Genomic DNA, 57,671 nt, shown 5'->3' with positions numbered 1-57,671 from the left:
TGTGATCATGGTACTTGTAACACTTGCTCTTGGTTTTGCTCTTACTTGGATCTTCGGTTACAAAGAGGAAGAAGTTGAAGCTCAAAAAGAAGTTGTTGCTGAAGATATTGCATCTGCAGAATCAGCTCCAGTTGCATTGCAAGCCGAAACAATCGCTGCACCACTTAAAGGTGAAGTTGTAGCTTTGGAAAATGTTAATGACCCAGTCTTCTCATCAGGAGCTATGGGTAAAGGTGCCGCTATTAAACCTTCAGGAAACCAAGTAGTCGCACCATTTGATGGTGAAGTGCAAATCGCCTTCCCAACAGGTCACGCTTACGGTCTTAAATCTGATAAAGGTGCTGAAGTGCTTATCCACATCGGTATCGACACTGTCTCACTTGACGGTAAAGGATTTGATGCTAAAGTTCAAGCAAATCAACGTATTAAAAAAGGTGATGTCTTGGCTACCTTCGATAGCTCAGTAATCACTGAAGCAGGTCTTGACGATACAACTATGGTTATCGTTACAAACACTGCAGACTTCGAAGATGTTTCATCAGTAGCGACTGGTTCAGTTGCTGAAGGTGCAGACTTCATCGCAGTTAAATAATAAGCTAGAAAAGTCGAAGCCAATTCGGCTTTTTTAGTTAAATGGCTCATAAAGAAAAGTATGAAGCAGAGTAGTCTGTACCTCCTTAAACAAGGTCTCATTTAGATTGTCTTTTGCCTAGCTTTTATTTATAATAGTATAAATAGTTATTATTGATCATAAAAGGAGATAGCTTTACCTATGGCTAAACTTTACGGAAGCTTGGAAGCTGGTGGTACAAAATTTGTTTGTGCTGTTGGCGATGAGAAATTCCAAGTCGTTGAAAAAACTCAATTCCCAACAACTACACCTTACGAAACAATTGACCGTACTATTGAATTTTTCAAACGTTATGAAGATCAATTGGCTGGAATTGCAATTGGTTCATTTGGACCAATTGATGTTGATCCAAACTCTGAAACATATGGTTTTGTGACTTCAACACCAAAACCACATTGGTCAAATGTCGACCTTCTTGGTTTGATTGCTAAAGAGTTTAATATTCCTTTCTACTTTACGACTGATGTTAACTCATCTGCTTATGGTGAGACACTTGTTCGTAAAGGTGTTAAGAGTCTTGTTTACTACACTATCGGAACTGGTATTGGAGCCGGTGCTATTCAAAATGGTGAGTTCATTGGTGGTATGGGTCACACTGAAGCTGGTCACGTATATGTACCTCTTCACCCAAATGATGTTTCCAATGAATTTAACGGAACTTGTCCATTCCACCGCGGATGTTTGGAAGGTTTGGCTGCTGGTCCATCACTTGAAGCCCGTACAGGTATTCGTGGCGAATTGATTGAGCAAAATTCTGAGGTTTGGGATGTTCAAGCTTACTACATTGCTCAAGCTGCTGTCCAGGCAACTGTGCTCTACCGTCCAGAAGTTATCGTCTTTGGGGGTGGTGTTATGGGACAAGAACACATGCTTCGTCGTGTCCGTGAAAAATTCACAGCTCTTTTGAATGGTTACCTTCCAGTGCCAGACGTGACTGAGTATATTGTGACACCTGCTGTTTCAGGTAATGGCTCTGCGACGCTTGGTAACTTTGCACTTGCCAAAGATGTAGCTGACAAACACTCACGCAAATAAGCAAAATATGTAAAATCGCTTTAAGACATGATCTTAAGGCGTTTTGCTCTATACAGGAGGATGTAATGGAACCTTTATTTTTAGATTCGCCAATGCATGAAAAAATCTGGGGAGGTAATCGCCTTAAGACAGAGTTTGGTTACGATATTCCCAGTGAACACACTGGTGAATACTGGGCAATTTCTGCCCATCCTAATGGTGTATCCTATGTCAAAAACGGGAAGTATGCTGGTTTTCATCTGGCAGAACTTTACAAGGATAAACCAGAACTTTTTGGAAATCCCAAGACTAGTGTTTTTCCTTTGTTGACAAAGATTTTGGACGCTAATGACTGGCTCTCAGTACAAGTACACCCTGATGATGCTTATGGACTAGAGCATGAAGGTGAGCTAGGAAAGACAGAATGTTGGTATATTATTGATGCTGAAGAGGGTGCAGAGATTATTTATGGTCACAAGGCTAAGACCAAGGAAGAATTGGCGTCCTTAATTGACGCAGGTGATTGGGACGGACTTTTATCGAAAACTCCTGTTAAAAAAGGTGACTTTTTCTTTGTACCAAGTGGTACCATGCATGCTATTGGTCCAGGTATCCTGATCTTAGAGACTCAACAATCTAGCGACACCACTTACCGTGTCTATGATTTTGATCGTAGGGATGATCAGGGCAATAAACGTGAGCTTCATATTCAACAGTCTCTTGATGTCTTGAATCTAGGGGACCCAGAAAATAGCATCCCAGCAACTGTTAAGACCTTGCAATTAGAGTCGACTTGTTTGACATCAAACTCCTTCTTCACCGTATATAAATGGAAACTCAGTGGCTTGGTTGACTTCAAGCAATCAGCTCCTTATTTGCTTTGTTCAGTACTTTCTGGCAATGGGACTATGACTATCGATTCACGCATTTATTGTCTAAAAAAAGGTGATCACTTCATTCTTCCAAATGATGTGACAGATTGGGAAATTGATGGACAATTGGAGATGATTGTCAGTCACCCTAACAAGGCTTAAGTATGAGTAATGAAAAAGTTTTAGCTGCACTATTTGAGCGTATTGAAATCGGCAAATCCTATTATTTTGAGGGAGCTTACTATCGTCTGAAAGATTATGGAGATCACATTTATGGCTTACAACGGGCCATTCCGGGTATGTGCGGTGAAAAAACGGCCTCCCCTAGCATCAAATTTTACTGGAAAAATGGTGTCTTGGACTATCAATTCTACGTTGATTTTGAAGCTAGCCCTATGATAATGAAGGCCTATAGCGGCACCGACCATGTCTTCTTTGAGCAGGCTTTTGAAAATCTCTTGCATGATTTTGAGGATATCCTAGAGAGCCAAGAGAACTCTAAGAAGTAGTTTTAAAGCATTATTGTCGATATTTTCAGTGAATCTAATAAAAAAGTTTTCGTTTATTTGCAAATCCATTGTGAAAGCCCTTAAACTAGGGCTTTTTTCTTTGTCAATCCTTGAGTGATTTCTTGTTTAAAGGGGGCTTTTGTGGTAAAATATGGAGATAAAGACTGTCGAAAGGAAAAAAGATGGCAAATATATTACGCAAAATCATTGAAAATGATAAAGGCGAAATTAAGAAACTAGAAAAAACTGCCAAGAAAGTCGAGAGCTATGCTGATGCAATGGCAGCTCTTTCAGATGAAGAACTTCAGGCAAAAACAGAAGAATTTAAAAAACGATATCAAAACGGAGAAAGTCTAGACCAACTCTTGCCAGAGGCATTTGCAGTTGTTCGTGAAGGGGCAAAACGTGTTCTTGGACTTTTCCCATATCGTGTGCAAATCATGGGTGGTATTGTTCTTCACCATGGTGACGTCCCAGAGATGCGTACAGGGGAAGGGAAAACCCTGACTGCGACAATGCCTGTTTACCTAAATGCTATTTCAGGTGAAGGTGTGCACGTTATCACCGTTAACGAATACCTTTCAGAGCGTGATGCAACTGAAATGGGTGAGCTTTATAGTTGGCTTGGTTTGTCAGTAGGGATTAACCTTTCAGCCAAATCACCAGCTGAAAAACGTGAAGCTTATAACTGTGACATCACTTACTCAACCAACTCAGAGGTAGGTTTCGACTATCTTCGTGATAACATGGTTGTTCGTAAGGAAAACATGGTACAACGTCCATTGAACTATGCCTTGGTCGATGAGGTTGACTCAGTTCTTATCGACGAAGCTCGTACACCATTGATTGTATCAGGTCCTGTAAGTTCAGAAACTAATCAGTTATATCATCGTGCGGATGCCTTTGTTAAGACCTTGACAGAGGATGATTATGCCATTGATATTCCAACGAAAACGATTGGTTTGAATGACTCAGGTATTGACAAGGCTGAAGAATTCTTCAACTTGGACAACTTATACGATATTGACAATGTTGCCTTGACTCACTATATTGACAACGCCCTTCGTGCCAACTACATCATGTTGCATGATATTGACTATGTGGTCAGTCCTGAGCAAGAAATTCTTATCGTTGACCAATTTACAGGTCGTACCATGGAAGGACGTCGTTTCTCAGATGGGCTCCACCAAGCCATTGAGGCAAAAGAAGGTGTACCAGTTCAAGAAGAAACGAAGACATCTGCCTCAATCACTTACCAAAATATGTTCCGTATGTACAAGAAATTGTCAGGGATGACTGGTACTGGTAAAACTGAGGAAGATGAATTCCGTGAGATTTACAACATGCGAATCATTCCGATTCCAACTAACCGTCCAATTCAACGTATTGACCACGATGACCTTCTTTACCCAACCTTGGATGCTAAATTCCGTGCAGTGGTACAAGATGTTAAACGTCGTTATGAAAAAGGACAGCCAGTCCTTGTTGGTACGGTTGCCGTTGAAACATCTGACTTGATTTCTAAGATGTTGGTTGAAGCAGGTATTCCTCATGAAGTGCTTAATGCCAAGAACCACGAAAAAGAAGCGCATATTATCATGAATGCGGGTCAACGTGGTGCCGTTACGATTGCGACCAACATGGCCGGTCGTGGTACCGACATCAAACTTGGTGAAGGTGTTCTTGACCTTGGTGGACTCTGTGTCATTGGTACAGAGCGTCACGAAAGCCGTCGTATCGATAACCAGTTGCGTGGTCGTGCGGGACGTCAAGGGGACCCAGGGGAATCTCAATTCTACCTTTCACTTGAAGACGAATTGATGCGTCGTTTCGGTTCTGATCGTATCAAACAAGTCTTGGAACGTTTGAATGCTGATGATGAAGATATTGTTATCAAATCACGTATGTTGACACGCCAAGTGGAAGCGGCTCAAAAACGTGTCGAAGGAAATAACTACGATACTCGTAAACAAGTCCTTCAGTACGATGACGTTATGCGTGAACAACGTGAAATCATCTACGCTGAGCGTTATGATGTTATCACAGCGGAACGTGACCTTGAACCTGAGATTAAGGCTATGATTACGCGTACGATTAACCGTACGGTAGATGGTCACAGCCGCAATGATCAAGAGGAAGCTCTTAAAGGTATTTTGAACTTTGCTCGTCAGGCTTTGGTTCCTGAGAATGCCATCTCACTTGAAGATTTACAAGAAGTGGGAGAGGTAACGAAACGTAGTGTTAATTATGACGCTATTAAAGTTTACTTGAATGAGTTAGCAGATGATGTTTATGATCGTCAAATCAAGAAATTGCGTTCAGAGGAAGCTATCCGTGAATTCCAAAAAGTCTTGATTTTGATGGTTGTTGATAACAAGTGGACGGACCACATCGATGCCCTAGATCAATTACGTAATGCCGTTGGTTTGCGTGGTTATGCACAAAACAACCCAATCGTTGAGTATCAATCTGAAGGGTTCAAGATGTTCCAAGATATGATTGGGGCAATTGAATATGATGTGACACGTACAATGATGAAAGCACAAATTCATGAGCAATCTCGTGAAAATGTGAATGAACGTGTTTCGACAACAGCAACAGGCAATATCCAGGCCCACCAAGCAGATGCTAATGGTCAAGAAATTGACTTTAGTAAGGTTGGTCGTAATGACTTCTGTCCATGTGGCTCTGGTAAGAAATTTAAAAATTGTCACGGTCGTAAACAATTTTAGGAAAAAAATAGGTAATTATTATGGTTTTTAAAGCAGTAAGTGAAAAAATTGATTTTGATGCAGTTAAAGAATCAACTACATTAACAGGTGAAGCCCTTGCCAAGAAACAAGCTCGTGATAAAGAGCTTGAAGCAATCATCAAGGGTGAAGATGACCGTACGCTTTTGGTTATCGGTCCATGTTCATCTGATAATGAAGAAGCTGTTCTTGATTATGCTCACCGTTTGGCTAAACTTCAAGAAGAAGTTAAAGATAAAGTCTTTATGGTTATGCGTGTCTATACAGCTAAACCTCGTACAAATGGTGATGGCTATAAAGGACTTGTACACCAACCTGATGCTGAAGGGAAACCAAACCTAATTAACGGTATCAAGGCTGTGCGTAACCTTCACTACCGTGTTATCACTGAAACTGGTATCACAACTGCTGACGAAATGCTTTACCCAGAAAATCTTCCTTTGGTAGATGACCTTGTGTCATACATTGCCGTTGGTGCACGTTCTGTAGAAGACCAACAACACCGTTTTGTTGCGTCAGGTATTGATGTTCCAACTGGTATGAAGAACCCAACATCAGGGAACCTTAACGTCATGTTTAATGGTATCTACGCTGCACAAAACAAACAAAACTTCCTCTTTAACGGTGAAGAAGTTGAAACTTCAGGTAACCCATTGGCACACGTTATTCTTCGTGGCTCAACGAATGAATATGGTAAAAACGTGCCTAACTTCTACTATGATGATGTTCTTGAAACAATCGAACATTATGAACAAATGGGCCTTGAAAATCCGTTCATCGTTATTGATACAAACCATGATAACTCAGGTAAACGTTACTTGGAACAAATCCGTATTGTTCGTCAAACCTTGATTAACCGTGACTGGAATGAAAAAATCAACAAAGTTGCACGTGGTTTCATGATTGAATCTTACCTTGAAGATGGCCGTCAAGATGCGCCAGATGTCTATGGTAAATCAATCACTGACCCATGTCTTGGTTGGGATAAGACAGAAGAATTGATTCGTGAAATCCACGATACTTTGTCAAAATAATAAGGTAACAGAAACCATATATGGGGAGTGAACCGTTTGGATGACCAAGCGGTTCGCTCTCTTTTCACAAAGAGAGGGAAATAGATGGGAATTCATCAAAATAGTCCGCTTATTGATGTAGCGGAAGTAAGGAAATTGCATGCTCTTACGGGAGATGCACTAGTAACTAAACAGGCTAATGATGAGGCTTTGGCAAAAATTATCAAGGGTGAGGACAAACGTATTCTCTTGGTTATTGGTCCATGTTCGTCTGATAATGAAGAAGCTGTTCTTGACTATGCTCACCGTTTGGCCAAACTTCAGGAAGAAGTGAAAGATAAAATCTTTATTGTTATGCGTGTTTATACAGCTAAACCACGTACTAATGGGGACGGTTATAAGGGGCTTATCCACCAGCCAGATGCAGAGGGTGATGTAGACCTTCTTGCTGGGGTTAAGGCAGTTCGCCACCTTCAGTCACGTATTATTACTGAGACAGGTCTTCCCATCGCTGACGAGATGCTTTATCCGTCAAATCTTTCCTTCTTTGATGATTTGCTTAGCTATCATGCTGTTGGAGCACGTTCTGTTGAGGACCAAGAGCACCGCTTTGTAGCTTCAGGTATTGATGTGCCAATTGGCTTGAAGAACCCAACGTCAGGGAATTTGAATGTCATGTTTAATGGTATCTATGCTGCGCAGAATCAACAGCATTTCCTTTACAATGGTGCTGAAGTTAAAACAGATGGTAACCCACTCGCTCACGCTATCCTGCGTGGTGCCAACAATGAAAATGGTCAGAACATTGTCAACTACCATTACGAGGACTTGGTTAAGGCTTTGGACAAGTATAGTGCACTTAATCTGGAAAATCCATTTATCCTTGTTGATACTAACCATGACAACTCAGGTAAAAACTTCATGGAGCAAGTTCGTATTGTGCGTGAAGTCCTTCTTAACCGTGAGTGGGATGAGCGTATCGCGGATACCGTGCGTGGCTTTATGATTGAGTCTTACCTTGAGGATGGTCGTCAAGACACACCTGAAGTTTATGGTAAATCAATTACAGATCCATGTCTTGGTTGGGATAAGACAGATAGCCTTATTCGTGAAATCCACAATCGACTTTCGTTATAATTATGATTTTTGGATATGGTATAGACTTGCAGGAAATTTCAGCTGTAAAAAAGGCTTATGACCGTAATCCACGCTTTGCAAAAAAGGTATTGACACCAAAAGAGTGGGAGCGTTTTGAATCCCTTTCTGGTAATCGTCAGATGTCCTATTTAGCAGGGCGTTGGGCCGGTAAGGAAGCATTTTCAAAGGCCTGGGGTACTGGTATTGGAGCAGTCGGCTTTAAGGATATTGAAATATTGACCAATGACAAGGGAGCTCCAGTGGTGACCCAATCACCTTTTGAAGGCAAGGTTTTTATCTCGATTTCCCATAGCGGTGATTTTGTTCAGGCAAGTGTCATTTTAGAAAAAAACTAAGAGATAGATGTTGGAAGAGGATAGCTTATGATTTCAAGTTTACATCGACCAACCTTGGCAAAGGTTGATCTATCAGCAATTTCAGAAAATATTGAACAAGTGCTTAGTCACATCCCTAAACAGGTGCAGACTTTTGCAGTTGTTAAGGCCAATGCTTATGGTCATGGCGCTGTCGAAGTGGCCAAGCATGTATCTAAGCAGGTGGATGGTTTTTGTGTTTCCAACCTAGACGAGGCGCTTGAACTTCGTCAAGCTGGCTTAGAACAACCGATACTTATTTTAGGAGTAGTCTTGGCAGACGAGGTTCCTTTGGCTATTCAAGAAAACATCACGCTGACGGTAGCTTCGCTAGAGTGGTTGGAAATGACTAAGAATCAAGGGCTTGATTTGACTGGTTTAACCTGTCATATTAAGGTTGATTCAGGTATGGGTCGTATTGGGGTGCGTAGCCAAGGGGATGCGGATAGCTTGATTGCTGGTCTGAAATCACTTGGTGCGAATGTCGAAGGTATTTTTACTCATTTTGCAACGGCTGATGAGGCAGATGATAGTAAATTCAAGCGTCAATTGGCCTTCTTCACGGATTTGGTTAATAACTTGGTGGACCGTCCTCGCTTGGTACACGCTAGCAACTCTGCGACAAGCATCTGGCATGCAGAAACAGTCTTTAATGCGGTACGTCTGGGTGTCGTCATCTATGGTCTCAATCCTAGTGGCAGTGTTTTAGACCTTCCATATAACATTCGTCCTGCTTTAAGTTTGGAGACAGCACTTGTTCATGTTAAGACCTTGCCAGCAGGTCAAGATGTGGGTTATGGTGCAACGTATACGACGACAGCTGATGAGGTTATTGGAACCATTCCGATTGGCTATGCGGATGGTTGGACCAGAGATTTACAAGGTTTCCACGTTATTGTGGATGGACAGCTTTGTCCTATTGTTGGGCGTGTGTCTATGGACCAAATCACTGTTCGCCTTCCTAAGGTTTATCCCCTAGGAACTCCTGTTACTCTTATGGGTGAAAATGGAGGAGCAAGCATCACTGCGACAGAGGTGGCTGAAAAACGTGGTACTATCAACTACGAAGTTCTTTGTTTGCTTAGTGATCGTGTACCTCGTAGCTATGATTAATATAAATAAAAAGAGAAATCCAGTTTGATACTGGATTTTTTGATTTTAGTGAAGACCATTTTCATGTGTTATAATAGCTGATAAGGCTTCCTCTTTCACGAGGAGAAGAACACGATAGAAATGATAGAGGATATGATTCAACTAGATTCACCAATTGCGGATTTGAAAGGCTTTGGTCCTAAGTCCGCTGAAAAATTTACCAAATTAGATTTGCACACGGTTGGGGACCTCTTGCTTTATTTTCCTTTCCGATATGAAGATTTTAAGAGTAAGTCTATCTTTGAACTGATGGATGGCGAAAAGGCAGTTATTACGGGAACCGTGGTAACCCCTGCCAATGTGCAGTATTATGGCTTTAAACGTAATCGTCTGAGTTTTAAAATCAAGCAAGGAGAGGCAGTGATTGCCATTAGTTTCTTCAACCAGCCTTATCTTGTGGACAAGATTGAGATGGGGGCAGAAGTGGCTATTTTTGGCAAATGGGACCAGAAGAAGTCTGCAGTGACTGGCATGAAAGTCTTGGCTCAAGTTGAGGACGATATGCAGCCAGTCTATCATGTGGCCCAGGGCGTTAGTCAAGCCCAGCTGATAAAGGCTATAAGGGCAGCTTTTGATAGTGGGGCCTTGAATTTGTTGGAGGAGAGTCTCCCACAGGTGCTTATGGACAAGTATCGTCTTATGGGACGCCAAGAGGCTGTGCGTGCTATGCATTTTCCGAAAGATTTGGCTGAATATAAGCAGGCTCTACGTAGGACCAAGTTTGAGGAGCTCTTTTATTTCCAGATGAACTTACAGGTGCTGAAGGCTGAGAATAAGTCCGAAACCAATGGTCTAGCAATTGCTTACGATGAAGCTAAAATCAAAGCCAAAATTGCAGAATTACCATTTCCCTTGACAGAAGCCCAACAGCGTAGTTTATCGGAAATCCTAGCTGATATGAAATCTGGGGCTCATATGAACCGTCTTTTGCAAGGAGATGTGGGTTCAGGGAAAACAGTTATCGCTAGTCTGGCCATGTATGGGGCTTATACGGCAGGATTGCAGTCTGCCCTCATGGTACCGACGGAAATCTTAGCAGAGCAGCACTATCAGAGTTTACAGGGACTTTTTCCTGAGCTAGAGGTAGTGCTCCTAACTTCTGGGATGAAGGCAGCGGACAAAAAAGTAGCTCTTTCCAAAATCGAATCTGGCGAGGCTCAGATGATTGTGGGGACTCACTCACTGATTCAGGATGCTGTGACTTATCACAGGCTTGGGCTAGTAATTACTGATGAGCAGCACCGTTTTGGGGTTAATCAACGTCGTATTTTCCGTGAGAAAGGTGACAATCCTGATGTCCTTATGATGACAGCGACACCTATCCCTAGGACTTTGGCAATCACTGCCTTTGGGGAGATGGATGTGTCAATCATTGACCAGATGCCGGCTGGACGTAAGCCCATTATTACCCGTTGGGTTAAACATGAGCAACTAGATACCGTACTGACTTGGATTAAGGGCGAGTTGGAAGAAGATGCTCAGGTCTATTTTATCTCACCTCTGATTGAAGAGTCTGAGGCTCTCGATTTGAAAAATGCGGTGGCCCTTCATCAGGAACTCACAGAGTTCTTTGGGGATTCAGCTACAGTGGCCCTGATGCATGGTCGCATGAAAAATGATGAAAAAGACCAAATTATGCAGGACTTCAAGGATAAAAAATCTCAGATTTTAGTATCAACCACAGTTATCGAAGTGGGGGTTAATGTGCCAAATGCTACGGTTATGGTCATTATGGATGCCGACCGCTTTGGACTTAGCCAGCTGCACCAACTTCGTGGCCGTGTAGGTCGTGGCCATAAGCAGTCCTACTGTGTTTTAGTGGCCAATCCTAAAAATGATACCGGGAAAAAACGCATGCAGGCCATGTGTGAGACTACGGATGGTTTTGTTCTAGCAGAAGAGGACCTTAAAATGCGTGGTTCAGGAGAGATCTTTGGAACACGTCAGTCAGGAATTCCTGAATTTCAAGTGGCTGATATTGTGGAAGACTACAATATCTTAGAAGAAGCAAGGCGCGTGGCCAGCCAAATTGTGTCTGACCCTAACTGGCGTGAGAATCCTGATTGGCAGGTGCTAGGAGCTCATTTGAGAAGCCAAGGCGAGTTTGATTGAGGAGGAAACCCATGAAAAAGAAACGGTTAAAAATCGATTTTTTTGCTATCTTGCATCCCTTATTTCTTATGATGTTAGGTCTCCTGTTTTATTTTTTCGCCTTCATCTTGATTTGGTTTATTACCGAATTGGCAAAGCTGATAGAAGGAAAGACGGACTTTCATACCCTATATCTTTATTCACTTCTTATCTCTCTAGTTTGTTCGGTATTACTGATTATGTACGTCGCGGGTTTTATAGCTCAGCTGATTATCCATATACAGCATCAAAAGGAAAGGACGCTTTTACCGGTCTGGTGTATGCTTACGGCTGTACTGATGCTTGTGCCCCTATTCGAAGATTTTAGTATCTTAGGCTCGTCCTGGAATTTTAAAGGGTATTTTCTTTCCATAGTTGCCTACATTGCCTATCTCTTTACAAAGCTACCCAAGGTTATTGAAAGTTACCGCTATCATGCGACAATTCGCTATGCCGTTTGGGTGGCTCTGGTCTTGGGAATTATTTTATCCATGCTTTAGACAGAAAAACTCTCAGTAAACTCACTGAGAGTTTTAAGTTTCCTTCAAGCTTATTACAAGCTTTCTTTAAGTTAGGCAACCTATAATAAAACCATCAAAACGAGATAGGTTTTGATAATAAAACGTTTTGGCTAAGCCAAACCATTCCTAAAAAAGGAGGACAAAACAATGACAGTAAAAATTAAAGTAACCTTCAACCGAAATTTCCAGAAGCATCCTCAAGACTTTAAGGTTTATCAAAACTAGTATTGATGCTAGGAAGAGGCTCAATTTACCCATATTCTACAACTTTCATCCCTCATTTTCCAAAATCCCTTTTTCCTTTTTTTCATAACGTAGAATCCCTCTTCTTAAACTCATAAAAAGTCTAGACGGAACCATGACCAGTCTAGGCGATTAAAATAAGTAAGCTAACCAGTTGAGATTTTCTTGGCTGGTTTTTATTTTTTGAATTTTAGATAAAAAATATCGAAAAACGATAAAAATGTGTTGACAAGGAGAAATAAAGAGTGTAATATATAATTATCGATAAACGATAATAAGTTTTCGATAAAGATAATCTTATTCGCGAAAAAGAGAAATTATATACCAAAAACTATTTAATAAAGGAAATACTTATCATGAAAACACTTAAATCAATCATCAACGCTGTTCTTATTCTTCTTATGGCAATCTACGGTCTTGCAATGCTTGCTTTACTTATCCTTCCTTTTGTGGATGTGACTAATCTTTTTCCAGGTGCTGAGGTTCATTACCTTTCTGGATGGGGTTACTGGCTAGTCTCAGAGTTACAATTCGCCTTCTATCTTGCCTTGCTTTGTCTCCTTCGTAAAGAGCTTAAAGACTTTACTTGGAAGGCATTTTGGACAGAAGATTTTTCTCTCTTCTTGAAAAAGGCTGCTCTTCTAACCTTTGTGCCATCAGCCTTGAATATCTTCCTGCAGTTGGGAACGACTAATCACCTTGTAGTGGACTTCAGCACATCAGTCTGGCTCCTCTTGGTCTCTCTAGCTTGTGATGCTGTCCGTCTTCGTAAGGGACAAACAGCTGTCAAATAATTGAAGGAATCTTATTTGAAAAGTAGTAAAATCTTACCTATAAACTAGTATTTTATATTGATATTCGATATAATTGATACTGTTAATAGTTAGCTAATGATTTAGTATGAGGTCAAGGGCTCCTAGAGGCACCTTGGCTTTTTCTAGTCTATGCTCAAAGAAATCAAATGAATTTACAATCGAGGTAACACATGACAACTATCTTATTTTATTTTTTAATCATCCTAGCCTTGGCTGGCTCTAGTTATTATGGTTGGAGATCGGCCAAAAGTGCTAAAAATCGTCAGGAAACGCAAGAACAGAAACGTCTACGTAGTATTCTCCTGTTCGTTAATGTCCTCCTTTTTGCGGGCTTTTTAAGTCTTGTTATTACCATTCTTACTGATGCCTTTATCCTGACTGGTCATGAAGGACTCTTACAACAAGGTTTGCGTATGCTTCTTGGTTCGGGGGTTACCGTGAAAAGTAGTAGCACTAGTCTGACGCTTTTTGCAGCAACCATTGATTTCCTTCGTATGTCAGTCAACATAGGCTTCTTGTTGTGTCTACGTGTCTTTCTGATTAATCTTTATCGTTCTGATATTTTTATCGCTAAAAATGCTAAGTTGGTTCGTTGGTCAGCGCATTTGCTAGTTCTTGGGGCCTTTATCAATAATGGTATCTTTACATTTGGGACAGGCAACCATAGTTATAGTTTCTTTAATATCAGTTATTTGCTAGTTAGCTTTGTTCTCTATGCTGTTGCTATGATTTTGACTAAGGCTAATGCCATTGCTGAGGAAAATGAGTACACGATTTAGGAGGGGCTTATGATTATTGTCAATTTGGACGTTGAACTTGCCAAGAAGAAGATGCGCTCGGGTGAGCTGGCAGAACGTATTGGTATTACCCCAGCCAATCTCTCGGTTCTTAAGACAGGCAAGGCTAAGGCAATCCGTTTTACAACACTGGATGCTATTTGTAAGGAGTTAGATTGCCAACCAGGAGATATTCTTGAATATAGACCAGACGAAGAAAACTAAAAGCCTGAAGCAGTTCAGTCACCTTTCTAGTGACCATGCTTCAAGCTTTTTTATTTTTTCTTCAACCATGCGACCAAGGCTAGACTGGCTAGCACGGTGCCACAGACCATGGCGATATGTGTTTTTGAGACTGTCAGCTCATAGTGGAAATCTTTATTTTCCAATTTATCGGTTGCTTCAATACTAAGTTTCATGTCTTATCCCTCGATATAGTCTTTCAATTCTTGGTCTTTGAGTCCCGCACTGAGTGCGATGAGGAGTTTGAGGCGAGCCTTTGGTGCGTTGAGTTCTTTAACAAACATAACGCCAGCTTCTTGGAGTTTGACTCCCCCGCCTTCATAGGCGTAGACAGGTTCGGCGATACCGTTGAAGCAGCGGGAAACGAGCACAACAGGGACTCCTTTTTCCATAAGATTTGTGATTTCTCTTGCAGCCAATGGTGGGAGGTTTCCAGCACCTAGTGCCTCGATAACCACGCCATCAATCTTTTCAGGGTCTAGGAGACTGATGATTCCATCTCCGATACCCATCCCAGCATAGGCCTTGATGATTGGTACTGTTCCTGTGATTTGTTCCAAGTCAAAACGAACCCGAGGCTCTGCAGTTTTGAACCAGAGGATGTCATGCTTCATGATGATTCCTAGTGGACCGTGGGTTGGTGTGTGGAAGGTTGCCACGTTTGTGGTATGGGTCTTAGTCACATACTTGGCTGCATGGATTTCATCATTCATAACGACCAGGATTCCTTTGTCAGCGGCCTTGTCGTCGCTAGCAACACGTAGGGCTGAGAGATAGTTATAGACTCCGTCGCTTCCTAGTTCGTTCGACGAACGCATGGCACCAGTTAGGACGATTGGAATCTCAGGGACGGCCATGGTGTCTAGGAAGTAGGCTGTCTCTTCCAGAGTATCTGTTCCGTGGGTGATGACCACACCATCATATTGCCCAGCTGTTTCCTTGATTTTTTTGTAAATATCCAGCATGTGGTAGGGTGTGATATGTGGGCTAGGGATATTAAGAAAATCGAGAACGGTTAGTTCTAAATTGTCTAAATCAAGCCCCACATGGTTCATGGGATTATCAGCGTTTTGACTGACCTTGCCATCATTATCCGCTGACATGGAAATTGTTCCTCCAGTGTGAAGGACTAGGATTTTTTTTGTCATTTATATTACTCACCATTATATTATATGTTATAATTTATTTTAGCATAATATGTTAGAAGGAGGGGAGCTCTGTGGCCATTAAAGCAGTCTTTTTTGATATTGATGGGACTTTTCTAAATGACCGAAAACGTGTGTCAAGTTCAACCAAAAAAGCTATCAGTCAAATGAAGGAAGATGGTATCTTGGTTGGTTTGGCAACAGGTCGTGGTCCAGGATTTGTTCAGCCTTTCATGGACAATCTGGGTCTGGATTTTGCAGTCACTTATAATGGTCAATATATTTTGACTCATGACAAGGTCCTGTATCAAAATCAGCTCCCTAAATCAACAGTCTACAACTTGATTCGCTATGCCACCAAGCACCGTAGAGAGATTTCTCTAGGGACTAGCACAGGTCTTGTTGGTTCCAATATTATTAGTATGGGAACGAGTAAGTTTGGACAAATCGTCAGCCGTATTGTCCCTAAGTCCTGGGCTAAGATGGTGGAACGTAGTTTCAAGTCTTTGATTCGTCGTTTCAAGCCACAAAGTATTGAGACTCTTAAGACTATCATGCGTGAGCCTATTTATCAGGTGGTTATGGTAGCGACGGTGGGGGAAACAGAAGATATTGAAGAAAAGTTTCCTCATGTGAAGATTACCCGTTCAAGCCCTTATTCAGCCGATATTATTTCAGAGGACCAATCTAAGTTGAAAGGTATCGCTCATCTAGGTGAGGTTTTTGGTTTCGAACTCAGTGAGGTTATGGCCTTCGGGGATTCGGAAAATGACCTAGAAATGCTGTCTGGCGTCGGCATTGGTGTTGCCATGGGTAATGGTGAAGACGAGCTGAAAGACCAGGCTACCCATGTCACTGATACTAATAACCAGAATGGGATTGCCAAAGCCTTGTCACACTACGGTTTGATTCATTTTGAGACAGAAAATTCATTTACCAGTGATGATGGCAACTTCAACAAGGTTAAGGATTTCCACCATTTGATGGATGGCTCAACTAACGACATGCCTCGTGTTTACGGTATCGAGGAAGCTGGTCACCGTGCGGACTTCAAGTTGGAAGAAATCGTCGAATTTCTTTATGCTTCATCAGGTGGGGACAAGCGTGTCTTTGGTCAGGCTGTTCTGGATTTGCATGCTGCTCTTGATAAGGCGGCCCTCAAAGTTAGTTCTAAAGAGCACTCAGAGTCAACGATGGTTGGTCAGGTGGATGCTTTGACTGACTTGCTTTACTTGACCTATGGTTCATTTGTCCTTATGGGGGTCGATCCTAAGCCTTTCTTTGATACGGTTCATGAGGCTAATATGGGGAAAATTTTCCCCGATGGAAAGGCTCACTTTGATCCCGTGACCCACAAAATTCTTAAACCAAGTGACTGGGAAGAGCGATTTGCACCAGAACCACACATTAAACGAGAGCTGGATCGTCAGATTCAAAAATCTCTACAAAGAAGTAAATAGAAAATATAAAGGTTTGGACAGTTTGCTCCAAGCCTTTTTCTAATAAAAATGACATTTATTAATGTATTTATTTGTGATAAAATAAAGACATTCTATGTATTTTTAAGGAGATTATTATGACTAAAGCAGATTGGTTAGACTTTTTTGAAGCCATCAATGGTCGTTCAGCGACTGAAGAAGAAATTGCAGCAGCACTTGCAGCTGGTGAGTTCCAAGATGACGCACCAGCAGTAGAAACTGCCCCAACACAAGAAGCGCCAGCGCAACCAGCTTTCGCTAATGTTCAAGAAACACCAGCCCAAGAGGCGCAACCACAGCCAACTTTCGCTGGTGCCCAAGAAGCGCAACCACAGCCGACTTTTGCGAGTGCACAAGACGCACAAGCGCAAGCTTCTTTTACAAATGCTCAGGCAGCACAACCTCAACCAACCTTTGCAGGTGCTCAAGCTGCTCCAGTACAAGGAGTGCCAAATCAGGCAGCACAACCACAAGCTGGTTTTGCCAATGCTCAAGCTGGTCAACAAGCAGCTTTTGCTAACGGTCAACCTCTTCAACCAGGTCAAAACGTTCAATTTATCAACGGTCAAGCTGTAGTTGTTCCAGCCCAACCATCAGCATTTGCGACAACTTTCAAAAACTACTGGACATGGTTGCTTAATGCATGGCGTCGTCCAGCTGACATGACAGATTATGGTAAACACAATGGTTGGCTTAACTATATCTTCTTGTCACTCTTTACTGGACTTGCCTTCTTTGCAATCTTGAGCGCTGTGGCACGTAAAGTGGTTAGTTCAATTGTATCAACAACAAACGCATTGAGTAACCTTTTTGGTTCTTATGGAACAGATGCTTACTCATCTTCAGTTTCAAGCCAGACATCAAGCATTGGTTTTGGAGCTTTCTTTGCTAGTATCCTAGCTGCCTTCCTTTTTATCTTTGCCTTTATCTTGGCAGGATTTGTAACACGTAAGGCAATTTTCCGTGATCCTGAGACTACTTTCTTGAATAGCTTTGACCGTTTTGGTCGCTTGACATCATTGGCCTTGCCAATCTTGCTCGTAACAATCTTGTTGGGAGCTATTGGACTTGTTGGCTTCCCGCTTTTCTTGTTCTATGTTGTTTACTTCTTATTTGCACTTGCAAACCTCTTTACAATTGTTCCTGTAACAACAGCGTGGAAGGCTGATAAGTTCTATCAAATGATCTTGGCAGCACTTTTGAATGGTGTAATTTTGTCAATCTTGTTTGCAATCGTATTTACTATTATGTCATCATTTATGGTGGGGCTTCTATTCTAATCTAAGTAAACCTCTAGCATTTTTTGAAAAAGTAAGTTTATAGGAGTCTTTATGGCAACAAAAGAAAAGTGGATTGATTTATTTGAAAAGGCAGTTGGTCGTCCGCCCCATGCTTTGGAGATTGAAGAAGGCCAGAAAGCAGACTTTGACTTAAAGGCTATTAAAGGCATTGCGGCGATGGGCTTGGACCAAGATGCCACTCCTTCTGAACCAACAGAAGAAGTTGATGAGTATGACGTTGCCGAAGAAGTGTTTGAAGATGTACCGCTTGGTGACGAAGAGGCAACGATTCCTTTAGAAACTGAGGAGCTTGCACCAGTATCTCAAGCAGATCAAGGTCAAGCTGAAGAAAATTCAGAGGCTGCTTCTAAAGAAGCACAAGCTATCTGGATGAAGGCTTTTAAAACCTATGTTGGACGTCAGCCTCTCCCTGAGGAATTCCTACTTGGTAAGTCTTCAGGTTATGATGTGTCAACCATCCATCAGTTTATCTCAGATGGTAAGGCTGCGAAACCAGCCAAGCCAGCTATGGCTAAAGGGAAGAAAATCCTGATTATTGCTGGTGTTGTTGCAGCAGTCTTAGCGCTTGCTGGTTATGGCTTTGGTTCTTATTACTACTCACGTGGTCAAGTAGCAGAGCGTTATGAAGCAGCAGCTAAGAAGAGCTTTAAAGATAGCTTGGAATACCAAGTATGGTCTGATACTAAAAAGGAAATTAAAACATCTGAAGTCAAGTACACAGACACTAAAAGTACACAAGCCTATAGCAAGAGCCAACTCATGTCTGGCGAACGTATGCAAAAGGTTGGACGTCAGTTCCTTATTTTTCCTAAGTGGCGAGTCGTGGTTGATCCTGGAACGGTTGATTTGACTGTTAATACAGCTGATTTGAATGTGACCATTAACGGGGTTTCTTACGCTACTACAGATGGTAATAACTACACGGCTAAATTGAATCATCTCTATCCAGGAACTTACAATTTTGTGGCTTCTGGTAAGGTAAATGATCAAGATATCACTGTCTCATCTGAGGAAAATGTGACCTCTAAAACAGAAGTCAACCTTTCTGTAGAGTATCTCAGCTTTACTGTTAAGTCTAATCTTAAGGATGGAGACCTCTACGTTGGTGGTACTAAGATTGGAACTCTTAACTCAGGGAAACTAGATGTTAACAAGGTAGCAGTAGCTGGTTCGTCAGCCGTTTATGTTAAGAAGAATTTCGAAGATGGTAGCTCTATCAAGACAGAGACATTGTCTATTAAGAAAATTTCTGAAGGTCAAACGGTTACTCTAGATGCTGATGGTGTTCTTGATCGTGATACGGCAGATCGTCTCTTGACTGCTGCCTACGGTAAATTTGGCAGCTACGCTTCTAATCACAACACGACACCAGATGGTGTATCTGACATTTTCCTAAATGGTACTGATGATACCATGTACAAGGATGTAACGGCTGATATTGATAGAAATACTACGGGTGCTAAAAACCGTGCTGCTGATAGTATTTCTTTCTCAGACGTTGACGTCACAGAAGTCGTTCAGACTGGTGAGAAGACCTTCAAGGTGACCTTCACAGCAGTTTATGATTTCTATTATGGTTATGATTCGAAATTTAAGTCATCAGGAGATATCAAAGATAAAATCTCTTGGTCATGTAATGTGGAATATGTTGGTGACGATAGTGACTCTAGCAGTAGTGGTTCTAACTACAGCGACTACCGTATCAATGGTAAGGCTGGTGAATCACAAAAAGTGAGTCGTGAAGATACTGTGAAGTAGTAGTTACTTGCTCAGTTAGTTAGCATTGAACAGATTACAAATGGGAGGGGAGTCCTCCACACTAAAAATGAGAACTTGGCAACAGCCAGGTTCTTTTGTTTGTCTGTTTTAACCTCTTAGGGGCTAAACTGTGCCACTTACCTAAAAGGCCTTGTTTTGTGTAAAGCAGTTGTTATAATGGAAACATCAAAAGGACAGGAAAGGAGTCTTATGAAAGTTAGAATCGAATTAGACCCATCCATGGATGAGCCTGAAATCTTGATTCGAGCTCCTCGGTTAACACAGGAATTAGCCCAGCTCCAAGAGTCTATTCTAAAGCAAAAGTTAGTTCCGTTAGCCTTTTACAAGAATCGCAGTGAATATTTTCTGGATTTGGCAGATATTCTCTTTTTTGAAACAGACGGGGAGAAAATTTATGGTCATACTAAGGATGAGGCCTATGAGGTAAAGCAAAAACTCTACGAATTGGAAGAATTGCTTCCGATTGCCTTTTGTCGGATTTCCAAATCGACGATTGTTAATGCTAAGCAGATTTATTCTTTGGAGAAGTCTTTTTCAGGGACCAGTACGGTGAATTTCTATCAGACCCACAAGCAGGTCCATGTATCAAGACGCTACTATCAAGTTTTAAAAGAACGACTAAACGAAATGAGGTAAGATAATGAGAAAGAAATTAATTGGGATCCTCTTGATCCTTTTGGCAGCTTTAGTAATTGTACAGGACTACTTTATAAAATGGGAAATTAGTATTTGGATGTTGGCCTGGGTGGTCTTATTAGCTATTTTATCCCTTTCTAGTCTTTTGAAGCGACATTTTGGTCTTGGTTTCGCCTATGGTATTGTGGCTCTTTTTTCACTCAATGGACAGTTCCATTTTCTTCCAGTATCTAATTCGGTCCTTATCTTTTCTTCCATTCTTGCAGTTATTGGCTTGAACATTCTCTTCAATTCTTCTAGTAAAACAAAGAATCGTTTTGGATTGGGTGCAACTGGTTCAGACGCTAATAATGGAGGAAATGATATTGATGTCACTTTTTCAGCGGTGACCAAGTATCTCAATGACCAGCAATTTACGCATGGGAGTGCAGATGTTAGTTTAGGACAGGCTTCCGTCTATTTTGATAATTGCCGTATTGAGGGGCCATCTGCCCAGTTTGATGTGGACGTTTCTCTTGGAAGTCTTAGCCTCTATGTGCCCAGTGATTGGCGAGTACATGTGAATGTGGATAATTCTCTCTCAGCTGTACAGCATGAGGAAAATCCTAGCAATTTGACCAGCAAGGACTTCTACATCAAAGGAGATGTTTCCTTGGGTAATTTAGAAATTATCTATGTTGGTGAGAGTTCAATTGATTAAGTTAGGAGAGAAGTTGCTATAAACATGACAATTTAGGAGGGCAATAGCTCTGGGATTTCTAAGTTCATCAAGTCTTTCAAATCAACTAATACTCAAGGGAGTGGGACAAGGAACAATTTTTAAAAAGTTGTTCGGTCCTACTCCCTTTTTTCCTATTTTATAGTCTCTTTTTTTGTGATAATATAGTATAGTGAAAAAAACTAGACTGGAATAACTTTACTCTTTTGGAGTTTTATGTGACAGCGATGAATAGAGACAATCTAAGCGGATGCCTGCTTGGAGCTATAGTCAAGAAAACTCAAAATGAGGAATGAGGCTAGAAGGGAAATTGTTATGAGAAAAAAAGCGATTGGTATTGATTTAGGGACAACGAATTCCGTTATGGCTGTTGTTCGTGAAGATGTGCCAGAGATTATTCCGATGGGGACGAATGACGATCAGGTCTTACGTTCAGCGGTTTACTTCTCAAATATTAGTGGCCAAAACCATGTATCTTTTGGTAAAGAAGCCATCGAGCGTGGGACAGAAATCGGAAGTACAGAAAACTTTAAATTTGACTTCAAACGTGACATCGGGCGTCCGATTGCTAGTGATACACCAGACCACACACGTGTCAATTCTATTATTCTTTCGGCCTTGGTTTTGAACGAATTTCGTAAACGTGCCTATGTCGTTGGTCAGGAGATGGGCCAGGCAGACGGTATCAAGGATGCTGTCATCACAGTGCCTGCCTACTTTACGTCAGATCAACGTGCGGCAACTAAGAATGCTGGTCGTATCGCAGGATTTAACGTCTTGCGTATTATCAATGAGCCTACAGCTGCGGCCATTGCCTATGCCCACACTAAAAATGCCCAAGGAAATGTCTTGGTCTTCGACCTAGGTGGAGGAACTTTTGACGTTACTATCATGCGCGTGGCTGATCATGCCTATGATATTTTGGCAACTGATGGGAATTCACGTCTTGGTGGGATTGACTTTGATAAGCGTCTTGTGGGCTACATCATGCAGGAGTTGGAAAAACAAGGGGTCAATATGACTAACCTTTCCGAGAAGGAAAAAATTCAACTTCAATACAAGGCTGAGCAGATTAAGACTAGTCTATCAGTGAATGACCAAGCTCTCTATGAGCACTATGTCAATGGTCAAGGTTACGGTGTCTTGATTACTCAAGCAATTTTCAATGAAATTACCTTGGACCTCCTCAAAGATACTGAAATCAAGGTACAATCTACCCTTCAAGCGTCTGGCTTGAAATGGGAAGAGATTGACCATATCCTGCTTGTGGGTGGTTCAACACGTATGCCAATGATTCGTCAAATGATTCGCCTGATGAGTGGTTTGGAACCTAAGTTTGACCTTAATCCAGACACTATCGTGGCACAGGGGGCATCTATTTTGGCCGACCTTATCGTCAATAACGAGGTTAGCTTCTCTGAGCACCAGGATGGTAAGACAACTGAGACAGACAGAGTAGTTGTCAAGGATGTGACCTCTCAGGGAATAGGTCTGCTCTTCAAGAAAAATCCAAACAAGAACTACAGCTTTGTGGGTGACTACTATAATAGTGTCGTGGTTCCACGTAACTCGGTCTTGCCTTTGGCAGTGACCAAGGATCTCTTTGCGGTCGTGGATGGACAGAGTAAGTTCAAGCTTCGTATCACAGAAGGAAATTATGAAAATCCATTTGCTGTGAAGATTTTGGGACAAGTGGAAGGACAAGTGCCACAACCTCGCCAGAAAGGCGAGCTCTTGGCACAAGTCACCTATGCCTTCGATTCGGAACAAATTGTTACCGTAACAGTGTCTGATCCTCGAAGCAATACTGTTGTGGCACGTTTTTCAGTCAACGCACAAGTCAACCAAACCCAAGAAGTGGTTAAGGAAGACTTGTCAGAACTTCAAGCTATTTTTGCTAAATTCATCTCATGATAGACTACTACAAAGCAATTGATACAGAGACAGGACAGGAAGTATCTTATTTAAGAGAGGTCAGTAACCGTATCTCTCCAGAGATGTCGGCTCAAGATTGTTTCGTGGCACTTTCCTTTTTACGTGAAGAGCTGGAGGAACTCTGGACAAATGGTACCTTGGATAAAGAGGGAGAGCGTTTGCGTAGTGAGCTCTACACGATTCGCTCAATCTTTTTCTCAGACCATGAGAAGTTACAATACGACCGAAAACTCAGACAGGCTCAGAGAAAGGCTTGGGAAGTTGAGAAGGGGACGGCTGCTGATACTAGCAATGTATCAGGTAAAAAGGAAATCCCTTTTGAACCTGTTGCGGTGACTCAGACTAAAGAGTCGTCTCTTAAAAATTACCTCTTTGCGGCCTTCGCCTTTGTGATTCTACTAAGCTTGATTCTCTTCTTCAATATCAATGTCATCGTTCTTATTATCGGAGCCATTCTAATTGTGGCTTTGATGTTACTTATGTCTTAGGAGATATTAATGGAAACCAATCAATTAACATTTGAACATATCTGTTTCAAATATAAGGGAAATGATAACCAGCTCTTTACAGATTTGGATGTTACTATGGAGACTGGCCGAGTTGTCGGTATCTTGGGTGCCTCTGGTTCAGGGAAAACAACCTTAACTGAGATTCTCCTTGGCCAGCTTAAACCAACCTGCCAACAATTTCGTATTTTAGAAAATGGCAAACCTGTGACTGCTGGTTCACGCTCTTGGTCCTATGTGCCCCAACAAAATCTTCTTCGTGAGTACCTCAAGGTATCTGAGACCTTTGATTTTTATGCGGACCATCATCTGAAAGGAAGTGGTAAGCTGACTAAAAAGCATCGCATTGCAGGGATTATGGATGATTTAGGGCTGACGGAATTTGCAAACAAGAAGATTTCAGAGCTTTCTGGTGGGCAAAAACGCCGTGTCTCCATTGGTATCGAGCTTCTTAGCCCTAGTCCCTACTTTATCCTTGATGAGCCGTCTTCAGGCTTGGATGCTCTTAGTGACCGTAATCTCTTACGTACCTTGAAAATCTTGGCTAAATCAGCTAACAAGTCTATTGTGGTTATTACCCACAACACAGAAAACTTGGCTATTTTTGACAAGATTATCTTCTTGTCTAAGGGACGTCCGACATTTGCAGGGACCTATGAAGAGTTGCTTTTGGAATACAAGACTAGCGATCCTTATATGATTCGTAAATATATGGATATGAATATCGCAGATGTCTACCAAGAGCTCAATGCTTCAACACGTATTTACAAGATTTAGGGAGACTTATGAACGCAGCATTACGATTAAGTTGGTATAAATTTAAACATCACTACATGGATTTTGTTAAGGTTCTTCTGGGCATTGTCGCTTTCGAAGGCTTAATCCTCTATATTCAGGACAAGGGATTTTTGAAAGATTTCGAAACAACTCGAATGACCCTCTTTCTCTTGCTTTTTTCAACCAGTCTCTTGATTGTGGTTCAAAACAGTATTTATATTTCTAAGGAACGCTCGGTCCTCAACCGTGACTTTTTCTCAGGTTTGAGTCGTTCGGCCTTTGCCTTGGCTAGTATGGGGATTCACGCCTTCTTTGCTGTTTTGGAAACCATTGTCTTTATCCTATCTTACTCTGTTTTTAGTAAGTTCTTTGACAAAGAATTTCCAGACGCTGGTCATATTTTTGGTTCCTACCGTTGGGAAGTTGGGATTACAGTGCTTCTGGTTTTCTTGGCGTCGCATTTTATTGCCCTCTTTATCTCAGCCTTGGTTGGCAAATCTGAGATTACCTCTGTTATCCTAGCAGTCGTTGTGGGTATCATGCAATTTTCATTGTCGGGAACTATCCTATCTTTGCCAAAAGCCATTGATTGGGTACAAAAATTTGTCTATCTAGGTTATGGCCACAAGCTTTTTGGGATTTCTAGTGACTTGTCAGACTTGCCATCTAGCTTGGCTAAGTACCATGTTCCTGTCCCTAAGAGCCAGTTGGAGGCTTTTCAAGGGTCTACAGGCGAATTCTGGGGACAATGGTGGGCCTTGGTACTTCATTGCCTAGTTTATGCCCTACTCTTTTTCGTCACACTTCAGAAGAAGGAGAAATAAATGCAACAATATGATGAATGGCTGATTGACTTCCAAGTTCAGCATGGCCGCAAGCCGAGCGATAAGGAAGTTGCTGAAGCTGCTAAGACTGGTTTTGCTCTTTCTAGTGGTTTGAGCAGACAGAAAAATTCTAAATTCAGACAAGTTTTGTCTAAGGTTGGTTTGGGCGATCTCAAGTTTAGCTGGTTTTTAGTTTTGGAAATTTTGCTCTTGATTTGTATTGCTCTCTTTGGCTATGTTGTAGGCTATCTATTTATCTAGGAGGACCTCATGAAACAGTTTAAACATAAAAAGTTTATCGGTTTGGCCTTGATTGTCTTTTTGGTCTTCATGGTACTTGGAAAATATACTCAGAGCACGGCTTTCACATCGTCTTCAAGAGTTTATGCCACAACCGTTGTCGATAAGAATACTGGGAACAAGGTGCGTTTTGAAGTTCGTAAAATCAAGGGAGACAAATACGAAGTCAAAAATACTGAGACAGGTGATACTTATCAGGCTAATGCCCAATCCGGCGAAGACCGTTCTTTGAGCTTTAAGTTGGCTGGAACTAACGGCAACTCAGACGGTACTATCCGTATCACACCAAGTATGGTGCCTGGAGGAGATGCAAAGGTTGAAATGACTGACTCAAACACCTATACTCAGGTTGAGGGAGGTTCTGAAGTCGTTGAGTCTAGCGAGACCTCGTCTAGTTCTTCAAGTAGCCAAGTTAAAAGCATTATTAAGGATATTTTGGAATCAAGTAGTTCATCCTCTGGTAGCGATGCAAGCTCAGAGTCGTCTTCTAACGATCCAAATAAGCCAAATGCAGATATCAAGACTAAGACCGATGTCAATGGTGATAAGGAAACCACTTATATTGCAGACTATTCGACTGAAGACATTAAGTCCATCACAGAAGCCTTTGGGAAATGGCTCTATCAGTCTGACTATGCCAAGGATGCTGTTTTAGTTCAAAGCAGTTTTGATAGTATCACTAAGGTCAATGATGGTAGTCCAACCTTCCTTTCATTTAAGGCACCTAAGGAAAAAGATAGCAGCCAAACGATTACCATCCTTGCTAATCTCATCAATGCGGATGGCTATGAACATATTACTGGTGTTCCAAGTGGTATCATCAATGGTAAGGAAGTCTCAAACTATGATTTCAAGGACTATAAAAACACGGTTGATTCCTTTGCTCTAGGAATTAATGAAAATAGTGGTAAGACCGCCGACTATAGCCCAACATCATCCTTCCGTCTTTATACCTTGAAGGATAAGAAACATGCTATGTATGAAGACGATGCCGCTGAACAAAAAGCCCTCTTTAAGGACTTCTCAGCTGATGATAAAACTGGTGGCAATTATAATGGCTACAACAAGCTTTATAAGGATTTGGTTGACCAAGATAAGGATTCTTACCAAATTGTTCTCGGATCTAATGGTACTGTTTATTATGTAACTAACTACTGGAAGGGCAATTACGATAAGAAGGCTGTTCAGACCTATAAGGTAGCACCAGATGACATGCAAGAGGCTTACCAAGAGCTGCTCAAGCATTACTCTAGTGCTAGCACGTCTGATAGCTCAGAATCTTCAAGTTCTTCACAATCATCAGAGTCATCATCAAGCTCATCAGAGGCCAAAACAGAATCAAAAACAGAAACTAAGACCGAACAAACAGGCATGGATGTTAATGCTATCAAGGATAATAACTTCCAAAGCCTTGAAGGGACTTGGAAGAATGGGAATGGTAGTAGTTTGAATTTTTCTAAGGACAATTTAACAGCTCCTGAGAATTATGTTGTTGAAAATACAAATGGAAAACTTGAGAATGGCTATCTCACATCAAGTTTAAGAATGGGTATTTCTGGAGCAGCAATTCTCTTTATTCCAAAGGGAGTTACACTTCCGACAGTTCAGGGATTTGTGGATGGTTCAGATAATACTAAAGACCGTATTTTGGTCACTCAGTCAGCATCGCCACAATCTGACGCCAAGCAATTCTACTATAAGGCTGACTAGACCTGACAAGGGTGAAAGTCTTAAAAAAAGTAATGTTATAACCTAAAAGTTGAGATAAAATTATCTCAACTTTTTATGTTACATTTGTAACTTTAATTTAATAGTAAGTCCATCTTATATAAATAAATGGATTCTTAGAGGTATTATATACTTTATTAGAAATTTAATTATTGTGAAAACTTACAAAAAGCTATATAATGAGTAGTGTTGTAAAAAGGGCTTCCTAGGGGATTTTTGAGGAAGTTTCTTAAATCAGATTAAAGGGAGAGGGGGAAAAGAATGACTTTTATTATTGAATCGCTATTTGCTGTTTTTAAAGATTTTCATTGGCTAGTATCTATAGACACACTCTTGATTTTCTTTGTCAATTATCTGATGTTTCATGCAGCTGGTAGGGTCAAGATTTCTTGGAGGCTACTTTTATTAGGTGGTCTTTTGTCAGTTGTTTTGACTCCCCTTCTTCCTATGGGATTCAAATTTTTACTTAATCCTCTCATATTATTTTGTTTTAGTTATTACAAACGTCCAGACTTGCCATGGATAGAGCCGGTATTTAATAGCTTTTATGCCTGGGGAACAACTAATATCATTATACGGGGCTTGTCATTAATCGTCTTTCCTTTACTTTTGGGAGCCGACTTGATGAGCCGCATTCCAGAATCTTTAACGGAGTTTATATGTGTGGTAGTTACCTATCCTCTTTACCTCTTGGTTCACCGTTTTATTGGTTATGAATATTTGCAGGTCGAGGAAAAGGAGCGCTTACGCATACACTTCACCCCTATTGTTATTGGGGTTAGTTTTGCCTTTCTTTCATACGGGCTTCTAAATGATTTCATGCCTTACTTTGCTAGCATCTGGCCTGTAGAAGTGGTTAACAATTATGCCAAGTTGATCGTTCTATTAGCAACAGGAGCCTTCTTCATCGTTGTTTCCTATGCCAACCAGTGGATTAAGGATGAACTTTTTCTGGAGTTGAAAGAGGAGCAGGAGCGTCATTTCCAGAGCTTACAGGAATCTAGTAGACATATCCTCCATCTTTATCAGGAGCTATACCGTGATGGAGTGCCTAAGGTAGTCGTACCTAAGAAGGCTAAGACCGTTCTGGCTACTAGTCAAGAGGGAGACACTCAGAACCTATCTGATGAAGAGGTTCCCTTCAGCAAGGTTATGCCAGATATTTCTAACCTGCTTTCTCAATTGTTACGTTCCGTCATTGAGAGTAAGTATATGGAGTTTCATGCTGTTGGCGTTGATTTTATCATGGAGGTTCCAGACCCTATATCCCCAGTTCATATCGATGTAGTGGATTTATCAGCTGTTCTAACCACCTTCTTGGACAATGCCTTGTTGAGAGCTCATGGTCAAGAAAATAGTTTAGTTCGTATGTCTTATTACCAAAGAGGTGAGGTCCAGGTCCTCTCTGTAGAGACAACCCTTTCGCAAGATAGTGCCGAGGCGCCCCACGAGGCGTATGAGAGTCACTTATCAATCAATGAGCAGCTCGAAGATATTATGGAGCGTTACCCTCAGTCTAAACTTAGCTTTAAGAATGATAAGTTCATCTATAGACAGCAATTTGAATACTAAAGACTTGTAAAAAAAATATAGAAAGGAGATTCGATGTTTGAATCGTTTTTGGGAATAAATTTTTTAAATCTCTATGATACAGATGCCTTTCTAGCCATTCAGCTTATTTTAACTCTGACGATAAATTGTGCCATTTTCAAACGAATGACAGACATTCGTATCTCCTGGACGGTCTTCTTGACCTTAGCCCTGTTAGATGTAGTCATTCAGTATAATATTACTAACATGATTATGGTTTTTGATGTCTTTATCCTGATGATTTTGGCCTTTCTTGCTAAAGGGAAGACCTGGTCAGTGACCCAGTATGCTTTTCATACTTTGTTTCCAGTGGTGACGTCAGATTTACTTTATCGCTTATTGGGACTCTTCTTTATTCCCCTTCTCTTAAATCTCCCTGTCGCTGAGGTAGGGTCCAATGCTCTTTTCTATCTCTTATCTTACGGCTTGATTTTGCCACTTTATTTTGTATTTGACCGTTTCTTGGGCTTGGATTTGAAGCGTTGGAAGGTCTATAGTGATGACTCTTTCCAGAACCTCCAGATTTCTAGAAGAGTTGCTATAGCAATGGCCATTTATTTATTGGGAATCTATCTCAGTGTGAACTTAGACAGTTGGTTCCCTGGCTATTCTTCAGAGGTGGAGTTGAGATTTCGGATGCTTTGGGTTCTCTTGTCCGCAGTGGCTTTCATTTTCCTAGTTGCCCATCTTAATCAACTGTCTAGGCAGTATTTGGAAGAGAGTTTGGCCATGGAGGAAAAGAGGCATTTGAATAGTTTGACCAAGGCCAACCAAAAGATTGATCTTCTCTACAATGAGTTGTTACAATATAGACAGTCTTATCAGACGGTTGTGGAACAATTTTCAGAGGAAGTGCGTGACCAGGAAGAGGCTCTTGCCGAGCAGGTGTATCAGAATGTGCTTAGAGAGAGTGCCAAGGAGTTTGAACGTTTCCGTGTCATTGATAATCCTAAGCTGGAAAATATTCAGTCCTTACCCTTACGTAGTCTTCTTTCGGCTCGTATGATGGAGGCTAAACGTAGTAATATTCCAGTGACTTGTGATATTCCTGAGGAGATTTCAGGGTTTACCATGAATGTGGTTGACTTGACCTTGCTGGTGTCTATTTTCTTTAGTAATGCGATTGATGAGAGTAAGCAGGTGACTGTTAGTCAGATTAGTTTTAGTTTTCACCGTCATGATCAAGATGGCACCTTCCACTTTATTATGGAAAATAGAACACAAGAAGAAAGAGTGGACCTTGATGCCATTATGCAGGAAGAAAATCAGAAGAAAACGTCTGTTCTTAACCTTCACTCAGCCAAGGACATTCTTAAGAAATACGGTGATGCCAACTTGATTACAAGTAGTGGTGATTATCTCTTTAAACAGGAATTAATTTTTAAATAAAGTTGTAGAGCTAAATCAAAGGATTTGGCTCTTTTTTTGGTTACAGGACCATAAAAGATGGCTCTTTGCAATGGTTGTTAGGCTGATGTCTGAAGCTTGGGACATCGGAAGTAAAAGGGGCGAGGGAGGAGTCTGATTGTTGCTTCATTCTGTGTTATAATAGCAAGGATTAGTGGTTGTTAGCACTAAGTGAATGGCAATTCTTGCTTAGCCTAACGACTGGTGTAGAGACAAGAAAGGGACGTCTTATGAAATTACTTTATACGGATATGTCTCAGGATTTAACAGAAATTCTGACGGAGCAGGCAACCAGCTATGCTCAAAAGGGAAAGAGGGTCTTTTATATTGCCCCTAATGCCCTGTCATTTGAGAAGGAGCGTAAGGTCTTGGAATACCTGCCTCAGTCAGCATCCTTTGAGATTACGGTGACTCGTTTTACTCAGATGGCGAGATACTTTATTCTCAATACGAGCAACCCCAAAACGCAGCTGGATGATACTGGTCTGGCCATGATTTTTTATAAGGTGTTGTCGCATATGGGCGATGATGAGCTCAAGGTTTATGGCCGTTTGCGCAAGGATAGTAACTTTATTAATCAATTGGTAGACCTTTACAAAGAGTTGCAGCAGGCTAATATGACGGTTCTGGATTTGCAGCATTTGGATCAGGCAGAGAAACAAGAGAATTTGGTAAGGATTTTCAGTGCGGCTCAAGACCTCTTGTTGGCAGGAGATTTTGACAATCAATCAAAACTCAGTGCCTTCTTCAAAGAGATTACCTCAGGACATCTGGATAAGGCTCTAAGTAATACGGTTCTGGTCATTGATGGCTTTACGCGTTTCTCAGCTGAAGAGGAGGCTTTGGTTACCCTCTTAAATGATAAGTGCCACCAGATTGTCATTGGAACTTATGCCAGTCAAAAGGCTTATAGGGCTAATTTTGTCTATGGCAATGTTTATCAAGCTTCAGTGGATTTTCTGAGAACTCTGGCTCAGACTTATAAGGTGACACCTGACTACGTGACGACAGACAAAGAGGGCAATCCTTCTTTTGCACGTATTAGCCGTCTTTTGGAAAGCCGTCATGATTTTAGTACGGTAGATGAGCAGCTGACTGCTCAGGACAAGCAAGCCTTGCAGGTCTGGGAAGTGGTCAACCAAAAGGAAGAGGTGGCTCAGGTTGCCAAGAGTATTCGTCAGTTGCTGGCGGATGGCAAGCGCTACAAGGATATTTTGGTCTTGCTAGGTGATGAGGAGAGTTATAAGCTTCAGGTGGGGCAGATTTTCCGAAAATTTGATATTCCCTATTATTTCGGGAAGGAAGAAACCATGTCTAGCCACCCTTTGGTGCAGTTTGTGGATTCGCTGGAACGTATCAAGCGCTATAATTACCGTGCCGAGGATTTGCTTAATCTCGTAAAATCCGGTCTCTATGGTGGTTTTGCTCAAGAGGATTTAGACCTTTTTGAATATTATGTCAATTTTGCAGATATCAAGGGGCGTCACAAGTTCCTTTCTGATTTCACGGCTAATAGTCGTGATAAGTATGATTTGGATCAGCTCAATACCTTGAGATCACAACTGGTAGAGCCCTTGGACAAGTTGCTTAACAGTCGCAAACAGAAGGGGTCTAGTCTGCTCAAGAAACTTGTGGTCTTTTTAGAGGCTGTGCAAGTGCCAAGTCAGATGGCTAGTTTGACTGCCAAGGCCAGTGAAGCTGAAAAAGAGCAGAATGAACAGGTCTGGAAGGCCTTCACGCAACTCTTGGAGCAGGTTGAGACAATCTTTGGGGAAGAAACACTTTCAGTGGATGACTTTTTGTCTATCTTGCGTTCGGGCATGTTGGCCTGTGATTACCGTACGGTCCCAGCTACTGTTGATGTGGTCAATGTGAAGAAATACGATTTGATTCAACCACACTCTGCTCCTTATGTTTTTGCCTTGGGCATGACCCAGTCACATTTTCCAAAGGTAGGGCAAAATAAGAGTCTCCTGTCTGACGAGGAACGTAGTCGTATCAATGAAGCTACGGATGAACACCGGAGTTTGGATATTGTTACGCAGAGCAATAGTCAGCGGGGGCATTTTGTGGCTATGTCACTTTTTAATGCAGCTAGTGAACAATTGGTGCTTAGTCAGCCACAAATTCTCAATGAGACTCAAGATGACATGTCGGTTTATTTGAAGGAGCTGCTTGACCTTGGTCTTCCTTTGGTTGAAAAGGGACGTAATCGTTTCGAGGCTAAGGGTGACCAGATTGGGAACTACAAGGACCTTCTATCAACTGTCATCGCCCTTAACAGTAGCCATCTAGATGCTGATTTGGACAAGGAAACGCAGACTTTCTGGTCAGTTGCGGTGCGTTATCTCCGTAAGCGACTTGATAAGGACCAAGTCTTGATTCCAAATGTGATTGACGATGTGACGACGACCAAGGTTGATGATCAGGTCATGCAGCTGGTCTTTCCGGGGGAAGAACCACTGAAATTATCAGCCTCGGCTCTGACGACCTTCTATAACAACCAATATCTTTATTTCTTGCGTTATGTTTTGGGGCTTGAAGAGTTGGAGTCCATCCATCCAGATGCTCGACACCATGGGACTTACTTGCACCGTGTCTTTGAGCGTGTCATGGGTGATTCTTCGTCAGAAAACTTCGATGATAAATTGGAAAAGGCTATTGCTCAGACCAATCAGGAACAACCCTTTGAACTTCTCTATACAGAGGACCAAGAGAGTCGCTTATCTCGTCAGATTTTAGAAGATATCGCCCGATCAACTGCCAGTGTTTTGCGTGATAATGCGGCTGTTAAGGTTGAGCGTGAGGAAGCCAAGTTTGACTTGCTTTTAGCAAATAGCATCAAGATTACAGGGATTATTGACCGTGTGGACCGTTTAACGGATGGGGCTCTGGGTGTCGTTGACTACAAATCAGGTAAAAATGTCTTTGACATTCAGAAATTCTACAATGGTCTCAGTCCGCAATTGGTAACCTATCTAGAAGCTCTTCGCCAGACCTATAAGGTTGATGCTGATCAGCTTTTTGGTGCCATGTATCTTCACATGCAGGACCCACAGCTTAACCTAGCTCAGTTTGGTCTGGATAAGTTAGCAGCTCAGGCTCATAAGGAATTGACCTATAAGGGACTTTTTGTGGCTTCAGAAACGGAGCATCTGGCTGGTGGAAACTATGATTTACAAAAGACTGTCACCTATGATAAGGAGGACCTAGAAACCTTGCTTGATTACAATATTAAGCTGTTTACAAGTGCTGCTGAAGTTATTCGAAGCGGGAATTTTGCGGTTAATCCTTATACTGAGGATGGCAAGTCTGTCCAAGGAGATCAAATCAAGGCTATTACTCATTTTGAAGCCGACCGCCACATGGGACAGGCTCGAAAACTCTTGCGTTTACCAAGTAAGGGCAAGAAGGAAGCCTATTTGGAGCTGATGGCAAAAGATGAGGACGATAATGAGATGCAAGTTGCTGAAAATATCATCCCCTTTCCAGTCACTGATCAAGCTGTAAAAGCAGACAAAAAAGACCAGGAGGACAACCATGTTGACTAAAGCTTTTTTAAGTCCAACAGAGATTAAGGAACGCATTGCCCAAGAAGCAGCTTCTGACAAGGAACGCAAGTTAACACCTGAGCAGATTGAGGCCATTTACAGTAATGGTAGCAATATTCTTGTGTCAGCTTCGGCCGGATCAGGAAAAACCTTTGTCATGGTTGAGCGTATCCTTGATATGATTGGACGTGGCGTTGGTATTGACCAACTCTTTATCTCAACCTTTACGGTAAAGGCTGCAGGTGAGTTAAAAGAGCGTCTGGAAAAGCGTCTGACAGAGCATCTGGGACAGGTTGAGACGGATGAAGAGCGTGTCTTTCTTTCAGACCAGATTGCCAAGATTGGGACGGCTGATATTGGAACCATGGATGCCTTCACCCAGAAATTGGTCAATCAGTATGGCTATCTCCTGGGTGTGTCACCTATTTTCCGCATCATGACAGACCCTGCTGAGCAGACACTTATGAAAAATGAGGTTTATACGGATCTTTTCAATGATTACATGCAAGCCAAGGATGCCCAGCTTTTCCAAAAATTGGTCCGCAACTTCGCTGGAAATGGTAAGACTAGTAAGGCCTTCCGTGATCTAGTTTACGATGTCTATAACTTTTCTCAGGCCACTGCAGGTCCTGAAAAATGGCTACGTCAGAATCTCTTAAAAGGGCAGACGGATGCCAAGCCAGACAAGGCTAAGGTTGAGCTTTTAGAGGGTCTCAAAGATGGCTTGTTGGCTGATTTCCTAGCTTTCTTAAGAGATCATCTAGGTCTAGCTCAGCGTGAATTTGCCAAGGCCAAGTATCTGAATAATGTGTCAGATGCCATTAGCCTTCTGGAGGGAGCCTTGGCCAATGACCAAACCGATATGGAGGACTTGCTCAAACAACTCTTGACTCTGTCAGGAGGGACTGGCTTGACAAATATGACCCGTCCTAAAGACGAGGAACTCAAGGCCTACAAGGAAGCTTACAACAAGACCAAAAATGAGTTTGTGGCCCAGTTGCGTGAGATTGATACCCAACTAACGGTCCTCGAGGTTTTGACCAAGCATAATGATGACATCCTACCTCTATTGGAGTTGCTCCAGTCCTTTGTGCTTGATTTCTCAGATCAGTATTTACAAGCTAAGATTCAGGAAAATGCCTTTGAATTCTCAGATATCGCCCACTTTGCCATCCGTATTTTGGAGGAAAATCCAGAGGTGGCAGCCAGCTACCGTGACCGTTACCATGAAGTAATGGTAGACGAGTATCAGGACAATAGCCATACCCAAGAACGCATGTTGGAGCTCCTCTCTAACGGTCACAACCGATTCATGGTGGGAGATATCAAGCAATCCATCTATCGTTTCCGTCAGGCAGATCCTCAGATTTTTAATGGCAAGTTCCAGCTCTTCCTTGAAAATCCAGATGCAGGTAAGCTGATTCTCCTTAAAGAGAACTTCCGTAGCCAATCTGAGGTTCTTGATGCGACCAATGGTGTTTTCAGCCACCTCATGGACCAGGAAATCGGGGACATTCTCTATGACAAGACACACATGTTGGTAGCAGGTAGCGAGAAGCAAAAAGAGTCCCATCCTGAAAATGAGACTGAGGTTCTGATTTACAATAGTGATGAAGCAAGTGTGACTCCTGACGAGGAAGGTTCTGATCAACCTATCAGTAGTGGTGAGATTTCCTTGGTTATCAAAGAAATTATCAACCTTCATAAGCAGGGTGTACGTTTTGAGGACATTACCCTCCTAGCACCAACCCGCAACACCTATCTGGACTTGATGGCAAGCTTCGAGGAGCACGGAATTCCTTTGGTTCCTGACGAGTACAAGTCAAGTTACCTAGAGTCGCTAGAAGTTATGATTATGTTGGATACCCTTCGTGCCATCAATAATCCTCTTAATGACTATGCCCTCGTTGCCCTCCTTCGTTCGCCTATGTTTAATTTCAACGAGGATGATTTGGCTCGTATTGCTGTCCAGGCTGACGAAGGACAATTCTATGACAAGCTTCTTGTAGCATGCACTAAAACAGGGCTTCATCCGGAAGTTGTCACACAAGGACTTGATGCCAAGTTGACTCTTTTCACTGAGACTCTGGTAGATTGGCGTGATTACAGTAAGTGGCACTCGCTCTACGACCTCATTTGGAAGATTTACGATGATCGTTTCTATTATGATTATGTTGGAAGTCTCCCTCGAGCTGAACAACGTCAGGCAAATCTCTACGCCCTTGCCTTGCGTGCTAATGCCTATGAAAAGACCGGCTTTAAGGGACTTTCTCGTTTTATCGGTATGATTGATAAGATCATTTCTAGCGGTAACGACCTAGAGGAAGTGACAGACTTGGTTCCTAAAAATGCCGTTAGCCTCATGACCATTCACAAGTCCAAGGGGCTAGAATTCAAGTATGTTTTTGTCCTGCAGATGAATCGCAAGTTCATTGGTCACAGTAGGGATGGACTAAGTGGTAAGTATATTATCAATCGTGAAAAAGGACTTGGCATTAAGTACCTAGCTGACCTTAAAGACCAGATAAACACCAATTTGCCCAAGTTAAATGTTGTTCTAGAGACCTTAACCTTCCAGGAAAATCGTAGGGAAGAGCGCAGGGCAAGTATCTCAGAAGAGATGCGTCTGCTCTATGTTGCAATGACACGTGCAGAGAAAAAACTCTACCTGGTTGGTAAGGGTAGTAAGGAAAAATTAACCCAGCAATTTGGCACGGATGTCGAAAATAATCGCCTACCAGTAGCTCTCCGTGACCAAATCGCTACTTATCAGGATTGGGTTATGGCTTTGGATACCGCCTTTATGAGAAAGGATCTCAAATTTACTGTTCGCTTTGTTGAGGCTGAGGAGTTGACGCCAGAGGCTATTGGTCAGGTTGAAGTTCAAGCAGCAGTAAATGCTGATGATTTATCTAACAATCGCCAGACGGAAGACATTAAGCGTGCCCTAACTGTCTTAGAAAGTGTTGAAAAACTCAACCAGCTTTATGCACCAGCGATTGACCTTCCATCTGTTCGTACGCCGAGCCAGCTCAAAGCCTTCTACGAACCTGTCATGGATACTGAAGGGGTGGATATTATGGACAAGAAAGAGGAAGTGCAACCTCTTGAGACTACTACTACCTTTGAGCTTCCAGACTTTGGGCAAAAAACTAAGGTCACTGGAGCTGCAGTTGGTTCAGCCACCCATGAACTCATGCAACGCTTAATTCTTTCTGACAAGGTGACCCTCCAAGATTTGACACAGGCCTTGAGTCGGGTATCGGCAGATGATCAAGTTAAGGCGCGTGTGCAGTTAGAAAAGCTACTAGGCTTCTTTGACACCGAACTTGGGAAGCTCATTCTAGCTAACCGTGGTAAGTTGCGTCGTGAAGCACCATTTGCTATGTTGGCAGAAGATCTCGCTAGTAAAGAAGAGTTTGTCGTCCGTGGTATCATCGATGGCTACCTTCTTCTTGAAGACCGTATTGTCCTCTTTGACTATAAGACGGACCGCTTCACTCATCCTAGTGAACTTGAGGAACGTTACAAAGGGCAAATGAGCCTCTATGCTAAAGCACTCAGCCAAGCCTATCAAATAGATAAGATTGATAAATACCTTATTCTCCTAGGTGGAAAAGACTTGGAAGTCGTAGAAGTATAAGCTCTAGCCTAACCATTCTTTCATAGTGAAAGAGTGGTTTTTTGTGTCTTAATCCCACCAAAAAAGACCGGTGTGCACACACCAGTCTTTTCGATAGATTTCCATCAGTATTGTAAGTTCCTTAAAATATTAGAGGATGGAAATAGTTATGAAAAAAAGTATCTTGTAGGTTGCTTAGGCCTACAAGGGCTATTATAACAAACTCATCTTAGTCTAAACAAGGTTAGAAAAATTAGAATTAATCGCCACAAACATTACTAGTTTTTAATAGTTAGAATCCATAATAGCAATAAATAGAGACAAAAACCGTCAGCATGAGACTGACGGTTTTAGTTTATTTTAATCCTAATATCAACTAATCAAAGGAACCACCCAATTGACCCAGGCCCAGGAAATAGGCATAACCAGAATCATGGCTGGAATCATATCTGCTGTTGGGAATTGACGCAGTTTCATAATACGAAAACCGGTCGCAATCATGAGGAAGCCCCCGCAAGCCTTAAAGTCTCCAATCATGGCTTTTGTTGTTAGAGGGAGAATGAAACCAGCACTCACAAAGAGGAGGAAGAAAACGATAAATTGTGGAATGGCAATCATGGAGACGATGTAGCCTAGACTACAAGAGAAAATCATAGCCGTAAAGAAATCTAGGATAGATTTAGAAATTAAGATAGAAGCATCGCCTGTCATCCCAGACTCAAGACTCCCGTAAATTCCTGTACCACTCGCACAAAAAAGGACGATAACTGTCAAGAGCTGCGCATAAAATTCATCGTGAGCTAACCCTGTTTGCTTGCTTGGTGTAATCTTGGACAAGCCTTTTTCCATAAGCCCAGCTCCCTTGTTGATGAGGTTTCCAAACTTTAGGGCCAGCCCAACGATGGTACCGATAACTACCGCAAAGATAACCGCAGGCATATTAACCATATTCATAATAGCGCTAATCCCCATTACCATAGAGGCTAGGCCAAAGATAAGGTTAAGATTTTCCTTGAAATCGTCTCTGAGATAGTCCCCGAAGAGCCCTCCAGCGATTCCTCCTAAGATAATAGATAGCGAGTTGATGATAATTCCAGTTGGCATCAGTGATTTTCCTCCTATTTAGTCTAAATACTATAAGTTTAGCATTATCAAAGAGCGAATGCAAAATTGTCTCGTTTTTACAAACGTTTTATTGAAATTGTACCTTTGAAATGATACAATAAATGAGAAGGTAAGGAAATAGCCTTATCTAAAACTATTGCCGATATTATTAGAGTATTGTCCATAAAAAACAAGGTAATAACTCTAATTTACAATCTAATATAAAGTGTAAAATGAGACTATCGTTAAATAGATTCTCAAGAAAGGATAAAAGATGATTCGTTTTGAACACGTAACGAAACGTTATGAAGATAAGGATGCTCTCTCAGATCTTAACCTCGAGATTCGAGATGGGGAGATTTTTGGTCTGATTGGTCACAATGGGGCTGGTAAGACCACGACTATTTCCATTTTGACGTCTATCATTGAAGCTAGCTACGGTGAAGTTTACGTCGATGATATGGCCCTCAGCCAACATCGTGATGCTATCAAGAAAAAAATCGCTTATGTGCCAGATTCACCAGACTTATTCTTAAATTTAACTGCTAATGACTATTGGTACTTTTTGACACGTATCTATGATTTGGAAGCTAGTCAGGTTGAGGAACGTTTGATTAATCTCATGGCTACCTTTGACTTGACGGAAAGTCGCTATAACCTCATTTCTTCCTTCTCTCACGGTATGCGTCAGAAGGTTGTCGTTATCGGTGCTCTTCTGGTTAATCCGCAGATTTGGGTTTTGGATGAGCCTTTGACTGGTCTGGATCCACAGGCATCTTATGATTTGAAAGAAGCCATGCGTAACCATGCTAAGGAGGGTAATAGTGTGCTCTTTTCAACCCACGTTCTAAGTGTAGCTGAGCAGCTCTGTGATCGTATTGCTATTTTGAAGAAAGGAAAACTCATCTTCCAAGGGTCTCTAGCTGAACTTAAGTCTCAGTACCCTGACAAGGATTTGGAAACCATTTATCTGGAAATGGCTGGACGTAAGATCGAGGAGGTGTAGTCATGAACTGGAACCATGTTTGGGAGCTTTTTAAAATTAATCTCCTCTATGCGAATCCTCAAGCAGTAACTAACCTACAGAAACGTCAGGAGAAAAAGAAAAAGGCTAATTTCTCCATCGTTAATGCCATGCTTAGACAACAACTCTTGATTTTAATTATTTTTACGGTTGTATATAGCTATCTTTTTGTAGGTGTCGATTATAAGGCCAATCCTGGAATCTTAACCCTATATCTTTTGACATTTTCAATCATGGGGCTTCTCCAGACTTTTACGGCTCTCTATAGTACCTTTTACGATAGTAAGGATAGCAAGGCTTATCTGCCTCTTCCCTTAAAGCCATCAGAAGTCTTTTTGGCCAAGACCTTGTCAGGTTCTATGGTTGGGATGACCTTCATGGTACCTATCCTTAGTCTTCTCATTCTAGCTTACTGGCAATTTATTGGCCCACTGGGGATAGTCGTGGGGCTTCTATCCTTTATCGTTTCTCTCTTTATTAATCTCGTTTTTTCAGTGATTCTGTCTAATAGTGTTGGAACGCTGATTGTTCGCAGTTCTCGTCAAAAGCTCTATTCGACTATTTTGATGACCCTGTCAACCCTATTGATTATGTTCCCTATCATGATGGTTGGTTTTCTTAATGGTTATGTTAAGGGTGCTGGACATATCGATTTTCCTTTGTTGCCTTATCTAAGAGGTTACTATGATGTGGTAGCTGCTCCTCTATCTCCGGAGGCTCTACTAAATTTTTATCTTCCTCTTATCTCAGTGCTTATCTTGGGTCTTTGGTTTTATAAAGTCAGAATGCCTCGTTATTTCCACGAAGCCATTTATAACAAAAAGGCTAGAAAGACTCAGGTAAAAGTTGTTACTCGAAGTCAAAGACAGGTCTTGGTTCGCCATCATTTATCTACTTTGGGAAACTCAACCCTCATTATCAATACCTATGTGGTACCAGTATTATATATGATCATGCTGGGTGGAGGTGCGTTCTTTTTGAAAGATTTAGGTCCAGACTATTTCGGGCTCATGCTTTTAGTCGGAATTGCCTTTGGTTTCTTTTCAGCGCAACCAACAAGTTTTCTTGGGGTGGCAACTTCCTTAGAGGGAACAAACTTTGACTTTATCCGTAGCCTGCCAATCAATACGGGTGACTATCTTCGTCAAAAGTTTTGGATTTTCTATGGCTTGCAAGTCGGTGTATCCCTCTTATTAGGAGGACTTGGTCTAATATTCCTTGCACATCTCCATCCTATTTTGGTGGCAAGTTTCGCTCTTGGTTTTCTGGTAACAACCTATCTTGTAGGTGGCTATTTCTTTGAACGTGACCTTAAATTATTGGAAGTGAATTGGCAAGAAGTCACTCAGCTCTTCAATCGGGGTGGCGGACAGTGGCTCTATATGGGTATCTTTATTCTTACAATTTTCATCGCTGCCTTGCTAGGAGGTATTGTCTTCTTTGCAAGTAAGTTCTGGATTGCCCTAGTAGTCAATGCTATAGTATCTGGGCTTATAGCTTTAATTGCCCTAATCGTTTATCTCTTTGTTGATCGCAGACGTTGGAAGCGTATTAGAGCCATGTTTTTTGCCTAGGCCAAATTGTTTAAAGAGTCTCTCCGATTGGAGGGATTCTTTTTTGCTGAAAATCTTTAATATGTAAACTTATGCATTATATATGTTAAAATACCTGAATTTAGTGTATAATCATAAATATGAAACGAAATTTTGACTCAGTAAAACGCCTAGTTATCAAAATCGGGACTAGCTCCCTGGTTTTGCCTTCAGGGAAAATTAATCTTGAAAAAATCGATCAGCTAGCTTTTGTGATTTCTAGCTTACATAATAAAGGAATTGAGGTTGTCCTCGTATCCTCTGGGGCTATGGGATTTGGTCTTAATGTCCTAGATCTTGAGAAGCGCCCAGCAGAGGTTGGTAAGCAACAGGCTGTCTCAAGTGTAGGGCAGGTGGCCATGATGAGCCTTTATTCTCAGGTCTTTTCACATTACCAAACCAAGGTATCTCAGCTTCTTTTGACCCGTGATGTGGTCGAGTATCCTGAGAGTTTGGCCAATGCCATCAATGCCTTTGAAAGCCTCTTTGAGCTTGGAGTTGTTCCAGTTGTTAATGAAAATGATGCTGTCAGCGTAGATGAAATGGACCATGCGACTAAGTTTGGGGACAACGACCGCTTGTCAGCTATCGTAGCTAAGATTGTTGGTGCTGACCTACTCATTATGTTGTCAGATATTGATGGGCTCTTCGATAAGAACCCAAATGTCTATGAAGATGCAACCCTTCGTAGCTATGTACCAGAGATTACAGAGGAAATTCTAGCCTCAGCTGGTGGTGCTGGTAGTAAATTTGGTACGGGTGGTATGATGAGTAAGATTAAGTCAGCCCAGATGGTTTTTGAAAATCAAAGCCAAATGGTTTTAATGAATGGTGAAAATCCGCGTGACATTCTTCGTGTCCTAGAAGGAGCCAAAATCGGTACACTCTTTAAACAGGAGGACTAATATGACATATATTGATACATTGGGCCAGCAGGCCAAAGTGGCGGGTCGTCAGATTGCTAAATTATCAACAGCAGCTAAAAATGACCTTCTAAATCAGGTAGCTAAAGCTCTAGTAGCTGAGAGTGCCTATATTATCGCTGAAAATGCTAAGGATATGGCCAATGCCAAGGAAAATGGTATTTCAGAGATTATGCAAGACCGCTTGCTCTTGACGGAAGACCGTATCGCAGGGATTGCTGAGGGTGTCCGTCAGGTGGCAGATCTTCAGGACCCAATCGGTCAAGTAGTTCGTGGCTATACGAATCTGGATGGTCTCAAAATTGTTCAAAAGCGTGTTCCTATGGGTGTTATCGCTATGATTTTTGAGAGCCGTCCCAATGTCTCAATCGATGCCTTTAGCCTTGCCTTTAAAACCAATAATGCCATTATTCTTCGTGGAGGACGTGATGCCATCAATTCCAACAAGGCCTTGGTTACAGTAGCTCGTAAGGCTTTGGAAAATGCAGGTATCACAGCAGATGCTGTTCAGCTGGTTGAAGATACCTCTCATGAGGTAGCAGAGGAACTCATGGCGGCGACTAAGTATGTAGACTTGCTCATCCCTCGTGGTGGAGCACGTCTCATCCAAACAGTTAAAGAAAAAGCCAAGGTTCCTGTCATCGAAACGGGTGTTGGTAACTGTCATATTTATGTGGATAAATATGCTAACTTAGATATGGCGACACAGATTGTCATCAATGCCAAAACCCAACGACCAAGTGTTTGTAATGCTGCAGAATCTCTCGTTGTTCATGCTGATATTGCGGAAGACTTCTTACCTAATTTGGAAAAAGCTATTTCAAAAGTTCAGGCTGTTGAATTCCGTGCGGATGAAAAGGCTTTGAAACTTATGGAAAAATCTGTACCCGCTTCACCAGAAGATTTTGCGACAGAGTTTCTTGACTATATTATGTCTGTTAAAGTGGTAGACAGCCTTGATGAGGCCATTGATTGGATTAATACCTACACAACATCGCATTCAGAGGCTATCGTAACTCAGGATATCAGTCGTGCGGAGCAATTCCAAGACGACGTAGACGCTGCAGCTGTCTATGTTAATGCCTCAACCCGCTTCACAGACGGCTTCGTCTTTGGATTGGGTGCTGAAATCGGAATCTCAACCCAAAAAATGCACGCCCGTGGCCCAATGGGACTTGAGGCCCTAACCTCAACCAAGTTCTATATTAATGGCCAAGGTCAAATTAGAGAATAAACAAAAAGCCCCATGAGGAGCTTTTGTGATGTTTAGAGCTTATAAAAAGTATTGGATGGGCTATGTCGATTTCACGGGACGTTCAACTCGCTCAGACTATTGGTTGGCAGTTTTAGCGAATACTATTGTAAGTATTATTTTATTTAGCATAGTTATAGTTGTAATTGTTTTTGATAGTCCCGATAGTCCTTACCATGTTATTCTCAACTTACCGTATCTGCTTGTAATGACCTATTTTCCTGCTAGCTTTATCCCATCCATTTCCCTTCAGGTACGTCGCTTGCGCGATGCAGGCTATCACTGGGCCTTGATTTTTTTACGTTTTGCCTTTGTTATAGGTGATATCGTTCTGTTGGTTTTGTCTTGTCAACCCACAAAAGTAGAATTTCCTTTCAAACAGTTCAATAATTCACAACAATAATAATGACTTAACAGCCTTGTAGGCTGTTTTTTAGTTGATTTGTCAATCTTCCCTTCTCTTGCTATACTGGGAGTATCATAAAAAAGGGGGATTTTATTATGATTGAAGCCTACAAAAAATTTTGGAAGGGCTATGTAGATTTTAAGGGACGTTCAACGCGTTCAGATTATTGGCTTAATGTTCTTGCGCAATGCTTGGTTTATTTATTGTTTAGTTTCTTACTCATACTAATCATGATTTTAGGAGGAGACTCCTCTACGTATATATCTGATCCATATAGTTTCCAAATGATTTTGGTCTATATTGTAGTGTTAGGAATAGGAGTCTATGCGTTGGCCTCACTTGTACCATCCATTGCAATCATAGTACGTCGTTTACGAGATGCAGGTTACCACTGGGCCTTGATATTCCTATCGCTAATTCCATATCTTGGTGGTTTTATTATTTTTATCTTAACCTTACAACCAACAAAGGTAGAAGTAGCGTTTAATAATTTCAATAACCCACAGCAATAAAAAGTTTTTATAGTTTCCTGTTTTAGATGGTTTTAACACTGAACTTGGTATAGATGAAAGTTATGTTTAGAACAGGCCTTTATAGAGAGACCAGGAGATTGCTATTCTCCATAGTGAGTAGGGATGGCAATATTCTCACCAGTATCATTATCAATTTATAGAGGATAAAGGATTCAACCATCCATGTCACGCAAGTGGAATAGCCTAGACAATGGTATGGTGGAGTCCTTTTTTGGAATTTTGAAATCGAAAATGTTTTATTGTCATGAGAAGGTGTCTAAGTCACTTGAGCAATTGAAACAAGTTATTGTAGAATACATTGATTATTATGATAATAAGTGCATTAAGGTAAAACTAAAACTTTCTAGCCAAGGAACATTTCATCAAATGTGGGAATCCCTCTGCCAGAAAAATTCTCTTTAAGTGCATTCTTAACATAACTTCAGATAGCTACACCAATCCTTGTCATATCGCAGACTTCTGTGAGAAACGGAAAAGACAATCGCAAGTGACTTAAACCAAACCACACACGATTGCCTCTATACATCGTCTTATTATTACCTCATAATGCACAACAAACTTTACGATTATACTTCTACCCAAAATCGGTAAAATTGTTTATACCATATTATTGTAACGCCTTATCAAAAAAATCACCAGATAAGGTGTTGATTAGTGTACATTTTTTACACTAATCTTTAGTTCAAAAAAGATAATTTCCTTAGTGTGACTATGGCACTCAAACTATTTTTCATCAAATACCTTGATAAACTTGACAAATGGTAGAAAATGACTTAGTCCTGTACAATACAGAACTAAATCATTTATTTAAATATTTTTGTCATATAAAAATTGTGAATTGTGGGAGATGAGACATCAGCTAATACTTATCTATAGACAATATATATAAAGGAATCAACAAAGCAATAATAACTAACGTAATAATACATCAAATACCTATTTTATATGATTTTGTTAGATTTTGTTCGATTGCATTTCCAACACAATGTTTGTAAGTTGTCTTTAGTAGATAAGCCACCTTTTGAAATAGGGATGATATGGTCAACTTCTAAAAGTAAAAGGTTTTGCTGAGCGACAGAGGCATAACAATTCTGGCAGGTATAATTATCGCGACGTTTAATAAATTCACGTAATTTTTTTGTCATTAAAGAACGCTGCGCTTTTGCAGTCTTGCTACGCTTAATATTATCATCAATATATTCTATAAGTGCTTCGATAGTAATGTCGTCAAGTGTGATAGTTGTTCGTTGTGAGCTGTTTCCCCCCGCACTAACATATTCAAAAATATATTGTGGAAAATAAAAATGAATTTTTGGAATATTTACTTCTAAATGTTTAAGTAATTCATCACGATAGTATTTTTTTATAAATTTAGGAGGATTGAAATCTGCTTCAATTTGAGCTAGACGCATGTCTAAGTTACTTTTCGCATTTGTAAAACGTGATACTACTTCACCGATATCCTGAATGCGTTGGAGATTCTCTTCATTAGGTTTGAAATCAAAATATTTACACAAATACTTTAAAGGCTCTTCAGACGCTTTTCGAACTACTGCTAGCGAAGCGTGGTGAACATTACTAGACAGCGTTTTCTGATGTCGATTACGATTCATATTATGCACGCTAGTATTTTGATAAGTAGCTAGGTTAGAATATTTATATCGATCTGCTTGACTTGCTCTAAGACTGATTTGATCAAATGAGTTTACATAATTAGATATTTCATTATATTCAGAGATTGTATCAGCAAGTGCCAGTTTATGGGCTAAAAAATTCGGACTCTTAAAATATCGAACTTTCCTAATATATCTAATCAATCGATAAAGACTATAAATTAAAGCCCCAATTAAAATATACGGAAATGCTGAAATTACTAAGAATAGCATTATAAAAGAAAGCATGATGTATCCTAAAACCTTCATTATATCTCCTAATTAAAATTTTTTTTACGTTGAGATTTACCAAGAACAATTATGAAAACTAATGGTATATCAATTATTATAGTTATGCAATTATTCTAATCTATTTTATATTATCTGTCAAATTTATTTTAAATAACAAAAAGTTAAAAAAGCCTTATAGGCTGCTCCTTAGTCAATTTGCCAGATGACAGGTCTTTTGGTATAGTAGTATTATCAAAAAATGAGGAGATTTTATTATGATCGAAGCTTATAAGAAGTTTTGGAAGGGCTACGTAGATTTTGAGGGACGTTCAACACGTTCAGATTACTGGTTTGCATATTTGGCAAATATGTTAACTTTCGCTGCTTTTTATGTGTTGCTATTTGTATTTGGAGTAATTGCAGGTTCAACTGGTTCAGACTTTTTAACTGTTATTTCAGTTATTTTATCACTTATCTTTTTTGCCTATAGTGTTGCTCTGTGTTTACCCGGTATTGCTGTAACTGTTCGTCGTTTGCGTGATGCTGGCTACAATTGGCCGTATATTTTTGTTGCATTTATCCCATTTGTAGGTGGTATTATCTTAATTGTGTTGTTGTGTAAACCAACTAAGGTTGAGTATCCATTCAACAACTTCAATAACCCACAACAATAATAATGACTTAACAGCCTTGCTAGGCTGTTTTTTAGTTGATTTGTCAAGCTCCTCTTCTCTTGTTATACTGAGAGTAACATAAAAAAGGGGGATTTTATTATGATTGAAGCCTACAAAAAATTTTGGAAGGGCTATGTTGATTTTACGGGACGTTCAACACCCTCAGATTTATGGTCTGCATATTTGGCACATCTATTGATTGTCTTTGCTGGGAATTGGCTCGAAGCAGTGTTTGAAAGTATGGTAGATGAAATATCAAGCGGTTTATTTGCTATTTCAGTTATTTTATTTCTTATCATAATTGTTTTTTGTATTGCTGCGGTTTTACCTTGTATTGCGATAGCTGTTCGTCGTTTGCGTGATGCTGGCTATCATTGGGCATATATTTTTATTCCTTTAATCCCATTTGTCGGTATTTTTATCCTTATTTTTCTACTATGTCAACCAACAAAAGTAGAAGTGCCATTTAACAACGTCGATAACCCAAAGCAATAATGACAATCAACCAACTCTTTTAGTTGGTTTTTCTGATGTCAAAAAGTATTATGTTAATGTTGCACATTTTAATATTTCTGATATAATCTTATCTGAGACTAATCAATACTAAAATATATTTAAGAAATGTGAATACTCTATGAAACTACTTCGTCAATTAAAAGAAAAACGTTACCTTATTTTGGCATTTACCCTACCGGCTATTCTTTTGGCTTTAGCAATTGTCTTTTTGCAACCTGCACACAATCATGCAAAGGTCCAAGTTAAGGTGGGGACTAAGCAGTCATCATCAAGCAAACCCAAGGCTTCATCCAAGTCATCGAGCTCAAGTTCGTCGTCATCTTCTTCAACTTCAAGTGAGTCTTCAAGCGAATCTTCATCATCAAGCTCAACGGTAGAAGCAGCTAGTCAGACAGAAGCAAGCTCAACTCCTGCGGTAGCATCGGCACCAACGCCTTCTTCAGCACAAGAGGTTTATCAAGCGCCCCAGTATAACTATGTGCCACCAACAGCTTATACAGAGTCACATAGTGATGCTCCAAGTTACACAGCTCCTGCCTACAGTGCAGATGTCAGCTCTGGGACAGCAGAATAAGAGTCAAAGAGAAGGAAAGTTAGACTAAAAATGAAAAATAAAGTTTTAGCATTAGTGACAGGATTATCTAGTTTAGTCCTATTAGCAGCTTGTTCAAACCAGCAAAATGACATGATTTCGACGACTTCATCTTCATCAGTAGAGCAGTCACAATCAAGTAGTAGTGAAAGCTCTAGCACGAGTACTAGCTCAAGCTCTAGTCAGGAGAAAAAGGTAGATACCTCTGCCTATGATAGCATCATTAGTAAGTACCAAACGGCCGTGGCCAACAACCAAACGGATGCCTCACTTAATTCTCTCATTGTGACCTATGCTAATTCTCAAACAAGTCCTGCCTCAACGGTCTATACTTATCGTGATTTGGATGGTAATGGTGTTGATGAGTTGATTCTTGCTTTTAAGCCAGGTAAACTCTTTAAAGAACATGTGATTACGGATATTTACACTATCTCTAAGGATAGTGGTCAAGGTGATTCGTCTGACAGAAGGTCCACAACTGGGCATGTTGGGTGAGCGTATGACATTGGCCTACCTCATGGATAACACCTTTAGCTACTATGGTAGTGCTGGTGCTATGGCTGGTGGAGGTTCTGGCTACCACTTTAGTAGTGATGGCCAGTCTCTTGTAAAAGATGACAGTGATTCGGGTGCAGACAAGGTTGATCTCTCTAATTGGGGTTGGAAGGACCTGAGCAGCGCCTCTACTAGTAGCTCTAGCACAGCGTCACAAACGCCAACAAGTTCATCAGCTCTTAAGCCTGATGAGCTCAAAAATGGCAATTACAAATCAGCTGTAGGAACATGGAAATCTTCAAATGGAAAGACCATCATCATTACTTTGGATGGACAGTTGGATTTCTGGGGCTATACTTATCCTATCGACAAAGTCTCACCGAATCAGTATGTGTCAGGTATCTATAGCTTAACTTATGTTGATTCTAGTCCAGTTGGGAATACTCCAATTCAGCTTTGTCCTAAGGGAGTTAGTGATGCAAGTGATGCGGGGGATAACAGTAAGGACCGTATTCTAGCGACGAATGGAGTGCCATCTGAGGAAAGCTATTTTTACAGAGTGGATTAATCTTATCAGATGATATAGTAACTAAAGAGTTAGGCCTCGGGTCTGGCTCTTTTACTATCCTGTCAACTTACAGAACGAGACAATTTCTCTATTCTTGTGCTATAATAAAAGTTATGACTAATGAATTTCACCATGTAACCGTTCTTTTACACGAAACTGTTGATATGCTTGATATCAAGCCCGATGGCATCTATGTTGATGCGACCTTGGGTGGCGCAGGACATTCGTCTTATCTTTTGTCGCAATTATCTGAAAAGGGTCATTTGTACTGCTTTGATCAGGACCAAAAGGCTATTGATAATGCTCAAGTGCGTCTCAAGGACTATATTGATAAGGGTATGGTGACTTTCATCAAGGATAATTTCCGTAATCTCAAGTCCAACCTTGAAGCCATGGGGGTGTCTGAAATTGATGGCATTCTCTATGACTTGGGTGTCTCTAGCCCACAGTTGGATGAGCGTGAGCGTGGTTTCTCCTATAAACAGGATGCCAAGCTAGATATGCGTATGAATGAGGAGGCGAGTCTGACCGCTTATGATGTGGTCAATACCTATCCTTACAGCGATTTGGTGCGCATTTTCTTCAAGTATGGTGAGGACAAGTTCTCTAAACAAATTGCACGTAAGATTGAACAGGCCCGTCAGGTTAAACCAATTGAGACCACGACGGAACTGGCGGAAATCATTAAATCAGCTAAGCCTGCTAAGGAATTGAAGAAGAAGGGCCATCCGGCCAAGCAAATTTTCCAAGCTATTCGCATCGAAGTGAACGATGAGCTTGGTGCTGCGGATGAGTCTATTCAAGAGGCCTTGGATTTACTTGCTGTGGATGGTCGTATTTCGGTCATTACCTTCCACTCTTTGGAGGATCGATTGACTAAACAGCTTTTCAAGGAAGCTAGTACGGTAGATGTGCCTAAAGGTCTACCCTTTATTCCTGAAGACCTCCAACCTAAGGTAGCCTTAGTTAATCGTAAGCCAATCCTACCTAGTCAGGAAGAATTAGAAGCTAATAACCGCTCGCATTCTGCTAAATTGCGTGTGGCTAAAAAAATCAGGAAATAATTATGGAAAATAAGGAACATCAGATTGTCAATAGAGCCATTAGAAACCATATTCGTTTTATGACGCGTATGGAAAAGGCTTTCTATTCGGCAATTGTTTTGACAGCTATTGTGATGAGTATCGCAGTTGTATTTTTACAAGGGCGTAATCAGGCTATCAAGCAACAAATCACAGACCTTAATAGCAAGATTAGTGATGAAAAAACAGAGCTTAACAATGCTAAGCAGGCAGTTAATGAGTTGACTAACTCTGACCGTATTAAAGAGATTGCTAATAAGGCAGGCCTGTCTATTAATAACGATAGTATTAAGAGTGTGAAGTAACCAATGAACAGATTAAGAAAACTTAAACATTTATTTCTAAACTATGTCGTTAGGGATAGGCGAAAGCCAGCCCAGAATCGACAGCACGTTGGTCAGAACCTTATGGTTCTCAGCATCTTTATCTTTTTCGTCTTTATTATCAACTTTGTGGTGATTATCGGGACAGATAGTAAGTTTGGTGTCGATTTGTCGACCCAGGCTGCTAAATCTTATAACACTAAGACCACGGTGGCTGCCAAGCGTGGGACGATTTACGACCGAAATGGAAATGTTTTGGCTGAGGATTCAACCAGTTATGCCATTTACGCTATCGTGTCGACCAGTTATGTATCAGCGACTCAAGAAAAACTCTATGTCCAAGATAGTCAGTTTGACAAGGTTGCTGATATTTTAAAGGATAAGCTAGGAATTGAAAAGAGTGATTCCTTGGCCCAATTGCGTACTAAGGGTGCCTACCAGGTTTCCTTTGGGCTAAAGGGGAAGGGAATTACCTACTCTGTTAAAGAAGAACTAGAAAAAGCCTTTAAAGATGCGGGAATTAAGGGGATGGCCTTTGAAGCAACAACGTCACGAATGTACCCTAATGGAACCTTCGCGTCAGAGTTTCTTGGTCGTGCCGAAGCTGTTGAAAATAAAAAAGACGGCTCATATTCTTTAATTGGTCAAACTGGTTTGGAGCGCTCGCTCAATAGCCTCTTGACTGGAACAGATGGAGAGGCCATCTATGAAAAGGATAAAAACGGTAATACGCTTCTAGGTACGGAAACCATTACCAAGGAAGCTATCGATGGTAAGAACATCTATACAACCTTGTCAGCGCCTCTCCAAACCTTCTTAGAAACGCAGATGGATACCTTTATGGAGCAGACGCAAGGTGTCAATGCTTCAGCGACAGTTGTCAATGCAAAAACAGGTGAAATTCTTGCGACGACACAACGTCCTACCTATAACTCTGATACCCTCGAAGGACAAGCCAAGAAAAGTTATGACTGGGTTAACCGACTTTATGAGGCCCAATATGAACCAGGGTCAACCATGAAGGTCATGCTCTTGTCATCGGCTATCAATAACGGAAGTTTCAATCCTAATGCGACCTATAGCAATGCCAACGGTATCAAGGTTGATGATGTTGAAATCAATGACTGGTCTATTAATGAAGGTATCTCGTCAGGCCGAACCATGTCATTTGCTCAAGGCTTCTCTTATTCAAGTAACGTTTTGATGACCATGTTGGAACAAGAGATGGGAGACAAGGTTTGGTCAAACTACCTATCACTCTATAAGTTTGGACTTCCAACCCGTTTTGGGATGGTAGGTGAATCTTCAGGGGTTGTCTCAAGAAACTCTGTGAATATTGCGCAATCATCCTTTGGACAAGGGATTTCAGTGACTCAGGTTCAGATGCTTCGTGCTTTTTCAGCTATCTCTAACAATGGTGTTATGTTGGAACCTCAATTTATCAAACAAGTTGCAGATGTTAACCAAGGCACTGTTCGTACGGCTAAGAAAGAAGTTATTGGTAAGCCAGTTTCCAAGCAGGCTGCTTCTGAGACCCGTAATTATATGATTTCTGTTGGTACAGACCCAGAGTTTGGTACCCTGTACAACAAGTCTGAAGGTTCGCCAATCATTAAGGTTGGTAACTATGATGTTGCGGTTAAGTCAGGAACAGCCCAAGTGGCCGATGAAAAAACAGGAACCTATAAAGTTGGGACCAACGAAACGCTCAACTCAGTTGTAGCTATGGTTCCTTCTGATGATCCACAATATGTTATGTATGTAACAGTTCAGGAACCTAAGACCTGGGATAATAATTTTTATGCGACGGTGGTTAACCCTGTCCTAGAAGAAGCTATGTCCATGGGTGATACGCTTGATACCTCTGTTTCTGAAGGTGGTGGAAAGACCGATGAAACGAGCTATCAAACCGGCGATATTATCGGTAAGAGTCCGGGCGAGACAGCTAACACCCTTCGTCAAAACTTGATTCATCCGATTGTTCTGGGTGTTGGTGATAAGATTGAGAAGGTTTCTGTAGATGCCAAAGCCAATATCAAGGCTAATGAACAGATTCTTATCATGACCAATGATTTCACAGAACTTCCAGACATGTATGGTTGGACCAAGAAGAACGTTGAAACCTTTGCCAAATGGAAAGGCATTAAAGTTACTTATAAGGGTGGCAAGTCAGGGACTGTTACCAAACAAAGTGTTGCGGCAGGAAAAGCCCTGTCTAAAACCAAGAAGATTACCATTACTTTAGGAGACTAAGATGACTATGAGTCTGATAGCAGGTGTGGCCGCCTTTGTGTTGACGGTGCTCGCCATGCCTCACTTTATTACTTACTACAAAATCAAGAAAATCGGTGGCCAACAAATGCATGAAGATGTGAAGCAGCATTTGGCTAAGGCTGGAACACCAACTATGGGAGGGACAGTCTTCCTAGTGGTTGCCATCTTGGTTAGCTTGATTTTTAACTTCCACGTCTTTAGCGAGGGCCACCAAGCCTATGGTGCTACAGTAGGGATTCTCTTTGTAATTTTGATTTATGGAATCATCGGCTTCCTTGATGATTTCCTTAAGATTTTCCGTCAAATCAATGAGGGACTTAAACCTTGGCAAAAGATGGCCTTGCAGATTATTGCGGGTTTGCTTTTCTACTTTATCCACGTACTCCCTAGTGGGACAGATAGCCTAGCTATTGGTGGATTAACCATTCATCTCGGTGTCTTTTATGTTCTCTTTGTCCTATTCTGGATTGTCGGTTTCTCAAATGCTGTGAACTTGACAGACGGTATTGATGGTTTAGCTTCTATCTCTGTGGTTATCAGCTTGATTGCCTATGGAATTATCGCTTTTGTCAAGGGTGAGTTCGCTATCTTGACTATCATTATCACTATGATTGGGGCACTTCTTGGCTTCTTCGTCTTTAACCACAAGCCAGCCAAGGTCTTTATGGGAGATGTCGGTTCCTTGTCACTTGGAGCTATGCTTGCGGTTATCTCTATTGCCCTACGTGTAGAGTGGACCCTACTCTTGATTGGTGTGGTTTATGTCTTTGAGACAGCTTCTGTCATGCTACAGGTCAGCTATTTCAAATACACTAAGCGTAAGTATGGTGAAGGTCGTCGTATTTTCCGTATGACACCATTCCACCATCACCTCGAGTTGGGTGGTCTTTCAGGTAAGGGTGACAAATGGTCAGAGTGGAAGGTTGATGCTTTCCTTTGGACAGTTGGAGCACTTGCAAGTGCCATTACCCTTTGGATGGTTCTTGGAAACGTTATGAAATAAATGAAAAGAGCAGAAATGCTCTTTTTCTGTTATAATGATAGGGATAGACTAGATAGAAAAGAAGTAACTAAGCATGTCATTTAAAGATTTTAATTTTAAAACATTTATTCAGGAGGCTCTTGACGAGATTAAGTTTAAAGAGCCAACACCTGTTCAACAGAAATTGATTCCTGTAGTCCGTTCAGGTCGTGATTTGGTTGGTGAATCAAAGACGGGTTCAGGGAAGACACATACCTTCCTCTTGCCAATTTTTGAGAAACTAAATCCAAAGAGTGGTGATGTTCAGGTTGTTATTACAGCACCATCACGTGAATTGGCGACACAAATTTACCAAGCGACAAAACAAATTGCCAAACACTCTGAGACTGAAATTCGTGTAGTCAATTATGTGGGTGGTACAGACAAGCAACGTCAGATTGAGAAACTCAAGGTAGCCCAACCTCATATTGTTATCGGGACACCAGGGCGTATTTATGACCTAGTTAAATCTGGAGACTTGGCTATCCACAAGGCCCATACCTTTGTTGTTGACGAAGCTGATATGACCATGGATATGGGATTCTTGGATACTGTAGACAAGATTGCAGCAAGTCTGCCTAAGGAAGTTCAAATTTTGGTCTTCTCAGCAACCATTCCTCAAAAATTACAACCATTCTTGAAGAAGTATTTGACCAATCCAGTCATGGAACAAATCAAAACTTCAACAGTTATTGCGGATACCATTGATAACTGGTTGGTATCCACCAAGGGTCGCAACAAGAATGAGCAGATTCTTGAGATGCTTAAGGGGATGCAGCCGTATCTAGCAATGATTTTCGTTAATACCAAGGAACGTGCTGATGATTTGCACAGTTACCTAGTGTCAAATGGTCTTAAGGTTGCCAAAATTCATGGAGGTATTCCACCACGTGAGCGTAAGCGTATCATGAATCAAGTTAAGAAGCTTGAGTTTGAGTATATAGTAGCGACTGACCTTGCAGCGCGTGGGATTGACATCGAAGGTGTTAGCCATGTTATCAATGATGCCATCCCTCAAGACTTGTCCTTCTTTGTTCACCGTGTAGGACGTACAGGACGTAATGGTTTGTCAGGAACAGCCATCACCCTCTATCAACCAAGTGACGATTCTGATATTCGTGAGCTTGAAAAGATGGGGATTACCTTTGAGCCTAAGGTCTTTAAAGATGGTGAGTTCCAAGATACCTATGACCGCGACCGTCGTGCCAATCGTGAAAAAGCCTATCAAAAACTTGATACGGAAATGATTGGTTTGGTTAAGAAGAAAAAGAAAAAAATCAAGCCTGGCTATAAGAAGAAAATTCAGTGGAAGGTTGACGAGAAACGCAAACGTGAGCGTCGTGCAGCTAACCGTGCGAAGGGACGTGCTGAACGTAAAGCTAAGAAGCAAAGTTTCTAAACATTGGCTTCTAAGTGAAAGCAAATTTTAATTTAAAAAATTCAAGAGGTTGAAACCAAAGTGTTTCGGCTTTTTTGATTATTATCAAACTTTTTGGAAAGTCTCAGTATATGCTGAAAAAAATAATTAAGTATGTCTTAAGAACTGAAACAATGACAGATTTTAAATAGTTTTATCACAGCCATTTTTAAGAAGCTTTCCGTTTAAAGTAAAATAATTTGTAAGTTTGAGGTTACTAGTTGAATCAACTCTCAAAATCAAGTGGTGACATTAATGTCACTACTTTTTTATTGGCTTCTGACTTATAATCAAATCAAAGCTTGAAATAAAGAGCTATGATTTGATTATTTTGAGGAGGTTGTTTTCATGACAACAAAAATCATTAACAATTTTAACTCACTTAATTCCGAAGATCTTTCTATTATTGCAGGTGGGGATGTGATTGGTTGTGTAGCTGGGACCGCTGGATCTGCTGGACTTGGATTTTTGACTGGAACATCAGTTGGAACTGTTGCATTTCCAATTGTTGGGACTGTTTCAGGTGGAGCATTTGGGGCATGGTCAGGAGCCGGCCTTGGAATGGCTACATTTTGCGGAGTTTAGTTAGAAATTTGAAGAAACAAAATGATCCGAGCATTCTCATTTGTGTGTGTTTCATTCTAGCAGGTTGCTATCAGTTGTGTGTCCCTCATCATTGGTTAATTACAATGATAGATGTTTTAGGAGTTGCAGGTTTCGTGGTCCTTCTCTATACTAAAATTCATCATTAATCATAAGCCTTTCAGTTATAAAAAATTAGATAGCAAGAAGCATCGTCTCACGTATATAAACTTGGCAAAATGATTGTCAAGTTTTTTTATAGCAAAAGTGCTACAATAGGAGTCATGAAAGACACGATTCGAATTCTTCATATTAATGATTTACACTCTCATTTTGAACAGTATCCACAACTCAAGCGAGCTGTGGATGATTTGAGTCAGACGGACAGAGAGTTGATTAAGGTAGATCTTGGGGATAATGTGGATAAGTCCCATCCTCTATCTGATGCGACCGCTGGGCGTTTTAATGTAGCCCTGATGAATGAGCTGGGGATAGACTATGCGACTATTGGAAATAACGAGGGAATTGGTCTGGCTAAGGATGAGCTAGACTGTCTTTATGAGCAAGCTGATTTTCAACCTATCATAGGAAATCTCAAGGATAAGGGAAGACAGCCTGAATGGGCCAAGCCCTATCTTATCCATAAAACTAAAGCAGGTACAAACATTGCTTTCTTGGCCTATACCTTCCCATATTACATCACCTATGCACCCAACGGTTGGGAGGTTTTGAATCCACTCACGCAGTTGGAAGAGGATTTGGCTCACCCTGAGGTAAAGGATGCAGACATAGTCGTCGTTCTTAGCCATCTGGGTGTACGTTATGATGAGCAGATTGCAGAGACTTATCCGCAAGTAAACCTTGTCATCGGGAGCCATACCCACCACCTGTTTGAAGAGGGCAAGTTGATTAATGAGACTTATTTGGCAGCTGCTGACAGATATGGTTATTATCTTGGCTGTATTGATCTTACTGTGAAAAATGGACAATTGATAGAGTGTCAGATTGAGGCTATCCCCACCAAGTCCTATATCTTGGATTTAGACAAGGAGGACGAAACCTTTATCAAGGCCATGCGTGAGGAAGGCCATCGTCGTTTAGCTCAGAAAAAAGTAGCTAATCTAGGTCGAGAACTAGATTTTGATGAGACCTGTCAATTGGTTTTACAAGCTGTTTGTCAGGAGACAGATAGCCAGTTAACGCTTTTAAATACAGGTCTTATCATGAAAACGCTGGGTCAACAAGTGACCATGGCAGACCTTCAAGAAGCCCTTCCTCATCAGATGCGGATGGCACGTCTAGTCGTGACAGGACAAGAACTCAAAGAAATCTGTCAGGAAGTTTTTACCAAGGCTGAACTCCTTAAAAACCAAGCTATTAAAGGTATGGGCTTTAGAGGCAAGGTATTTGGTGAAGTAATCACGGGGAATTTTGCTTACAAAAACGGTAATTTGTTGTATAATGGAAGGGTTGTAGATTCCAATGAGAAGTTTAGTTTGGTCCTTGTGGATCAGTACTACTTTGCTTCTTACTTCCCTACAATCAAGGAAAAGGAGGTCACTCTTCTTTTTCCGGATTTGTTAAGGGAACTTGTGGCCAAGTATTTAGGAAAAAATGGTGCCAATTGGGATAAGATATAGAGACATTATTACAGCATCAGGGTAGAAAATAAGAGAGAGCAGAAAGGATGGCACATGCGTAAAGAAATCTTGCCAGAAATGTTTAATTATAATAAATATCCAGGGCCAGACTTTGTGTATGTGGCTGACCTTCTGAAATCAGATGCCTGTCAGTTTACGGTTCTTGAAAATCACAAGGATGCTTTAGACGCTACCCGCTTTGGGCAACGTTTTTCTGAAATCATGCTCAAGTATGATTATATTGTTGGGGACTGGTCTAATGACCAGCTTCGCCTTAAGGGATTTTACGAGGA

General features: G+C 41.1%; 52 protein-coding genes and 2 pseudogenes (2 of these 54 only partly in view). 50 read left to right on the top strand and 4 right to left on the bottom strand.

What is annotated here, in order from left to right; translation table 11 throughout:
* The 14 genes from H7T99_RS03990 to H7T99_RS03925 all read left to right on the top strand — a co-directional run.
* On the top strand, positions 1-592 hold the 3' portion of the coding sequence (locus tag H7T99_RS03990) for a sucrose-specific PTS transporter subunit IIBC (protein ID WP_002884626.1). Its footprint begins 1,310 nt before the window's first position; the window shows 592 of its 1,902 coding nt (coding positions 1,311-1,902); its start codon lies off the left edge, out of view; the stop codon is at positions 590-592.
* A 180-nt stretch (positions 593-772) separates the two neighbouring features.
* Positions 773-1,666: a fructokinase ScrK gene (gene scrK, locus H7T99_RS03985; RefSeq protein ID WP_002891824.1), complete on the top strand. Its 894-nt coding sequence runs from the start codon at positions 773-775 to the stop codon at positions 1,664-1,666.
* A gap of 65 nt (positions 1,667-1,731) precedes the next feature.
* Entirely contained in the window at positions 1,732-2,679 is a 948-nt protein-coding gene (gene manA, locus H7T99_RS03980; protein WP_037602595.1) for a mannose-6-phosphate isomerase, class I, read from the top strand.
* 2 nt (positions 2,680-2,681) lie between these two features.
* Positions 2,682-3,026 (top strand): hypothetical protein, encoded by a 345-nt coding sequence (locus tag H7T99_RS03975; protein WP_013991167.1) that lies wholly within the window; start codon positions 2,682-2,684, stop codon positions 3,024-3,026.
* 182 nt (positions 3,027-3,208) lie between these two features.
* The gene (gene secA / locus H7T99_RS03970; protein ID WP_004183450.1) at positions 3,209-5,758 is read left to right on the top strand and encodes a preprotein translocase subunit SecA; all 2,550 of its coding nucleotides are present in this window, start codon (positions 3,209-3,211) and stop codon (positions 5,756-5,758) included.
* Positions 5,759-5,778: 20 nt separating this feature from the next.
* Positions 5,779-6,810, top strand: a complete 1,032-nt coding sequence (locus H7T99_RS03965; RefSeq protein WP_037602593.1) for a 3-deoxy-7-phosphoheptulonate synthase — start codon at positions 5,779-5,781, stop codon at positions 6,808-6,810.
* A gap of 84 nt (positions 6,811-6,894) precedes the next feature.
* Positions 6,895-7,926, top strand: a complete 1,032-nt coding sequence (locus H7T99_RS03960) for a 3-deoxy-7-phosphoheptulonate synthase (RefSeq protein ID WP_002884569.1) — start codon at positions 6,895-6,897, stop codon at positions 7,924-7,926.
* 2 nt (positions 7,927-7,928) lie between these two features.
* Complete coding sequence (gene acpS, locus H7T99_RS03955; RefSeq protein WP_022496303.1) at positions 7,929-8,282, top strand: holo-ACP synthase; 354 nt, start codon at positions 7,929-7,931, stop codon at positions 8,280-8,282.
* Positions 8,283-8,309: 27 nt separating this feature from the next.
* The gene (gene alr, locus H7T99_RS03950) at positions 8,310-9,413 is read left to right on the top strand and encodes an alanine racemase (protein ID WP_037602591.1); all 1,104 of its coding nucleotides are present in this window, start codon (positions 8,310-8,312) and stop codon (positions 9,411-9,413) included.
* A 120-nt stretch (positions 9,414-9,533) separates the two neighbouring features.
* On the top strand, positions 9,534-11,564 hold the full coding sequence (recG, locus tag H7T99_RS03945) for an ATP-dependent DNA helicase RecG (protein WP_257788654.1): 2,031 nt from the start codon (positions 9,534-9,536) through the stop codon (positions 11,562-11,564).
* An 11-nt stretch (positions 11,565-11,575) separates the two neighbouring features.
* Entirely contained in the window at positions 11,576-12,082 is a 507-nt protein-coding gene (locus tag H7T99_RS03940) for a hypothetical protein (protein ID WP_004183442.1), read from the top strand.
* A 620-nt stretch (positions 12,083-12,702) separates the two neighbouring features.
* Positions 12,703-13,140, top strand: coding sequence for a hypothetical protein (locus H7T99_RS03935; protein ID WP_022496192.1), 438 nt, complete (start codon positions 12,703-12,705; stop codon positions 13,138-13,140).
* A gap of 191 nt (positions 13,141-13,331) precedes the next feature.
* Positions 13,332-13,940: a DUF2975 domain-containing protein gene (locus H7T99_RS03930; RefSeq protein WP_022496193.1), complete on the top strand. Its 609-nt coding sequence runs from the start codon at positions 13,332-13,334 to the stop codon at positions 13,938-13,940.
* Between the two features lie 9 nt (positions 13,941-13,949).
* Positions 13,950-14,162: a helix-turn-helix domain-containing protein gene (locus H7T99_RS03925; protein ID WP_002884695.1), complete on the top strand. Its 213-nt coding sequence runs from the start codon at positions 13,950-13,952 to the stop codon at positions 14,160-14,162.
* A 50-nt stretch (positions 14,163-14,212) separates the two neighbouring features.
* On the opposite strand, the gene H7T99_RS03920 is transcribed toward H7T99_RS03925, so the two are convergent.
* Together H7T99_RS03920 and H7T99_RS03915 are read right to left on the bottom strand one after the other, a co-directional pair.
* Entirely contained in the window at positions 14,213-14,356 is a 144-nt protein-coding gene (locus tag H7T99_RS03920) for a hypothetical protein (protein ID WP_013991161.1), read from the bottom strand.
* 3 nt (positions 14,357-14,359) lie between these two features.
* A complete protein-coding gene (locus tag H7T99_RS03915; protein ID WP_037602584.1) occupies positions 14,360-15,328 on the bottom strand; it encodes an asparaginase in 969 nt (322 codons plus the stop codon).
* A gap of 71 nt (positions 15,329-15,399) precedes the next feature.
* Here H7T99_RS03915 and H7T99_RS03910 point away from each other — a divergent pair, with 71 nt between their 5' ends.
* From H7T99_RS03910 to addA, 15 genes are all read left to right on the top strand, one after another.
* On the top strand, positions 15,400-16,785 hold the full coding sequence (locus tag H7T99_RS03910) for a Cof-type HAD-IIB family hydrolase (RefSeq protein WP_037602580.1): 1,386 nt from the start codon (positions 15,400-15,402) through the stop codon (positions 16,783-16,785).
* 116 nt (positions 16,786-16,901) lie between these two features.
* The gene (locus tag H7T99_RS03905) at positions 16,902-18,083 is read left to right on the top strand and encodes a DUF6574 domain-containing protein (RefSeq protein WP_037602577.1); all 1,182 of its coding nucleotides are present in this window, start codon (positions 16,902-16,904) and stop codon (positions 18,081-18,083) included.
* Positions 18,084-18,134: 51 nt separating this feature from the next.
* Positions 18,135-19,862 (top strand): zinc ribbon domain-containing protein, encoded by a 1,728-nt coding sequence (locus H7T99_RS03900; RefSeq protein WP_037602574.1) that lies wholly within the window; start codon positions 18,135-18,137, stop codon positions 19,860-19,862.
* A 210-nt stretch (positions 19,863-20,072) separates the two neighbouring features.
* Positions 20,073-20,519 (top strand): LytTR family DNA-binding domain-containing protein, encoded by a 447-nt coding sequence (locus tag H7T99_RS03895; protein ID WP_022495862.1) that lies wholly within the window; start codon positions 20,073-20,075, stop codon positions 20,517-20,519.
* Between the two features lie 4 nt (positions 20,520-20,523).
* Positions 20,524-21,219: a hypothetical protein gene (locus tag H7T99_RS03890; protein ID WP_022495863.1), complete on the top strand. Its 696-nt coding sequence runs from the start codon at positions 20,524-20,526 to the stop codon at positions 21,217-21,219.
* Positions 21,220-21,552: 333 nt separating this feature from the next.
* Positions 21,553-23,151: an Hsp70 family protein gene (locus H7T99_RS03885; protein WP_022495864.1), complete on the top strand. Its 1,599-nt coding sequence runs from the start codon at positions 21,553-21,555 to the stop codon at positions 23,149-23,151.
* A complete protein-coding gene (locus H7T99_RS03880; protein WP_037602571.1) occupies positions 23,148-23,660 on the top strand; it encodes a hypothetical protein in 513 nt (170 codons plus the stop codon). Before H7T99_RS03885 ends, H7T99_RS03880 begins: the two co-directional genes overlap by 4 nt.
* 9 nt (positions 23,661-23,669) lie before the next feature.
* Positions 23,670-24,455: an ATP-binding cassette domain-containing protein gene (locus H7T99_RS03875; protein ID WP_037602569.1), complete on the top strand. Its 786-nt coding sequence runs from the start codon at positions 23,670-23,672 to the stop codon at positions 24,453-24,455.
* 8 nt (positions 24,456-24,463) lie between these two features.
* On the top strand, positions 24,464-25,279 hold the full coding sequence (locus H7T99_RS03870; protein ID WP_014635018.1) for an ABC transporter permease: 816 nt from the start codon (positions 24,464-24,466) through the stop codon (positions 25,277-25,279).
* Positions 25,280-25,540 (top strand): hypothetical protein, encoded by a 261-nt coding sequence (locus tag H7T99_RS03865; RefSeq protein ID WP_002884593.1) that lies wholly within the window; start codon positions 25,280-25,282, stop codon positions 25,538-25,540.
* A 9-nt stretch (positions 25,541-25,549) separates the two neighbouring features.
* A complete protein-coding gene (locus H7T99_RS03860; protein WP_037602566.1) occupies positions 25,550-27,289 on the top strand; it encodes a DUF6287 domain-containing protein in 1,740 nt (579 codons plus the stop codon).
* A gap of 279 nt (positions 27,290-27,568) precedes the next feature.
* Entirely contained in the window at positions 27,569-28,879 is a 1,311-nt protein-coding gene (locus H7T99_RS03855; RefSeq protein ID WP_037602563.1) for a hypothetical protein, read from the top strand.
* 33 nt (positions 28,880-28,912) lie between these two features.
* On the top strand, positions 28,913-30,286 hold the full coding sequence (locus H7T99_RS03850) for a GHKL domain-containing protein (RefSeq protein ID WP_037602561.1): 1,374 nt from the start codon (positions 28,913-28,915) through the stop codon (positions 30,284-30,286).
* A gap of 248 nt (positions 30,287-30,534) precedes the next feature.
* Positions 30,535-33,855 (top strand): ATP-dependent nuclease subunit B, encoded by a 3,321-nt coding sequence (rexB, locus tag H7T99_RS03845; RefSeq protein WP_201035955.1) that lies wholly within the window; start codon positions 30,535-30,537, stop codon positions 33,853-33,855.
* The gene (addA, locus tag H7T99_RS03840; RefSeq protein ID WP_201035954.1) at positions 33,845-37,498 is read left to right on the top strand and encodes a helicase-exonuclease AddAB subunit AddA; all 3,654 of its coding nucleotides are present in this window, start codon (positions 33,845-33,847) and stop codon (positions 37,496-37,498) included. The genes rexB and addA overlap by 11 nt, the downstream gene beginning before the upstream one ends.
* Positions 37,499-37,849: 351 nt before the next feature.
* On the opposite strand, the gene H7T99_RS03835 is transcribed toward addA, so the two are convergent.
* On the bottom strand, positions 37,850-38,581 hold the full coding sequence (locus H7T99_RS03835) for a DUF554 domain-containing protein (RefSeq protein ID WP_201035953.1): 732 nt from the start codon (positions 38,579-38,581) through the stop codon (positions 37,850-37,852).
* Positions 38,582-38,855: 274 nt separating this feature from the next.
* Here H7T99_RS03835 and H7T99_RS03830 point away from each other — a divergent pair, with 274 nt between their 5' ends.
* From H7T99_RS03830 to H7T99_RS10725, 8 genes and pseudogenes are all read left to right on the top strand, one after another.
* On the top strand, positions 38,856-39,587 hold the full coding sequence (locus tag H7T99_RS03830) for an ABC transporter ATP-binding protein (protein WP_155198283.1): 732 nt from the start codon (positions 38,856-38,858) through the stop codon (positions 39,585-39,587).
* A gap of 2 nt (positions 39,588-39,589) precedes the next feature.
* Positions 39,590-41,179: a DUF4231 domain-containing protein gene (locus H7T99_RS03825; RefSeq protein WP_201035952.1), complete on the top strand. Its 1,590-nt coding sequence runs from the start codon at positions 39,590-39,592 to the stop codon at positions 41,177-41,179.
* Between the two features lie 119 nt (positions 41,180-41,298).
* Complete coding sequence (gene proB / locus H7T99_RS03820; protein ID WP_021146442.1) at positions 41,299-42,102, top strand: glutamate 5-kinase; 804 nt, start codon at positions 41,299-41,301, stop codon at positions 42,100-42,102.
* 1 nt (position 42,103) lies between these two features.
* Positions 42,104-43,354, top strand: coding sequence for a glutamate-5-semialdehyde dehydrogenase (locus tag H7T99_RS03815; RefSeq protein ID WP_201035951.1), 1,251 nt, complete (start codon positions 42,104-42,106; stop codon positions 43,352-43,354).
* A 28-nt stretch (positions 43,355-43,382) separates the two neighbouring features.
* The gene (locus H7T99_RS03810; RefSeq protein WP_037602546.1) at positions 43,383-43,775 is read left to right on the top strand and encodes a DUF805 domain-containing protein; all 393 of its coding nucleotides are present in this window, start codon (positions 43,383-43,385) and stop codon (positions 43,773-43,775) included.
* 98 nt (positions 43,776-43,873) lie between these two features.
* Positions 43,874-44,290, top strand: coding sequence for a DUF805 domain-containing protein (locus H7T99_RS03805; protein ID WP_037602544.1), 417 nt, complete (start codon positions 43,874-43,876; stop codon positions 44,288-44,290).
* A 16-nt stretch (positions 44,291-44,306) separates the two neighbouring features.
* Positions 44,307-44,713: pseudogene (locus H7T99_RS03800) on the top strand (IS3 family transposase); the annotation flags it as partial.
* Positions 44,649-44,902, top strand: a pseudogene (locus H7T99_RS10725) (IS110 family transposase); the annotation flags it as partial. The pseudogenes H7T99_RS03800 and H7T99_RS10725, both read left to right, overlap by 65 nt.
* A gap of 350 nt (positions 44,903-45,252) precedes the next feature.
* On the opposite strand, the gene H7T99_RS03795 reads toward H7T99_RS10725, so the two are convergent.
* Positions 45,253-46,233: an HNH endonuclease gene (locus H7T99_RS03795; protein ID WP_051677073.1), complete on the bottom strand. Its 981-nt coding sequence runs from the start codon at positions 46,231-46,233 to the stop codon at positions 45,253-45,255.
* A gap of 236 nt (positions 46,234-46,469) precedes the next feature.
* Between H7T99_RS03795 and H7T99_RS03790 the strand changes: the two genes are divergently transcribed.
* From H7T99_RS03790 to H7T99_RS03735, 13 genes are all read left to right on the top strand, one after another.
* Positions 46,470-46,868 (top strand): DUF805 domain-containing protein, encoded by a 399-nt coding sequence (locus H7T99_RS03790; protein ID WP_037602539.1) that lies wholly within the window; start codon positions 46,470-46,472, stop codon positions 46,866-46,868.
* Between the two features lie 99 nt (positions 46,869-46,967).
* Positions 46,968-47,363 carry a DUF805 domain-containing protein gene (locus tag H7T99_RS03785; protein ID WP_037602537.1) on the top strand — a complete coding sequence of 132 codons (396 nt, stop codon included), beginning with the start codon at positions 46,968-46,970 and terminating at the stop codon, positions 47,361-47,363.
* Positions 47,364-47,502: 139 nt separating this feature from the next.
* Positions 47,503-47,958, top strand: a complete 456-nt coding sequence (locus H7T99_RS03780; protein ID WP_037602535.1) for a Wzz/FepE/Etk N-terminal domain-containing protein — start codon at positions 47,503-47,505, stop codon at positions 47,956-47,958.
* 30 nt (positions 47,959-47,988) lie between these two features.
* Positions 47,989-48,471 (top strand): hypothetical protein, encoded by a 483-nt coding sequence (locus tag H7T99_RS10565; RefSeq protein WP_230578923.1) that lies wholly within the window; start codon positions 47,989-47,991, stop codon positions 48,469-48,471.
* Positions 48,428-49,039: a hypothetical protein gene (locus H7T99_RS10560; RefSeq protein ID WP_230578922.1), complete on the top strand. Its 612-nt coding sequence runs from the start codon at positions 48,428-48,430 to the stop codon at positions 49,037-49,039. The genes H7T99_RS10565 and H7T99_RS10560 overlap by 44 nt, the downstream gene beginning before the upstream one ends.
* A gap of 113 nt (positions 49,040-49,152) precedes the next feature.
* Positions 49,153-50,103: a 16S rRNA (cytosine(1402)-N(4))-methyltransferase RsmH gene (gene rsmH / locus H7T99_RS03770; RefSeq protein ID WP_037602533.1), complete on the top strand. Its 951-nt coding sequence runs from the start codon at positions 49,153-49,155 to the stop codon at positions 50,101-50,103.
* Between the two features lie 2 nt (positions 50,104-50,105).
* Positions 50,106-50,426: a cell division protein FtsL gene (gene ftsL / locus H7T99_RS03765; RefSeq protein WP_002891750.1), complete on the top strand. Its 321-nt coding sequence runs from the start codon at positions 50,106-50,108 to the stop codon at positions 50,424-50,426.
* Positions 50,427-50,429: 3 nt separating this feature from the next.
* Complete coding sequence (gene pbp2X, locus H7T99_RS03760; protein ID WP_037602531.1) at positions 50,430-52,697, top strand: penicillin-binding protein PBP2X; 2,268 nt, start codon at positions 50,430-50,432, stop codon at positions 52,695-52,697.
* A gap of 1 nt (position 52,698) precedes the next feature.
* Positions 52,699-53,721, top strand: coding sequence for a phospho-N-acetylmuramoyl-pentapeptide-transferase (gene mraY / locus H7T99_RS03755; protein ID WP_002891748.1), 1,023 nt, complete (start codon positions 52,699-52,701; stop codon positions 53,719-53,721).
* A gap of 73 nt (positions 53,722-53,794) precedes the next feature.
* Positions 53,795-55,138: a DEAD/DEAH box helicase gene (locus H7T99_RS03750; protein ID WP_037602529.1), complete on the top strand. Its 1,344-nt coding sequence runs from the start codon at positions 53,795-53,797 to the stop codon at positions 55,136-55,138.
* A gap of 366 nt (positions 55,139-55,504) precedes the next feature.
* A complete protein-coding gene (locus tag H7T99_RS03745) occupies positions 55,505-55,741 on the top strand; it encodes a Blp family class II bacteriocin (RefSeq protein ID WP_037602526.1) in 237 nt (78 codons plus the stop codon).
* A gap of 281 nt (positions 55,742-56,022) precedes the next feature.
* Positions 56,023-57,378, top strand: a complete 1,356-nt coding sequence (locus H7T99_RS03740) for a bifunctional metallophosphatase/5'-nucleotidase (protein ID WP_037602523.1) — start codon at positions 56,023-56,025, stop codon at positions 57,376-57,378.
* Positions 57,379-57,432: 54 nt separating this feature from the next.
* Positions 57,433-57,671, top strand: partial view of a YutD family protein gene (locus H7T99_RS03735; RefSeq protein WP_002891743.1) — the 5' portion only. 490 nt of this gene lie beyond the right edge of the window; the window shows 239 of its 729 coding nt (coding positions 1-239); its start codon is at positions 57,433-57,435; its stop codon lies off the right edge, out of view.

It is taken from the genome of Streptococcus sp. 17.1, from assembly GCF_016648655.1.
Lineage (GTDB): Bacteria > Bacillota > Bacilli > Lactobacillales > Streptococcaceae > Streptococcus > Streptococcus salivarius_E.
The sequence above is the reverse complement of the archived record's forward strand: the minus strand, read 5'-3'. Positions and strand labels throughout refer to the sequence as shown.

Coding starts and splice junctions, on each gene's coding strand:
- H7T99_RS03860 (WP_037602566.1), top strand. CDS start 25,550: ATGAAACAGTTTAAACATAAAAAGTTTATCGGTTTGGCCTTGATTGTC.
- H7T99_RS03745 (WP_037602526.1), top strand. CDS start 55,505: ATGACAACAAAAATCATTAACAATTTTAACTCACTTAATTCCGAAGAT.
- H7T99_RS03935 (WP_022496192.1), top strand. CDS start 12,703: ATGAAAACACTTAAATCAATCATCAACGCTGTTCTTATTCTTCTTATG.
- H7T99_RS10565 (WP_230578923.1), top strand. CDS start 47,989: ATGAAAAATAAAGTTTTAGCATTAGTGACAGGATTATCTAGTTTAGTC.
- acpS (WP_022496303.1), top strand. CDS start 7,929: ATGATTTTTGGATATGGTATAGACTTGCAGGAAATTTCAGCTGTAAAA.
- secA (WP_004183450.1), top strand. CDS start 3,209: ATGGCAAATATATTACGCAAAATCATTGAAAATGATAAAGGCGAAATT.
- H7T99_RS03915 (WP_037602584.1), bottom strand. CDS start 15,328: ATGACAAAAAAAATCCTAGTCCTTCACACTGGAGGAACAATTTCCATG.
- H7T99_RS03965 (WP_037602593.1), top strand. CDS start 5,779: ATGGTTTTTAAAGCAGTAAGTGAAAAAATTGATTTTGATGCAGTTAAA.
- H7T99_RS03855 (WP_037602563.1), top strand. CDS start 27,569: ATGACTTTTATTATTGAATCGCTATTTGCTGTTTTTAAAGATTTTCAT.
- rexB (WP_201035955.1), top strand. CDS start 30,535: ATGAAATTACTTTATACGGATATGTCTCAGGATTTAACAGAAATTCTG.
- recG (WP_257788654.1), top strand. CDS start 9,534: ATGATAGAGGATATGATTCAACTAGATTCACCAATTGCGGATTTGAAA.
- H7T99_RS03830 (WP_155198283.1), top strand. CDS start 38,856: ATGATTCGTTTTGAACACGTAACGAAACGTTATGAAGATAAGGATGCT.
- H7T99_RS03875 (WP_037602569.1), top strand. CDS start 23,670: ATGGAAACCAATCAATTAACATTTGAACATATCTGTTTCAAATATAAG.
- H7T99_RS03880 (WP_037602571.1), top strand. CDS start 23,148: ATGATAGACTACTACAAAGCAATTGATACAGAGACAGGACAGGAAGTA.
- H7T99_RS03975 (WP_013991167.1), top strand. CDS start 2,682: ATGAGTAATGAAAAAGTTTTAGCTGCACTATTTGAGCGTATTGAAATC.
- H7T99_RS03865 (WP_002884593.1), top strand. CDS start 25,280: ATGCAACAATATGATGAATGGCTGATTGACTTCCAAGTTCAGCATGGC.
- H7T99_RS03790 (WP_037602539.1), top strand. CDS start 46,470: ATGATCGAAGCTTATAAGAAGTTTTGGAAGGGCTACGTAGATTTTGAG.
- H7T99_RS03815 (WP_201035951.1), top strand. CDS start 42,104: ATGACATATATTGATACATTGGGCCAGCAGGCCAAAGTGGCGGGTCGT.
- H7T99_RS03850 (WP_037602561.1), top strand. CDS start 28,913: ATGTTTGAATCGTTTTTGGGAATAAATTTTTTAAATCTCTATGATACA.
- addA (WP_201035954.1), top strand. CDS start 33,845: ATGTTGACTAAAGCTTTTTTAAGTCCAACAGAGATTAAGGAACGCATT.
- H7T99_RS03960 (WP_002884569.1), top strand. CDS start 6,895: ATGGGAATTCATCAAAATAGTCCGCTTATTGATGTAGCGGAAGTAAGG.
- H7T99_RS03930 (WP_022496193.1), top strand. CDS start 13,332: ATGACAACTATCTTATTTTATTTTTTAATCATCCTAGCCTTGGCTGGC.
- ftsL (WP_002891750.1), top strand. CDS start 50,106: ATGGAAAATAAGGAACATCAGATTGTCAATAGAGCCATTAGAAACCAT.
- H7T99_RS03810 (WP_037602546.1), top strand. CDS start 43,383: ATGTTTAGAGCTTATAAAAAGTATTGGATGGGCTATGTCGATTTCACG.
- H7T99_RS03805 (WP_037602544.1), top strand. CDS start 43,874: ATGATTGAAGCCTACAAAAAATTTTGGAAGGGCTATGTAGATTTTAAG.
- pbp2X (WP_037602531.1), top strand. CDS start 50,430: ATGAACAGATTAAGAAAACTTAAACATTTATTTCTAAACTATGTCGTT.
- scrK (WP_002891824.1), top strand. CDS start 773: ATGGCTAAACTTTACGGAAGCTTGGAAGCTGGTGGTACAAAATTTGTT.
- rsmH (WP_037602533.1), top strand. CDS start 49,153: ATGACTAATGAATTTCACCATGTAACCGTTCTTTTACACGAAACTGTT.
- H7T99_RS03795 (WP_051677073.1), bottom strand. CDS start 46,233: ATGAAGGTTTTAGGATACATCATGCTTTCTTTTATAATGCTATTCTTA.
- H7T99_RS03835 (WP_201035953.1), bottom strand. CDS start 38,581: ATGCCAACTGGAATTATCATCAACTCGCTATCTATTATCTTAGGAGGA.
- alr (WP_037602591.1), top strand. CDS start 8,310: ATGATTTCAAGTTTACATCGACCAACCTTGGCAAAGGTTGATCTATCA.
- H7T99_RS03940 (WP_004183442.1), top strand. CDS start 11,576: ATGAAAAAGAAACGGTTAAAAATCGATTTTTTTGCTATCTTGCATCCC.
- H7T99_RS03825 (WP_201035952.1), top strand. CDS start 39,590: ATGAACTGGAACCATGTTTGGGAGCTTTTTAAAATTAATCTCCTCTAT.
- proB (WP_021146442.1), top strand. CDS start 41,299: ATGAAACGAAATTTTGACTCAGTAAAACGCCTAGTTATCAAAATCGGG.
- mraY (WP_002891748.1), top strand. CDS start 52,699: ATGACTATGAGTCTGATAGCAGGTGTGGCCGCCTTTGTGTTGACGGTG.
- H7T99_RS03925 (WP_002884695.1), top strand. CDS start 13,950: ATGATTATTGTCAATTTGGACGTTGAACTTGCCAAGAAGAAGATGCGC.
- H7T99_RS03920 (WP_013991161.1), bottom strand. CDS start 14,356: ATGAAACTTAGTATTGAAGCAACCGATAAATTGGAAAATAAAGATTTC.
- H7T99_RS03750 (WP_037602529.1), top strand. CDS start 53,795: ATGTCATTTAAAGATTTTAATTTTAAAACATTTATTCAGGAGGCTCTT.
- H7T99_RS03905 (WP_037602577.1), top strand. CDS start 16,902: ATGACTAAAGCAGATTGGTTAGACTTTTTTGAAGCCATCAATGGTCGT.
- H7T99_RS03740 (WP_037602523.1), top strand. CDS start 56,023: ATGAAAGACACGATTCGAATTCTTCATATTAATGATTTACACTCTCAT.
- H7T99_RS03780 (WP_037602535.1), top strand. CDS start 47,503: ATGAAACTACTTCGTCAATTAAAAGAAAAACGTTACCTTATTTTGGCA.
- H7T99_RS03785 (WP_037602537.1), top strand. CDS start 46,968: ATGATTGAAGCCTACAAAAAATTTTGGAAGGGCTATGTTGATTTTACG.
- H7T99_RS03885 (WP_022495864.1), top strand. CDS start 21,553: ATGAGAAAAAAAGCGATTGGTATTGATTTAGGGACAACGAATTCCGTT.
- manA (WP_037602595.1), top strand. CDS start 1,732: ATGGAACCTTTATTTTTAGATTCGCCAATGCATGAAAAAATCTGGGGA.
- H7T99_RS03870 (WP_014635018.1), top strand. CDS start 24,464: ATGAACGCAGCATTACGATTAAGTTGGTATAAATTTAAACATCACTAC.
- H7T99_RS03900 (WP_037602574.1), top strand. CDS start 18,135: ATGGCAACAAAAGAAAAGTGGATTGATTTATTTGAAAAGGCAGTTGGT.
- H7T99_RS03890 (WP_022495863.1), top strand. CDS start 20,524: ATGAGAAAGAAATTAATTGGGATCCTCTTGATCCTTTTGGCAGCTTTA.
- H7T99_RS03895 (WP_022495862.1), top strand. CDS start 20,073: ATGAAAGTTAGAATCGAATTAGACCCATCCATGGATGAGCCTGAAATC.